The sequence below is a fragment of the Photorhabdus stackebrandtii genome, assembly GCF_011189495.1.
GTDB classification, from domain to species: domain Bacteria; phylum Pseudomonadota; class Gammaproteobacteria; order Enterobacterales; family Enterobacteriaceae; genus Photorhabdus; species Photorhabdus khanii.
This window is the reverse complement of sequence record NZ_PUJV01000026.1, coordinates 1-54,330: the sequence shown is the minus strand read 5'-3', so window position 1 is coordinate 54,330 and position 54,330 is coordinate 1. Positions and strand designations below refer to the sequence as shown.

51 protein-coding genes and 1 tRNA gene are annotated in these 54,330 nt (G+C 44.3%); 28 read left to right on the top strand and 24 right to left on the bottom strand.

What is annotated here, in order from left to right; translation table 11 throughout:
• The coding region (locus C5470_RS17625; RefSeq protein WP_166290981.1) for an RHS repeat-associated core domain-containing protein at positions 1–3,976 on the bottom strand (3,976 nt) is incomplete at its 3' end.
• A gap of 12 nt (positions 3,977–3,988) precedes the next feature.
• On the bottom strand, positions 3,989–4,414 hold the full coding sequence (locus C5470_RS17620) for a DcrB-related protein (RefSeq protein WP_166290979.1): 426 nt from the start codon (positions 4,412–4,414) through the stop codon (positions 3,989–3,991).
• A gap of 1,219 nt (positions 4,415–5,633) precedes the next feature.
• Here C5470_RS17620 and C5470_RS17615 point away from each other — a divergent pair.
• On the top strand, positions 5,634–6,152 hold the full coding sequence (locus C5470_RS17615) for a sigma-70 family RNA polymerase sigma factor (protein ID WP_036850080.1): 519 nt from the start codon (positions 5,634–5,636) through the stop codon (positions 6,150–6,152).
• A 102-nt stretch (positions 6,153–6,254) separates the two neighbouring features.
• Positions 6,255–7,130 (top strand): glycerophosphodiester phosphodiesterase family protein, encoded by an 876-nt coding sequence (locus C5470_RS17610; RefSeq protein WP_051477492.1) that lies wholly within the window; start codon positions 6,255–6,257, stop codon positions 7,128–7,130.
• A 151-nt stretch (positions 7,131–7,281) separates the two neighbouring features.
• On the opposite strand, the gene C5470_RS17605 is transcribed toward C5470_RS17610, so the two are convergent.
• Entirely contained in the window at positions 7,282–9,207 is a 1,926-nt protein-coding gene (locus C5470_RS17605; RefSeq protein ID WP_203448989.1) for a sigma 54-interacting transcriptional regulator, read from the bottom strand.
• Positions 9,208–9,445: 238 nt separating this feature from the next.
• On the opposite strand from C5470_RS17605, the gene C5470_RS17600 reads away from it, so the two are divergent.
• From C5470_RS17600 to C5470_RS17570, 7 genes are read left to right on the top strand one after another with little or no spacing between them, the layout of a single operon-like run.
• The gene (locus C5470_RS17600; protein WP_036850071.1) at positions 9,446–9,928 is read left to right on the top strand and encodes an MSMEG_0572/Sll0783 family nitrogen starvation response protein; all 483 of its coding nucleotides are present in this window, start codon (positions 9,446–9,448) and stop codon (positions 9,926–9,928) included.
• A gap of 28 nt (positions 9,929–9,956) precedes the next feature.
• A complete protein-coding gene (locus tag C5470_RS17595; RefSeq protein ID WP_166290978.1) occupies positions 9,957–10,964 on the top strand; it encodes a Nit6803 family nitrilase in 1,008 nt (335 codons plus the stop codon).
• A 22-nt stretch (positions 10,965–10,986) separates the two neighbouring features.
• Positions 10,987–12,066, top strand: coding sequence for an MSMEG_0568 family radical SAM protein (locus tag C5470_RS17590; RefSeq protein WP_152963924.1), 1,080 nt, complete (start codon positions 10,987–10,989; stop codon positions 12,064–12,066).
• A gap of 12 nt (positions 12,067–12,078) precedes the next feature.
• The gene (locus C5470_RS17585) at positions 12,079–12,642 is read left to right on the top strand and encodes an MSMEG_0567/Sll0786 family nitrogen starvation N-acetyltransferase (RefSeq protein WP_036850063.1); all 564 of its coding nucleotides are present in this window, start codon (positions 12,079–12,081) and stop codon (positions 12,640–12,642) included.
• Complete coding sequence (locus C5470_RS17580) at positions 12,639–13,694, top strand: sll0787 family AIR synthase-like protein (protein WP_152963923.1); 1,056 nt, start codon at positions 12,639–12,641, stop codon at positions 13,692–13,694. Before C5470_RS17585 ends, C5470_RS17580 begins: the two co-directional genes overlap by 4 nt.
• Complete coding sequence (locus C5470_RS17575) at positions 13,682–13,972, top strand: MSMEG_0570 family nitrogen starvation response protein (protein WP_036850058.1); 291 nt, start codon at positions 13,682–13,684, stop codon at positions 13,970–13,972. The genes C5470_RS17580 and C5470_RS17575 overlap by 13 nt, the downstream gene beginning before the upstream one ends.
• Positions 13,973–13,984: 12 nt before the next feature.
• Complete coding sequence (locus C5470_RS17570) at positions 13,985–15,322, top strand: MSMEG_0569 family flavin-dependent oxidoreductase (protein WP_166290976.1); 1,338 nt, start codon at positions 13,985–13,987, stop codon at positions 15,320–15,322.
• 642 nt (positions 15,323–15,964) lie between these two features.
• Here C5470_RS17570 and C5470_RS17565 read toward each other — a convergent pair.
• Positions 15,965–18,490 (bottom strand): S8 family peptidase, encoded by a 2,526-nt coding sequence (locus C5470_RS17565; RefSeq protein ID WP_036850053.1) that lies wholly within the window; start codon positions 18,488–18,490, stop codon positions 15,965–15,967.
• On the bottom strand, positions 18,471–19,508 hold the full coding sequence (locus C5470_RS22935; protein WP_166290974.1) for an AAA family ATPase: 1,038 nt from the start codon (positions 19,506–19,508) through the stop codon (positions 18,471–18,473). Before C5470_RS22935 ends, C5470_RS17565 begins: the two co-directional genes overlap by 20 nt.
• A gap of 234 nt (positions 19,509–19,742) precedes the next feature.
• On the opposite strand from C5470_RS22935, the gene C5470_RS23285 reads away from it, so the two are divergent.
• The gene (locus C5470_RS23285) at positions 19,743–20,165 is read left to right on the top strand and encodes a GNAT family N-acetyltransferase (RefSeq protein WP_083335212.1); all 423 of its coding nucleotides are present in this window, start codon (positions 19,743–19,745) and stop codon (positions 20,163–20,165) included.
• Between the two features lie 150 nt (positions 20,166–20,315).
• Here C5470_RS23285 and nqrM read toward each other — a convergent pair whose 3' ends face one another.
• The 8 genes from nqrM to C5470_RS17515 all read right to left on the bottom strand — a co-directional run bounded on the left by nqrM (position 20,316) and on the right by C5470_RS17515 (position 27,508).
• Positions 20,316–20,543, bottom strand: a complete 228-nt coding sequence (gene nqrM, locus C5470_RS17550) for a (Na+)-NQR maturation NqrM (RefSeq protein ID WP_036850047.1) — start codon at positions 20,541–20,543, stop codon at positions 20,316–20,318.
• A gap of 15 nt (positions 20,544–20,558) precedes the next feature.
• Positions 20,559–21,554, bottom strand: a complete 996-nt coding sequence (locus C5470_RS17545) for an FAD:protein FMN transferase (protein ID WP_207627036.1) — start codon at positions 21,552–21,554, stop codon at positions 20,559–20,561.
• Between the two features lie 109 nt (positions 21,555–21,663).
• On the bottom strand, positions 21,664–22,890 hold the full coding sequence (gene nqrF, locus C5470_RS17540; protein WP_036850041.1) for an NADH:ubiquinone reductase (Na(+)-transporting) subunit F: 1,227 nt from the start codon (positions 22,888–22,890) through the stop codon (positions 21,664–21,666).
• Positions 22,891–22,905: 15 nt separating this feature from the next.
• Positions 22,906–23,502 (bottom strand): NADH:ubiquinone reductase (Na(+)-transporting) subunit E, encoded by a 597-nt coding sequence (nqrE, locus tag C5470_RS17535; RefSeq protein ID WP_021322987.1) that lies wholly within the window; start codon positions 23,500–23,502, stop codon positions 22,906–22,908.
• 8 nt (positions 23,503–23,510) lie between these two features.
• Positions 23,511–24,140: an NADH:ubiquinone reductase (Na(+)-transporting) subunit D gene (locus C5470_RS17530; RefSeq protein WP_021322988.1), complete on the bottom strand. Its 630-nt coding sequence runs from the start codon at positions 24,138–24,140 to the stop codon at positions 23,511–23,513.
• Positions 24,133–24,930, bottom strand: coding sequence for a Na(+)-translocating NADH-quinone reductase subunit C (locus C5470_RS17525; protein WP_162524248.1), 798 nt, complete (start codon positions 24,928–24,930; stop codon positions 24,133–24,135). The genes C5470_RS17530 and C5470_RS17525 overlap by 8 nt, the downstream gene beginning before the upstream one ends.
• A complete protein-coding gene (locus C5470_RS17520; RefSeq protein ID WP_166290972.1) occupies positions 24,923–26,161 on the bottom strand; it encodes an NADH:ubiquinone reductase (Na(+)-transporting) subunit B in 1,239 nt (412 codons plus the stop codon). The genes C5470_RS17525 and C5470_RS17520 overlap by 8 nt, the downstream gene beginning before the upstream one ends.
• 3 nt (positions 26,162–26,164) lie before the next feature.
• Entirely contained in the window at positions 26,165–27,508 is a 1,344-nt protein-coding gene (locus C5470_RS17515) for a Na(+)-translocating NADH-quinone reductase subunit A (protein ID WP_166290970.1), read from the bottom strand.
• Between the two features lie 417 nt (positions 27,509–27,925).
• On the opposite strand from C5470_RS17515, the gene C5470_RS17510 reads away from it, so the two are divergent.
• Positions 27,926–28,660: a L,D-transpeptidase family protein gene (locus C5470_RS17510; protein ID WP_036850029.1), complete on the top strand. Its 735-nt coding sequence runs from the start codon at positions 27,926–27,928 to the stop codon at positions 28,658–28,660.
• Here C5470_RS17510 and C5470_RS17505 read toward each other — a convergent pair.
• Positions 28,631–29,398 carry a class II glutamine amidotransferase gene (locus C5470_RS17505; protein WP_166290968.1) on the bottom strand — a complete coding sequence of 256 codons (768 nt, stop codon included), beginning with the start codon at positions 29,396–29,398 and terminating at the stop codon, positions 28,631–28,633. The two genes, C5470_RS17510 and C5470_RS17505, sit on opposite strands and share 30 nt — an antisense overlap.
• Before the next feature lie 24 nt (positions 29,399–29,422).
• Positions 29,423–30,004 carry a D-sedoheptulose 7-phosphate isomerase gene (lpcA, locus tag C5470_RS17500; RefSeq protein ID WP_132355687.1) on the bottom strand — a complete coding sequence of 194 codons (582 nt, stop codon included), beginning with the start codon at positions 30,002–30,004 and terminating at the stop codon, positions 29,423–29,425.
• Positions 30,005–30,258: 254 nt separating this feature from the next.
• On the opposite strand from lpcA, the gene fadE reads away from it, so the two are divergent.
• Positions 30,259–32,694 carry an acyl-CoA dehydrogenase FadE gene (gene fadE, locus C5470_RS17495; protein ID WP_166290966.1) on the top strand — a complete coding sequence of 812 codons (2,436 nt, stop codon included), beginning with the start codon at positions 30,259–30,261 and terminating at the stop codon, positions 32,692–32,694.
• A 526-nt stretch (positions 32,695–33,220) separates the two neighbouring features.
• On the opposite strand, the gene lysA is transcribed toward fadE, so the two are convergent.
• Positions 33,221–34,501 carry a diaminopimelate decarboxylase gene (gene lysA / locus C5470_RS17490; protein ID WP_166290964.1) on the bottom strand — a complete coding sequence of 427 codons (1,281 nt, stop codon included), beginning with the start codon at positions 34,499–34,501 and terminating at the stop codon, positions 33,221–33,223.
• 124 nt (positions 34,502–34,625) lie between these two features.
• Here lysA and C5470_RS17485 point away from each other — a divergent pair, with 124 nt between their 5' ends.
• Positions 34,626–35,561, top strand: coding sequence for a LysR family transcriptional regulator (locus C5470_RS17485; protein WP_036849955.1), 936 nt, complete (start codon positions 34,626–34,628; stop codon positions 35,559–35,561).
• On the opposite strand, the gene C5470_RS17480 is transcribed toward C5470_RS17485, so the two are convergent.
• Positions 35,544–36,458: a LysR family transcriptional regulator gene (locus C5470_RS17480; protein ID WP_166290962.1), complete on the bottom strand. Its 915-nt coding sequence runs from the start codon at positions 36,456–36,458 to the stop codon at positions 35,544–35,546. The genes C5470_RS17485 and C5470_RS17480 overlap by 18 nt on opposite strands.
• Positions 36,459–36,563: 105 nt before the next feature.
• Between C5470_RS17480 and C5470_RS17475 the strand changes: the two genes are divergently transcribed.
• Positions 36,564–37,448 (top strand): MBL fold metallo-hydrolase, encoded by an 885-nt coding sequence (locus C5470_RS17475; RefSeq protein WP_036849960.1) that lies wholly within the window; start codon positions 36,564–36,566, stop codon positions 37,446–37,448.
• A gap of 31 nt (positions 37,449–37,479) precedes the next feature.
• Entirely contained in the window at positions 37,480–38,121 is a 642-nt protein-coding gene (locus C5470_RS17470) for a DsbA family protein (RefSeq protein ID WP_166290960.1), read from the top strand.
• A gap of 35 nt (positions 38,122–38,156) precedes the next feature.
• Here C5470_RS17470 and C5470_RS17465 read toward each other — a convergent pair whose 3' ends face one another.
• On the bottom strand, positions 38,157–38,843 hold the full coding sequence (locus C5470_RS17465) for a prepilin peptidase (RefSeq protein ID WP_166290959.1): 687 nt from the start codon (positions 38,841–38,843) through the stop codon (positions 38,157–38,159).
• 288 nt (positions 38,844–39,131) lie between these two features.
• Between C5470_RS17465 and rsmE the strand changes: the two genes are divergently transcribed.
• The 4 genes from rsmE (at position 39,132) to ruvX (ending at position 41,915) form a co-directional block, all read left to right on the top strand.
• Positions 39,132–39,863 (top strand): 16S rRNA (uracil(1498)-N(3))-methyltransferase, encoded by a 732-nt coding sequence (rsmE, locus tag C5470_RS17460; RefSeq protein ID WP_036849964.1) that lies wholly within the window; start codon positions 39,132–39,134, stop codon positions 39,861–39,863.
• A 9-nt stretch (positions 39,864–39,872) separates the two neighbouring features.
• The gene (gshB, locus tag C5470_RS17455; protein WP_166290957.1) at positions 39,873–40,823 is read left to right on the top strand and encodes a glutathione synthase; all 951 of its coding nucleotides are present in this window, start codon (positions 39,873–39,875) and stop codon (positions 40,821–40,823) included.
• Positions 40,824–40,931: 108 nt separating this feature from the next.
• On the top strand, positions 40,932–41,495 hold the full coding sequence (locus C5470_RS17450; RefSeq protein ID WP_036849968.1) for a YqgE/AlgH family protein: 564 nt from the start codon (positions 40,932–40,934) through the stop codon (positions 41,493–41,495).
• Positions 41,496–41,915 carry a Holliday junction resolvase RuvX gene (ruvX, locus tag C5470_RS17445; protein WP_036849970.1) on the top strand — a complete coding sequence of 140 codons (420 nt, stop codon included), beginning with the start codon at positions 41,496–41,498 and terminating at the stop codon, positions 41,913–41,915.
• A gap of 42 nt (positions 41,916–41,957) precedes the next feature.
• On the opposite strand, the gene C5470_RS17440 is transcribed toward ruvX, so the two are convergent.
• Positions 41,958–42,977 carry a type IV pilus twitching motility protein PilT gene (locus C5470_RS17440; protein ID WP_036849972.1) on the bottom strand — a complete coding sequence of 340 codons (1,020 nt, stop codon included), beginning with the start codon at positions 42,975–42,977 and terminating at the stop codon, positions 41,958–41,960.
• Between the two features lie 21 nt (positions 42,978–42,998).
• Between C5470_RS17440 and C5470_RS17435 the strand changes: the two genes are divergently transcribed.
• The 5 genes from C5470_RS17435 to hemW are packed head-to-tail and all read left to right on the top strand — an operon-like array spanning position 42,999 to position 46,852.
• Positions 42,999–43,694, top strand: a complete 696-nt coding sequence (locus C5470_RS17435) for a YggS family pyridoxal phosphate-dependent enzyme (RefSeq protein WP_166290955.1) — start codon at positions 42,999–43,001, stop codon at positions 43,692–43,694.
• 25 nt (positions 43,695–43,719) lie between these two features.
• Positions 43,720–44,541 (top strand): pyrroline-5-carboxylate reductase, encoded by an 822-nt coding sequence (gene proC, locus C5470_RS17430; protein ID WP_166290953.1) that lies wholly within the window; start codon positions 43,720–43,722, stop codon positions 44,539–44,541.
• Positions 44,542–44,560: 19 nt separating this feature from the next.
• A complete protein-coding gene (locus C5470_RS17425; protein ID WP_036849977.1) occupies positions 44,561–45,109 on the top strand; it encodes a YggT family protein in 549 nt (182 codons plus the stop codon).
• Positions 45,110–45,135: 26 nt separating this feature from the next.
• The gene (locus tag C5470_RS17420; RefSeq protein WP_036849979.1) at positions 45,136–45,729 is read left to right on the top strand and encodes an XTP/dITP diphosphatase; all 594 of its coding nucleotides are present in this window, start codon (positions 45,136–45,138) and stop codon (positions 45,727–45,729) included.
• The gene (gene hemW, locus C5470_RS17415) at positions 45,722–46,852 is read left to right on the top strand and encodes a radical SAM family heme chaperone HemW (protein ID WP_166290951.1); all 1,131 of its coding nucleotides are present in this window, start codon (positions 45,722–45,724) and stop codon (positions 46,850–46,852) included. Before C5470_RS17420 ends, hemW begins: the two co-directional genes overlap by 8 nt.
• Positions 46,853–47,346: 494 nt before the next feature.
• Here the strand turns inward: hemW and C5470_RS17410 are convergent, their stop codons facing one another.
• The 5 genes from C5470_RS17410 to trmB form a co-directional block, all read right to left on the bottom strand.
• Complete coding sequence (locus tag C5470_RS17410; protein ID WP_166290949.1) at positions 47,347–48,297, bottom strand: siderophore ABC transporter substrate-binding protein; 951 nt, start codon at positions 48,295–48,297, stop codon at positions 47,347–47,349.
• Positions 48,298–48,413: 116 nt separating this feature from the next.
• The gene (locus C5470_RS17405) at positions 48,414–49,136 is read right to left on the bottom strand and encodes a YggN family protein (RefSeq protein ID WP_036849986.1); all 723 of its coding nucleotides are present in this window, start codon (positions 49,134–49,136) and stop codon (positions 48,414–48,416) included.
• 28 nt (positions 49,137–49,164) lie between these two features.
• Positions 49,165–50,091 carry a glutaminase B gene (gene glsB, locus C5470_RS17400; RefSeq protein ID WP_166290947.1) on the bottom strand — a complete coding sequence of 309 codons (927 nt, stop codon included), beginning with the start codon at positions 50,089–50,091 and terminating at the stop codon, positions 49,165–49,167.
• A gap of 80 nt (positions 50,092–50,171) precedes the next feature.
• Complete coding sequence (locus C5470_RS17395; RefSeq protein ID WP_036849990.1) at positions 50,172–50,498, bottom strand: YggL family protein; 327 nt, start codon at positions 50,496–50,498, stop codon at positions 50,172–50,174.
• Positions 50,498–51,217 carry a tRNA (guanosine(46)-N7)-methyltransferase TrmB gene (gene trmB, locus C5470_RS17390; protein WP_166290945.1) on the bottom strand — a complete coding sequence of 240 codons (720 nt, stop codon included), beginning with the start codon at positions 51,215–51,217 and terminating at the stop codon, positions 50,498–50,500. Before trmB ends, C5470_RS17395 begins: the two co-directional genes overlap by 1 nt.
• Before the next feature lie 241 nt (positions 51,218–51,458).
• Between trmB and mutY the strand changes: the two genes are divergently transcribed.
• The 4 genes from mutY (at position 51,459) to C5470_RS17370 (ending at position 54,175) form a co-directional block, all read left to right on the top strand.
• Entirely contained in the window at positions 51,459–52,499 is a 1,041-nt protein-coding gene (gene mutY / locus C5470_RS17385; RefSeq protein WP_166290943.1) for an A/G-specific adenine glycosylase, read from the top strand.
• Positions 52,500–52,529: 30 nt separating this feature from the next.
• Positions 52,530–52,802, top strand: a complete 273-nt coding sequence (locus tag C5470_RS17380; RefSeq protein ID WP_036849997.1) for an oxidative damage protection protein — start codon at positions 52,530–52,532, stop codon at positions 52,800–52,802.
• Positions 52,803–52,865: 63 nt separating this feature from the next.
• Positions 52,866–53,939, top strand: coding sequence for a membrane-bound lytic murein transglycosylase MltC (gene mltC, locus C5470_RS17375; protein WP_166290941.1), 1,074 nt, complete (start codon positions 52,866–52,868; stop codon positions 53,937–53,939).
• A 160-nt stretch (positions 53,940–54,099) separates the two neighbouring features.
• Positions 54,100–54,175: transfer RNA gene (locus C5470_RS17370), tRNA-Phe, on the top strand.
• Positions 54,176–54,330 lie beyond the last annotated feature (155 nt).

Here is a 54,330-nt window from a genome sequence, read left to right as displayed (position 1 = left end):
TTGCTGCGATATTGTCCAGAACACGTTGTTTGATTACTGGGCATGTTGCCAGCCCCAGAGGATCAACCCATCCGGTGGGATTATGGACGTACGAATAGGGATTCAGGCCCCCATTCAGCCCAATCGGGTCAGGCGTAATAAACCGGCCAATTTCCGGCGCATAATACCGATAGGTATTAAAATGCAGCCCGGTCTCGTTGTCAAAATATTGTCCCGCATAACGCAGGTTTTGCCTGAAATCACAGCGGGTTGATGACCGGGCCGGATCGGTGAAGTAAGCCAGCGGCGGGCCATCCAGTTCACCAAAAATGTGATATTTTCCCGCCCACGCAATTTTCCCGTCCTCGTCCGTCACTTCCAGCGGCGCACCGTTGATATCGGTGTGGTACCAGAAGTAATGGTGTCTGGCTCCCCGTGTGACGATGCTGGCCAGCGGGGTGTAGCTGTCATGGGATTCATAGCAGTAGGTCTGTGTTTCGCCACTTTTCGTGTCACGCTCCTGCAACAGCCGCAGGCCATGCCAGACAAAGTCGGTTTGTTCATAACGTGCCAGTCCATCAATCCCAATTTTCACCCCCTTGCGGATACGCCGTCCAAGGGCATCATAGTGATAACGCGCCGTTGTGTTGCCGATGACCGCCACGGTCAGGCGGTTGTCACCATCATAGCGGTAATCCTGGGTTTCGCGCATTCTGCCCTCGCGGCGGGTCATGTTGCCGTGCGGGTCATGCTCATAGCGCCATTTCCGCCAGTAGCTCAGGCGGTCGCCCTGCGGTGTCACCGCTTTAGGGATCCCCTGCTCTTCCGCCTCCCGTTCCAATATCGACTGCGGTTGCTCCAGCAGGTTATCCGCCCGGTCATACCACAACATATCCTCATAAGCACAGCCCTGATGCGTCACTTTTTTCAGGCGACTTTCAGAGTCATAAAGATAGTCAACCATGCCCCGGTAATGATCTCCCATCATCTGCAATTCGTCCTGGGGGCCGTAGACCCACGCCCGCCACGGCTTGCCCTCGCTGAGATAAGGCAGTGGCTCAGCATCGGCCTGTTTCAACGGCAGGCTATACTGGCGGGTACAGCGCCCCAGCGGATCATAATCGCGCAGCTGGAACAGTTTGCCCTGCGTGCGGCGGGTTTCACGATGCAGCCGGTCACGCTCAAATTCAGTGAGGAGTGTCTGTTCATGCCGGATGGCGCTCAGATGACCGGAGCCGTAGTAGAGCCAGCTTAAGGTGCCGCCCTGCGGCAGCGTGAGGGCGGTCAGGTTATCCAGTTCATCATAGCTGAACTGGAGACGGTCATCGCCGTTCTGCTCCCAAATGACCCGCCCCAGTGCGTCATAGCCAAAACGCACGGTGTTGGGTTCTACTCCCAGTTGTTTGCCGTTGTCGTTCGGTTCACGGCTGGCCTCCAGCAGCCTGCCCATGTTGTCCCACCGGTACTGGTAAGTGTCCGTGTGGGTTTCCCGCTGGATCAGCTGACCGGCCGCATCATAATGCTGGTGTACCTGCCGTTCCGGGTACTGGAACACGCGGTCACCCATGCGCCGTTCGGTGCTTAATAAGCCCGCCGCATTGTATTCGTACCGGATTAAGGTGTCGTCAGGACGGATTTCTTCGATTAAGCGCCCTTCGGCATCACGGTTCAGCCGGTAACGGTCATCGTTAGCGTTGTCGAGCTGTATCAGATGGCCCTCGGGGCTGTACTGATAGCGAATTTGACGTTGTAAACGGTCCGTCGCACAGACCACCTGACCTGATGCATTGTATTCCCAGGCGCGGGGCGCATTCTCATTGCGCTGGTGATGGGTAAGCTGACCCGCGCTGTCCCATGCCAGGTGTTCTGTAGAATCGTCAGGATAGGTGATGAGGATTAACTGGCCACTATCGTTATAGTCATAACTGACTGTTTCCATCAAAGCATTGGTAAAGCGGCTCAACCGGTTCTCATTGTCGTAGCGCCAGGCGCTGCTTTGACCAGAACAATCAGTGTGGCGGATCAACTGCCCCTGACCATTCCACGTAAAATGGCTTTCCCCGCCTTTGGCATCAGTCACTTTGTCGGGACGCACCGTATTATCAAAGCCGTAGCGATAACGGGTAGTCTGCTTCAATGGCGAGGTTTCACTGATCAGCCGCCCAAAGTCATCGTAAGCCAATGCCGTTTCGGTGCCATCCGGCCAGAAGATAACAGTGAGCCGGTCGGTATCATTCTGGTACTGCCAGCCGGTCTGGTTGCCGTTGGCATCGGTGAAACTCAGTTGGCGGCCGTGCTTGTCCCATTCACTCAGACGGGTGTGGCCGTCCGCATCTTTGTAGCCGTTCGGCAGGCCAAATTCATCCCACAGGATATGGTGCTCCGTGCCGTTGCGGTCGAGGCAGTGGATGATGTGGTGCGCGTCGTTGAGATGCCAAACCGTGCGGGTGCCGTCGTACCAGTGCGCCGTGCGGGTAAGGGTCTCATCGTCGTATTCCAGCCGATAGCCCGCGCCCTCACTGGTTTGCCGGGCAATAACCCGCCACAGCCCTTCGGCTGTCTGCTCCCACTGGTAATCACAGCGCAGGCCGCGCGCATCCTGATGCCATGCCATCACGCCGTGCTCTGTCCAGCCGAATTGTCGCTGGAGAGCGTCGTTGCGATGGCTGACCCCCGTCAATTGGGCGTGCTCATTATAATGATAGCGGCAAAGCTGAATGCGATGGCCGTCATACCATTCGCGCCAGACGGCGGTAAGGCGGGAAACCGTTTTGCCAGCAATATCCATCATCACATAGTCACAGTGCAGGTTCAGCCCGCCATGGCCCGTGATATTGACCATCTGGTGCTGTTCGTTGTAATGAAAACGCTGTTCGTTACCGACATTATTGCGGATGTGGCTCAGGCGGCTGAGGCCGTCATGATCAAAAGCCGTATAGTGATAAACTAATTCGCCTGCATCACGAATTTCCCATTTGCCCTCTTCCGTGTGTATCAGGTTGCTTTGCGCCTCAGGGCAAAAACAGCGATGACCTGCCGGCACGTCAGGAAAGGGCACGATATCCCCGGCAGGAGAACGCCAGAGCAACCCGCCTTCCACGCGCGTGAGATGGCTTTCCCAGAACAGGCTCCAGCCCCGACCCAGTACGCTGTCATATTGATAACGGCTCAGGTAACTACGCTGCCAGTAGAGCGGCAATTCAGCGTCAAAAACGAAGTCCAGCTCATCCTCATCGTTCAGGAATTTCTGACCGGCAATGACTTCCACCGGGTGCATCAGAATACCGGCGACAGGCATCGCCACGGCAAGCGCCCCCAGCCGGCAGGCGATTTTGCGGATTTTAGCCGCACCCGGTATCTTGTTGAATAGCGTCTGCAACGCGCCGGGGCCTTTGGCTGCCGCGCCACCGAAACTGATTAACCCGGCCGCCAACATCGTTAAATCGGAAACGGTATACGCCCATTGGGGGATTTCCGGCGCAATCTTTGCTGTCTGCGCCGTCCCGCCGCCGATGAAGACATTCGACGAACCGGTCATGACTGCCGCATCACAGACCGTTTTGTCTCCGACCCGCACCGCAGGATAGCCATTGATGAAAACGGAAGCAGAGCCTTCTGCCATCTGGCGCAGGCCATTCTCTTTACTGCACTCTACTTGACTGCGTGTCGCGATAGCAGCGGGTTGGTTGTTGATAAAGACATTGGGAGAGCCTCGCGTGATTTCCCCGCAGGGACTTCGCGACGAGGCCCCCTTAGAGACACAGGCGTCACGCGCCATGTCGCCTAAATATCCCGCCGCCATGCCCACCACAATGGCGGCACCTATCAGTAAAACGCCCACCCCGAGACAGGATGTGGCTAATCCGGCGGCAAAGAGGGCCCCCGACAGCATTCCCCCGGCGGCAGAAATTAATGAACCGATGACGGTGCCTGCAACCAATCCCGCCATGGCGCTGGAATGGCCTATCGTGTCTCCAACTCGCGCGGCTTCTGGCATAGCGTCCCCTCCCTAGAATTGGAAACTTTGCAGGCAGTCATCCAGCCACTGCCGTTGAGCCTCGGTGAACGCCTGCTGGGATGACAGGGTGAAAATCAGCGCTTTTTTCTCATTCAGCAGAAATACCGCCTGATATTGATAAACTTGCTGCCCTTTTTTGGGCCGATAACGGGAGAGCAGCGCCATGCCTTGCAGCCGGTTATCGCCCAGCGTTGTGGGCTGTTCTGCCAATAATTGCCAGTCGCGCAGACCGTTTTTCAGCAGACCTTTTTGGCGGCTGAGGTAACTGGTGAGATCTTCGCCTTCGACCAGCTTATCACGCGAGATATTTAGCGCGGGGGCATCGGGCGCGATGAGGATGTTTACCGTCTGTTCCTGATAGCCTTCCGGTAACAGAATGCTGCCTTCAGTGAACTGACAACGTGCTTGATTGTTCATCTTTCTTTTGTCTTATATAGGCATGCCGAACATAGCAACAACATTGATAATCCTGATTAAACAGATTCAGGGGGGACTCCCTTCTCAGTCATCAATAAATTTATACAATCAATAATGCTGTCCGTTTAATATTCAGACAAAAAGATATAACAAAAAATCAGCTATGTCTTGATTATTAGGTGAATTAATACTCAGCGAATTTAATAAAATGTGACTTATGTCACAAAACAATGCCAATAATCGTGCTGAAAATCCGTCTTAATGAACTCAATCACTACAATTTTATTAACTCAATTTACCTTGCCCGGTTTATAGACCTTGCATTAATCACCAGAGAAGTTTAACTCTGCATTTTTTATGATATTGAAAAAAATCAGCTTTGTTTAAGGATAGTCAGTTCAGAGGAGCGCAAATTCAAACTCGTTTTTTTGGGTTGGAATGTGTAGACAATCAAATTTAAATAGCAACTAATGGACACCGACCTATGCAAGTATGGGTTTTTATTTTTTCTGACAATGTAGTCGAAAACACATATTCGGATTCAGTGGGTCCCTTCCGGTATAGCTGTTGTTCTAACGTCTTCTCCAGTATATAACTCATACCCGGACGGTTATCTGCTTCCACAATGGCATTTAGATTTAAAACCAGAAAAAGTAAAGGATATGCTAATGGTATTAAAATCAAAGCCATTTCTTTAATGGTTTTTAATACTGCTAAATATTTTTGTTCTTTTTCCGCTGATAATCTGGTTAATCAAAAGGCTTATCGGCTTTTTCAACGATTGTCTCTGATTTTTCGAAAACCTCTTATAAATATGTAAAAACGTAAAATCTTTTGTTTGAGAAAATTTTTTAATGCGGTTAATCCTGTTAAATGTTTTTATATAATCCCATATTCCTGTTATTCGGTTAATCCAGTCATTTCGTCATCTCATTAATCAATTTAAAACCCATTTTTCCTGATGTTTTCTCTTTTAATGTCAGTATAATATCGAGTTTTTTACCCACTTTGAAAACTCCTTAATCACTGCCTTTTACCCTTAATGATTAAAGTTTTATCTGTTTTTCATGACATACTTGCGCTTTTTCACGATTTTAAAAACCCATCTAGTCGCAGCAAAATGCCATAAGAGAACCTCACTTGATGATAACAACTTGACAGTCCATGATTACATTAAAATAATAATCATTATCATTTCCCCGAGTTATTGGAAATCATAATGGTAACCCAGAAAGCCATATCTGAAATTGATAATTTAGCGCAACAATTTTACTTTGAACATCATGACTGGTTATACAACTGGTTACGCCATAAAGTCCCCTGCCCCTGCCATGCTGAAGATCTAACTCAGGATACGTTCCTGAATGTTCTGTCCAGTTCAAATTTGTCAGATATCCGTCAACCACGGCCTTTTCTGGCAACCGTGGCTCGCTGCCTGGTTGCTAACTACTACCGCCGGAGAAAAACGGAAAAACACTATCTGCAATATATAAACACCATACCAGAAACGACCATGCCTTCTACAGAAAGCAGATTGGTTACATTTGAACAGCTTGAGAAGCTCGATATCACCCTTGATAAACTACCAAGCCGGGTAAAACAAGCTTTTCTGCTCGCACAATTACAAGGTCTGCGTTACAGCGAAATAGCTGATCAGCTTCAGATTTCTTCCAGTTCAGTGAAACAGTATTTGCAGCGAGCCCATAACAAATGTAAAAAAGTTCAATTTTTCATTTAAAATTCGCCAAGCCGTGTTACATTCACAATTGATTTCAATATGAAATCATAAATAAAGTAAATTATTATAATTTACCTATAACTGGATATTATGGAGAAAATTATGCGACACGGAATTACCGCTGCAATCCTACTTTGCTGCTCTGCCAGCGCTTTTGCCACAACACCACAAATCATCGCTCACCGTGCTGGTACAGGTGATGCACCTGAAAATACAGAATATGCAATTTCCAAGTCCTTAGAGAACAAAGCGGATGCCATCTGGATAACTGTTCAGCTTTCAAAAGAAGGTATTCCTGTGCTCTATCGTCCATCAGATCTGAATAGCTTAACCAATGAAAGTGGGCCTGTTTCTGCCTATAACGCAAGTCAATTGACCAAATTTGATGCCGGTTACAAATTTGGCTCTGATAGTGAGCATCCATTCCGCAATAAAGGGTTAAGTATTCCAACACTGGAACAAGTCTTAAAAAAATATCCAGAGACTTTCTTCTATATTGATCTGAAATCACCCGATGCCGATCCAACACAGCAAGCCAAAGCGCTAGAAAAAGTACTAACCAAGCAGAAAGCTCTGGCACGTACCCGTTTCTATTCCACTGATGAAAAATACCTTAACGCGTTGCCAAACATGATTCAGCGCTTCGAAAGCCGTGATAAAACCCGCACCATGCTGGCGAATATTACAATGGCTCACCAGTGCGATATTCCTGAAAACACAGACACTGCTCGCTGGTATGGTTTGGAAATGCGCCGCAATGTAGAAGTTGTTGAAAAATATACTCTTGGTGAAGCACGTTCCAAATCAGTATTGTCATGGGATAAGGAAGCAATGAAGTGTTTCCGGGCTAAAGGTGGTGCAAACATCATTTTATTTGGCATTAAAACCAAAGAAGATTTCAAACAGGCTAAAGAGCTCGGTGCCGATGGTGTGCTGGTAGATTCACCCAAGCTATTCAGTACCTTTAAAACAAAATAAGATTTTGAGGTTCCCGAAAACAAGCAGTTACAGTAATTATTTTCTGAAGGAACCGCTTTTACATCTGTAAACAAAGCAAAACCCGCAGTTCTCTTCTCTGTGGGTTTTGACCACTGATAAACCTTGTTTAAAATAGTTCAAAATGAGATTTTCAGTAATCAATCCCCAATTTCTTTAAACGTGAGATCAATGTCGTTGGGTTCATTCCTAATAATTTTGCTGCACCGTCATCACCAAAAATCTTCCCTTTGCATTGTTTAACAGCAAGAGAGAGATTTTTAATTTCCAACTCTTTCAGCTGTTGCATGGTCAGCACGCCTTCGATTCGTTGAAGTTCATCGTGAATATTCTGACACGTAGTTTCATTTTGCTGTTGATCTTGCTCCAGCAAATATTTAAAGGAAACAGCACCCTGCTTTGCTGTAATGAGTGCGCGTTCAATGACATTTTGCAGCTCACGGATATTGCCAGGCCAGTCATATTGCTGTAGCCCCAAAATATGCTTTTGTGAAAATGGTAAATAATTAATTTTACGCTTGTCACAAATCAACTTAGTAAAATGTGTAACCAAAAGTGGAATATCTTCTTTACGGTCACGTAAGGCAGGTGCATAAATCGGGAATACATTTAAACGGAAATACAGGTCTTCACGAAAGCGTTTGTGTTTAACTTCTTCTTTTAAATTGCGATTGGTAGCGGCAATAATCCGCACATTCACATGCCGCGTTTTTTCTTCGCCAACCCGCTCAAAGGTTCCTTCTTGCAATACACGCAACAATTTACTTTGTAGCTCTATAGGAATTTCGCCAATTTCATCTAAAAACAATGTACCTTGGTCTGCCAATTCAAAACGTCCGACACGGTCACGCACAGCCCCAGTAAATGCACCTTTGACATGTCCGAAAAATTCACTTTCAAACAGTTCCGAAGGAATAGCGGCGCAATTGACCCGAATAAGTGGTTGCTGTTTACGGTGACTGGATTGGTGAATGGCACGGGCGATCAATTCTTTGCCTGTACCTGATTCACCATAAATCATCACGTTGGCATCAGTTGAGGCGACCACCTTGATTTTTTCAATAATCTGTAAAATGGGTTCACTGCTGCCAATAATTTCATGATATTGATTTTCTTGTAAAATCTCTTCTTGCAGATATTCATTCTGCTGTTCCAGACGGCTTTTTAAATCTTGCAGTTCTTCAAGGGCATGAGTCAATTGTTTTTCGGTATTCAGCCGATCGGTAATATCGCGGAACACCACTACCGCGCCAATAATTTCACTATCACAAATCACTGGGGTACTGGTAAATTCCACCGGAAAGCAACTGCCATCACGGCGCCAAAAAATTTCCTGAATACCTTCATGTACAATACCATCATGTACCGCCGCATAAATCGGGCACTCTTCTTCAGGATAGGGCTCACCATTTTCATGGGTATGGTGATGAATCTGATGGATATTGTTACCCAGTGTATCTTCAGGTTGCAGTCCCAACATTTTAGCCCCGACAGGGTTAATAAAGGTACATAAGCCTTGTTTGTTAATACTGTAAATACCGTCACCGACTGAACTCAGTAATAAATGCTTGCCTGTGTCGGAGTCAATAAACAGTTCTTGCAAGGCTTGCGATTCTTTTAAACCTGTGCCAATGACTTTATCAGCATTTGTATTGAGTTGGCGCAGCTCTAAATCTTTGACATCCACCAGCGACCATATCAACAAGGTTTTGTTTTTATAGGGCAATGAAATGGAAGTAATATCCAACTGGATTTTTTCACCATTTTTATCAAAGACATACAACTCATTGTTCCAGGCCCAACCTTTTGCCAAAGCGCCTTCGGTAAATGCGATAAGGTATGGCAGTTGCCTGAAATGACCAAAAATGGAAGTCACCGTTTTTTGAATAATTTCATGACGTTCATAGCGTAATAGTTGGGTGGCACTAATATTCACATCAATAAACTGGTTTTGATGTGGGTCTAGCACAATTAATGCCTGTGACGTGTGTTCAAATACCAACGGGCGAATCGAATCTTCAGAAACTACCCAGTCCGAGATAAAGTCAGTTGTATTCATACTATGAATTTTCATAATTTAAGTTATGGAATTTCATAATACTACGAAAAATCGTAACTTCCCAGCAGTTCAATTTATCTCCAAAAAAATATTTTTATAAAAATTAAATGTTATTTTTCAATTTGATAGTAATTAACCTCCGCCTAAAAGTATAACTTGGCACAGCTCTCGCATTAATACAGTCAGACTAGACTACATGTTGGTTCATTCCCAAATAATATTGAACTAGGAGGCTGCTATGCCAAACATTGATATCGAACAATATAAAGACGGCGATTTTCTCGTTGATTATGAAGAAAAAGTGTTTGAGGACATCAAAGCCCAGCCGGGTGAAAAAGCATTGGTGACTTTCCATACCGTTGCATTTGAGGGATCAATTGGACTGGTCAATGTATTACAGGCAAAGCGTTTATTACGCAAAGGCTTTGAAACCAAAATCTTGCTTTACGGCCCAGGCGTGCAGTTGGGTGTACAACGTGGTTTTCCAACTTTAGGGGCAGAAGCTTTTCCGGGTCTCTTAGCCGTCAATAATCAGTTGAAAGCCTTTATGGAAGAAGGTGGCGAAGTCTATGCCTGCCGTTTTGCGTTGCAAGCGATGTATGGTCAAACCGAAAAAGCGCTTATTCCGGGAATTCGTCCAATTAATCCACTGGATGTAATGGATTTAAAACTGCTGATGCGTCGTGACAATGCCTTAATCATTGATACCTGGACTGTCTAAGTAAACATAAATATAAGGGGATAAGGTTATGAACAGAATCGTTAAAGCTGCCGCAGTGCAATGTAGTCCAGTGCTTTATAGTCAAGCCGCCACGGTAAAAAAAATCTGTGACATTATTTTAGAGCTTGGAAAACAAGGGGGGCAATTTGCCGTTTTTCCTGAAACCGTCGTGCCTTATTACCCTTATTTTTCCTTCGTACAACCACCATTCGCCATGGGTAAAGAACATTTAAAACTGTTGAATGAATCGGTGGTTGTACCTTCCGAAGCAACCTTAGCAATTGGGCAAGCCTGTCTTGAGGCCAGCATGGTAGTGTCGATTGGCATTAATGAACGTGCAGGCAGTACCATTTATAATGCCCAACTGTTATTTGATGCTGATGGTTCTATCATTCAGCATCGCCGCAAAATTACCCCAACTTACCATGAACGAATGGTGTGGGGGCAAGGTGATGGCAGTGGTTTACGTGCCATTAATTCTGCGGTGGGACGTATTGGTTCGCTGGCATGTTGGGAACATTACAACCCGTTGGCACGTTTTTCTTTGATGGCAGATGGTGAGCAAATTCATGCTTCCATGTTTCCTGGTTCGTTGGTAGGACAAGTCTTTGCCGATCAAATCAACGCAACCATCCAACACCATGCTTTAGAATCTGGCTGTTTTGTGGTCAATGCCACCGCATGGCTGCATCCCGAACAGCAACAGCAAATTATGCAGGATACCGGCTGTGATCTCGGTCCAATTTCAGGAGGATGTTTTACCGCCATTGTTTCTCCCGAAGGCAAGTTCCTGGCTAAACCGATCACGCAAGGTGAAGGTTATTGCATTGCCGATCTGGATTTCAGCCTGATTGATAAACGCAAACGCATGATGGATTCGATTGGGCATTACAGTCGTCCTGAATTGCTCAGTTTATTGATTGATCGTCGTCCAACACAGGTATTACACGAACTGAAAGTTGAACCATCAGATCAAAGTCATCTCGAAAAGCGCTCAAAATCCAATGAAGAACATGTCGAAACCGTATTGATGTAAACCCAATCGATAGGGGGTAAAAATGTCTGCAATACAACTATTGACCGATTTGCAATGTAATGGTCTGAAATGGGAAGGTAAGTTTGGTTTGTCCCGTAGAGGTGGCGCAGGGCCAAGCGATCATAAAGCGTTGAGCCTTGACGGGCAGACCATGATGATTCCGGTGCTAAACCTTGCAGCACAAGACTCTCCCTATACCGCAAAGCCTGAACCGCACTCTGACAAGGTGATCGTCTTTAAAAACCGGATTCCGGTGGCGACCTTAACTGCGCCTGCACGACCCCGTTTTTATGATTTAAAAACCGCCGAAGGCATTGCCTATGAACAAATTGCGACCTTACATAGCCGTGATGTGTTGGCGACAACGGTGTTACAGCATTGCATTCGTATGAAGGACAAGGCAACTGCATGCCAATTTTGCTCGATTGATCAGTCTCTAAAAGAGGGTCGAACCTTGCCCCGTAAACGCCCGGAACAATTGGCGGAGGTAGCGAAAGCAGCCGTTGAACTGGATGGCGTCAAGCAAATGGTGATCACCACAGGCACGCCAAATACGGGAGATCGTGGGGCAAAAATTTTATATGACTCAGTTAAAGCGATTAAGGCGCAAGTAGATTTGCCAATACAGGTACAGTGCGAACCACCCGATGATTTTGCCTGGTTTCAACGTTTAAAAGATGCAGGCGCTGTGTCGATTGGCATGCACCTTGAGGCGGTGAGCGAGCGTATACGGCAGAAAATTATGCCGGGAAAAGCCGAAGTCTCGTTGGAAAAATATTTTGCGGCATTTGAAACAGCCGTTACAGTGTTCGGTCGGGGACAGGTCAGTACCTACATTTTGGCCGGTTTGGGCGACACCGAACTGGAAATCGTGGAGATGACCGCCAAACTGACTGAAATTGGGGTGTATCCATTTGTAGTGCCGTTTGTACCGATTCAAGGTACACCATTAGAGCATCATCCTAAACCTGATCACGCTTTTATGCAGTCGCTCTATCCGAAAGTTGGACAGCAACTTAAACAACATGGTTTGCACTCGGAAAAGACTCAAGCCGGCTGTGCCAAATGTGGCGCTTGCTCTTCGCTGAAAGCGTATGAATAAGGAGAATGTGATATGGAACTTTCTCACTATCGTTGGCTGCTTGAGCTAAATGACGGGCTGAAACCATTTGTTAGCGATGACATTGCCATCAAAATTGTGTCGGAAGATTGGGAGCGTCGCCAATATTATCGTTTGCGTGAAGTAACCTTTCGCGATGAACAAAAAATCTTGCAAGAAGATCGTGACGAGCACGATGTTGAAGCATTAGGCATTGTTGCCATTGGGAAAATGTTTGGTGAGCATGACCGGGTGATTGGTGCAGTGCGGATTTTCCCTGATGGCGAACAGACATGGTATGGCGGGCGTTTATGCGTAGAGCCTTTATATCGACGTCGCCATATCATTGGTAAAGCATTAATCAATACTGCGGTATCAACCGCCAAGAACTTGGGATGCCGTACTTTTTTAGCCACTGTGCAAAGTCAAAATGAACGCTATTTCAAAAGGTTATGTTGGGATAGTTTGCATCAGTTGACCGTTGCCAATATTCCACATGTGTTGATGCAGGCACGGATTGAAAACTATCCTTTACAGCATATCCCGCTGCAAGCCTATATGCAGAAGGAGACGCAATGATGGAGCTCAATCAACTACTCGAAATGTTAAAACAGACACCCGCTATGCAATCCAAGCAGGCGATTGCTCACACGGTTTCAGTCAATACAACTTGCCATGTGGATTCATTGGATAGCTTATATGCCTATCCCGGAGATGACACGGCGGCACTGCCGCTAAATGGTCAATATGTATTGCACGCCTGTGAAGGCATGCTACCCAGTTTTGTGACCAATCACCCTTATTTTGCCGGATGGTCAGCGGTAATGGCGAACATCAGTGATATTGCAGCCATGGGTGGTCGGGCATTGTCCGTAGTAAATAGTTTTTGGCATACCAGTAGCGAACATGCCCAGTTGTTAATGCAAGGTATGCAGGATGCTTGTCGTGCTTATGATGTGCCATTGGTCGGTGGGCATACCAATCTTGCCGTCGTTTATCAGCCCACTTTATCTGTTGCGATTCAAGGCATAGCGCGAAAACTACTCTCGGTGTTGCATGTCAAACCACAACAAAAAATTCTGATCGCGTTAAATTTGCAAGGGCAATTCCACGCCAATACCACTTATTGGAAATGCTTTGAACGGGTGCCTGACCACATTTTACAGTCACAAATTGCCTTATTGCCGCAATTGGCAGAGGCAAATCGGGTTCATGCCGCCCGTGATATTAGCAATGCCGGCATTTTAGGCAGTTTGTTGATGCTGCTCGAAGCTACGGCATCGGGGGCACATATCAACTTAGATGCCATTCCTAAACCTGACGATGTGGACTGGTTTAAATGGCTACAAATTTTCCCCAGTTTTGGTTTTTTACTGACTGCCGATGCAAATGAATGTGAAGAAATTATCGAGCTGTTTCACTGCCAGAACATTGCCTGCGCGGTGATTGGTGAAACCAATGTCAGTGGTGAGGTTGCCGTGCAGCAGCAACAGCAATACGACATATTTTGGGATTTTAACAACCGAATGTTTACCGGTTTTTGTTATGCCGACGTTTTAACAAAGTTACAGACTCAATCCATACAGATTGAGGCTAAAAATCAGCAGGAGTCGATGTTATGCCCAGTGTGAATTTTACCGTGAAATGGCCTGATGGGGAGCTGATTCAATATTACTCACCCTCAACGGTGATTTATGAATATCTGTCCATTGGTCAACGTTACCCAAGTACGCAGTTCTTACATCAGGTTGAAAATGGCCTGAATGCCGCATCGGAAAGGGTACAGGCACGTTATGGCTTTGTCTGTAGTTCGGCCATGGATACTCTGGCAATGATCAAACGCCAAGCCAAATTCTTCGGGCCAAGCCCGGAAGATCAAATTGAAGTTATTGAAATGACGAATCAATGAGAGGGATGTTCCATGTTAAATATCCAAAATCAAATGTTACAGCCACATTATGATGTGGTGATTATTGGTGGTGGTCAGGCAGGTTTATCTATCAGCCATTATTTGCAAAAAGCAGGCATTGACCATGTGGTATTGGAAAAAGAATCCGAGTTAACCCATAGCTGGCGCCGTAAACGTTGGGATAATTTTACCTTGGTGACACCGAACTGGCAGTGTCTATTACCTGAACATCCTTATCAGGGAAAAGATCCTGACGGCTTTATGACGAAGCCTGAGATTGTGGAGTATCTTGACGAATTTATTGAAAAAATTAACCCTCCCGCCATTTTAAATATTCAGGTAGAACATGTAAAAAAAGTGGCAGCACATGAGTTTGTCATTAAAACCAATCACGGTACCACTACAGCCAAACAGCTTGTCGTCGCAGCAGGTGGGTATCACACTCCGATTTATCCAAAACTAAGCAATGCCTTGCCTAAGCATGTGAAAGTGATGCATTCGGAAGAGTATTTAAATGCAGATCAACTGCCTGAAGGAGCGGTGTTGGTGGTTGGATCAGGGCAGTCCGGTGCACAAATTGCCGAAGATTTACATCTGGCAGGCAAAAAAGTCTATTTATCGACAGGCAATGCACCACGTTGTGCGCGATTCTATCGCGGTAAAGATGTGGTGAAATGGCTGTTTGATATGGGTTATTACGAAACGACTGTCAACAATCATCGTTATAGTGAAGAAGTACGTAACAGCACCAACCACTATGTCACAGGGCGTGACGGCGGGCGTGATATTGACCTGCGTAAATTTGCCTTAGAAGGTATGCAACTGTTCGGACATTTTGATGACTTTAAAGAAGGTCAATTCTGGTTTAGTCCAAATTTATCAGAAAACCTGGACCGTGCCGATGACACTTATAATCGCATTAATGCCTCTATTGATGAGTATTTAGAGAAAAACAGTATTGCAACCGATGAACCTGCATCGGTGTATCAACCTGTTTGGCAGCCTGAGCAGGAAATCACACACATTGATTTAGCAAAAGAAAATATTACTGCCGTGATTTGGTGTATTGGTTTTAGACCAGATTATTCATGGCTTGATTTAGATATTTTTCAAGCCAATGGTTATCCAAAACATGACCGAGGTATTACCCTCGATACGAATGTCACATTTATTGGTTTGCCGTGGTTATATACATGGGGTTCTGGACGTTTTCTGGGGATTGATCAGGATGCCGCCTATGTAGTGCAGCATATTGAGCAACAAATAAGTCAGCAGAATATAGATATACTACCTACTTTGATCAAAGGCGCTAAATCTGAAATCAAAGATAAGCGAATATCTCGAATGTGAGATTCCTAATTTCACCTGACAGAATATTTTTAAGCTCTTATTTTTTCAATAAGAGTCTCATAAGGCATTTTACTTTTCAAACCACCATGTGGTCTGTAGTCGTTGTAAAATGCCTCCCATTCAACCAATTTTAATAGTGAATTTTAAACCGATAATACTTATAAAGGAGTTTTTTTAGATACTTATAGCATAAGGCGTTATTGAAAATATTTTACGGATAATGGCGGATTTTAATTTTCATAAAACACAATTTCATTCTTAGCAATGAAATAGGGAAAAAAATTAAATGCCAAATAAAAAACCAGTATTTTGTCAGCACGTGTGATTTTAAAATCTGGAAAAAAGGCAAGTGTATCACGAAAAAACAGGTAAAAACTTTAATCATCAAAGACAAAAACAGTGATTAAAGATTTTTTAAATCGGATAAAAACGTCGATGTTATACTGACATTGGCGCTGTGTTATTTTTATCTGTGGATGGATGTGATATCCAGTGTAACAGAGGCCAAAATGGCGCATGGGCCCGGCTTAATGGGGAAAAATGGACACAGCATTTTTTATAATGAAAAAACAAACCCCATTCAAAATAATAGGATTTGTCAGCGGTCTGGGTGCATTAAGTTATTATATAAAAATCAATAAATTAAGTTGATATCTCGATAGAGTTCTGTATTTTACTCTCGACCATATTTTGTATAATTGCATATAGGTCTATATCTGTTTGCGGTGCATGGATAGAAATGATAAGGCTATAATTTGCCACGGAATCATAACGCTCAAGCACACGTCTCGTTCTCCACCACCCCTGAGCAGGATAGACCGCCAGATACCCACAGTTAGCCAGTTCTGCTGCGGTTCCTCGCCAAATATCTTGATGTAATGAGCCTTTGTGTCTCTGTGTTGCTCCCAATAACCAATTATCATCGTTGCCTGTAGCACCATGATCATTATCATCAGAATCGACAGCCGCATTGATTCTGGTGGTAAATTCGTCTAACGACTCCGTTTGTCGTTTCACAGCAAACCGAAGGCGATGTGATGGATAATGATACTTCGAAGCTCCCCCTCGTTCTGATGGATTTGGTTCAATGAAGTAAGAGAGCGTGACACGCATTTCAACCTCTGTATTTTGCAACACCTGTAGTTGCTCTTGCGGCCAAGGCAAAGTATGTAAGTTTAGGTCGCGCGTTTTAATTCCCTTGTTAGTTTTTCGATAGGGTTGCAGGCTGTCTTCTACAATAAGCGTTAAGCTGTTTTTTACGCTCCACAGTGCTCTTTCAATATTGGGTGCACCCCAGCCACAGTGGCGGACAAGCGATGTATAGCCTTTTTTTGTGCGTGCTGGGTACATCTCCAACATCGCTGGTGTCCATTGCGCAGAATGAGTAATCAGCGCACGAATTGTTTCCGGGCGTAGGGAAGGATATTGAGCCATCAATTGCGCTGCCATACGGGCGCAAAGGGCAGAAGCCGCGCTAGTCGCGTTTGTTGTCCAAAAAAGGCGATATTGTGGAGAGGCGCTTGTGGTTAGTAACTCTAAGCTTGCAAAGTTATCAACAATTTCTGTGTTTGATGCTGCATTTCCGCCTTCGAATACGACGTCTGGTTTGTACGGCCAAACCTTGTCCCATTGAATGGATGTCGTTGTAAAAGGGCTTAATGCTCCTTGGCCGGCGACAGGCGAAAAGTCATCAACATCATCTTCGCTGATGTCTATTTTATTTGTAAATGCACCTACAGTAATTGCATTCCAGGCTTGCCCCGGGTCATGGATTTGGTTTAACGAAAGGCTGTCAGGATATGTTGCCCAGTGATCTCTATCGCATATATTTCCAGCCGAGAGCACAAAAAGACGAGGGAATGCGTTACCTGACAGAGCATCAGCAGCAAGGGAATCTACCATGGATGACCAAGCGGAAGGACGACCAAAATCACGATAGTCAATAGCAGTAACGGCAGAACTGAAGACGCGTCTTCGTTGACCAAATAAAATTTCGGGGCGGGCTACAGCGGCGCTAAACAAGTAAGCATGCTGTTTCTCATCTCCTGCGTTAGCGCCCTGACTTGGCGTGAGTTTTACTGACTCAAGGCGATGACGAATATCGATTGTGGTATCGGATGTTAATGTTTCAAACAGGTCGCCATAAACAGCAATACCGGCTAAACCCGTACCGTGATTAGCCATATCATTTAGACCCCAAGCGTCATTAACCGTATGCACATCCTGCTGATGTAATACAGGGGCAAGCATTGGATGCCCTCGGTTTACTCCTGAATCGAGCAAACAAACATAAGGTACATTATCATCGTCTTCCGATGGAGCTTGTAGTCGTTCAAGTGCATCATCAGACCAAAGCCGTTGCTCTGTGATTGAAGAACCGACAAAGAATTCTGCGGTGTCTTTTGCTCGTCTTAATTCTGCTACGCAGTTTAGAATCAATTCTGCACGGGAAAATTGTCTTTGAGAGCAAAACATCCATGTAATGATTCGTTCAGGAAAATGAACTTGATGTTCACTAACACGACATTCAGCGAGATGGCTTAACTTACGAAAATCTGCAATAACGGCATCTCTGTTGCCTCTGACTGGAAGCCAAACCTCCCACCAAAACTCTTCATTTAAGTCTGTAGGAAGAAGATCAAGATCATCGGTCCATAATGACTTTATTCCGGCAAGCCGTATCGAAGAAATAGTATTTATTAGCGCTTTGTGATCAGCAGCTTGACCATCGGCTCGGCGCTTTTCTTTCAAATAATCCTGAATATAATTTTCGAAGTGCTCAATTTTACCGTCAGGAATAAATACATTGGCAGAGGTAACCGCCCCTTCTTCATGAATGCTAAGTACTTCAATATGCCTGGCTTTGTTCCGGCCTTTTTCGCTGCTAAGGCTTCCAAATTCAAGGGCTACGTCGGGCTGACCAACAAACTCAACCTGTAAGCCAATACCACTTCTGAGGTCTAACCGGGCTTGCTGATCTCGCGATTTGGCTGCAATGGCTTTTAACTGCTGTAATTGTGCATTTAGAGCTTGCCCGTGCTCTCTACGCTCCCGCTCAGGAAGATCTTGTGATGAACCTCCGCCAGTAGAGTGAGCTGTATATAGTTGGGAAGTAGATGTTTTTGGGAGAGTTAGATGTAGCCTTTTATCACGCTTTGTTTCCGTCATAGTTTAATTTATTTTTTTCGTTAATTGATAGCCTACTACTGATTAAACGTCGTTCTTCTAAAGCTTGCTTTAGAAGAACGAGAGCAACTTGAGTACGGTCGCTCATAATTGCATCTTTTATCGATTCATCTACCGCTCTGCAAATTTCAGCATAACTTAAACCTAGTACATGCTTTTCTAATCCATTTTTACAGAAAGGCTTAGGTGTAAAAGAGCCTAAACGAGACTTAATCAAGTTCAAGGCTTGTTCTAAAGTAGGTAAGTGATATTCGATGACATCATCAAAACGTCTGAACAGTGCATAATCCAATATTTCAGGATGATTTGTTGCAGCAATGATTATGCTATTTGAAGTGTCTTGCTCAATCATTTGAAGAAAACTGTTCAATACTCGACGAATTTCACCAACATCGTTTGCAAGACTACGCTGGGAACCAATAACATCAAATTCATCAAAGAAATAAACGCCGCGAATATCAGCGATTGCATCAAACACTTGCCGAAGTTTAGACGCTGTTTCTCCCATGAATTTTGTAATTAAGGCATCAAAACGAACTTGGAACAAGGGAATACCTAACTCACCAGCGAGAGCTGATGCAGTCATAGTTTTTCCTGTTCCCGGTGGGCCAACAAGCAGTACTTTTCGTCTGGGTGACAACCCATGCTCTTTGATGCGAGACATCATCCGTTGTTCTCTTATCAATCTTTGAAGCTGTATATTGGTAAATTCATCCAGTACTACGTCAGATAAGCGATAAGCGGGGTGGCTTACACTAAGTAAGTTACCAAGATCAGTACGATTTTTAGCGGCACTTGCTAATGGAACTAATTTACCGACTTTATCATTAGCGAGTTTTGCTTTCGCTTTGTCCAGTAAATTTAGCAGGTCCTCAGCCAATCTACCGTGTCCTTGTTTGGCTTCGTGCGCAGCAACTTGCATAGCAACTGAATAAAAATGGCTATCATCGCGACTGATGTACGATTTGATAAGTGCCTTGAGTTGCTCTGCGCTTGCCACGTTGGTATTCCTATCTTTTGCTTGCCTGAAATTCACTTACATATTTCTAAGAGTTTAGCAAGTAAGCCGATACAGAGTAAACGTAATAATGCTTGTGTTTTTAGTCTTTAAAGGCTGAGTGAGGGTAAATAAAAAAGAGCTTGTACATACCCGATTAAACTTGCTTTACACTGTTTTAATCGGTCACATTTAAATGCACTAGACCAAATTTGATCTAACATCCATTCTTGATCGCTGTCAGCTCAGCTAAACAAGGACTTATCAAGAACATTCGTCCTTAAAAGGAGCCAAAATGGATCTCAAATAAAGGGATACTATTCCCTAGCACTATGCACGGTAGAACTAGACGAACTACCAGAAAAAATATCGAAAAAGTACCCTTCAACACTACATTGCGCACTTATTGGTCGCCTGGCTATAAGTAAGTCATTTCAACGCCAAGGATTTGGTGAAATCTTACTTCTAGATGCAATTCGAAAAGCTATGGAGTCGTCAAAATCTATTCCCACCCCGATGATTATCGTCGATGCTAAGAACGACATAGCCAAAAAACTGTATATGAATGTAGGATTTGAGGAGTTTCCTCAGATAAAGAGTAAACTGTTCATGCCTATGACTGTTGCAATAGAAATGATAAAAAGGGTAGATGTGATGTAACATGTCGCTACTTTTCAAATCATTTTCGTGCCTTGCTAACGCTTAAATACCCATTCAATCCACTTTTTATATCCATCTCCCCCAAATACTAAAAGTTCGCTCTGCTCTCAATTAGCATTCAGGAAGGAGAATTCTGCCGATTTGTTAAACTCAGATAATCCGATGCTTCTCTAAATGAACCTGCCGAGCCGCTTCACGCGCCATTCGTTTCCTACGAGTATCACAAGGTTCTGGGCAATCACACACTTTCTCTACCCCAATGCTGCTTAAACCACCACAGCTTCCTTGTATGCTCTTACGTTTAATCATGTAGCCTAGTGACATTCCCGCAAAAACCAGCAGGAAAAAGATGAAAGTTGCAATAAATACGGTCAACACGCCCTTCTCCTCCTCTCATTGATTTTTCTGTAAGTATGGCTCAAAGGCTTTACTGTAACGCTCTTCAAAACCATTTTTTGTTTTTACAACCATAAAAACCGGGATATTCAAGCTTTCTGCAACTTTCAATCCTTTTTCCGGCCCTAACACATTTAACCCGGTAGAAAGCCCATCAGCACTCATGCAAACTGGCGCAACTACAGTAATAGAGACCAGATTATGCGAAATAGGAGCACCTGTTTTTGGATCAATCGTGTGTGAATAGCGCACACCATCTTGTTCAAAATAGTTACGGTAATCGCCAGAAGTGGCAATCGACATATTTCCAGGTGTTATCACTTCCTGAGCACTTTGTTCCATTCCGGTATCAGAAGGCTTTTCAATCGCAATCCGCCATGGCAGATCTTTACCATTATGGCCTGATGTACGAACTTCACCACCAATATCAACCATATAATCGTTGATATTCTGCGATTCCAGATATTCAGCAACAACATCTACACCATAACCTTTAGCAATAGATGACAAATCGACATACAGCTCCGGCACTGTTTTAATCAGATTATTGCCTTCCACCGCCAGTTTCTCAATCCCCGTCAATTCTCGACGTTTTTCCAGTTCACTTTCAGAAGGCGTTTTCGTCACACGGCCTTCAGGGCCAAAACCCCATAAATTAACCAACGGCCCCACCGTTATATCCAATGCACCATCCGTTAATCTATTAATATGGATCGCCTCTTTGACCACTTTTGCTGTCGCCGGCGATACAGGGAATGGCTTATTAATTTCACGACTTTGATTAAAACGACTCAATTCAGAATCAGGGCGATAAGTTGACATCTGGTCGTTAACCTCTTCCAGCAGACGATCAATCTCTTTTTGCAAAATTTCTGGCGAGGGAGCCGACGAGCCAGTGACAAATTTAATGGAGTAATAAGTCCCCATCGTTTGCCCATGAATATTTTGCTGCTCCTGGCCATCACATGCAGCCAACAACAGTACTACAAACATTAACACTATCCAACTACTTATCTTTTTACACACAATTCATTACCCTTTCTGAACCACCAGCGCCCACAAATTGTGGGCGCCAGCATTAAATCAAACCGTTTATGGCCTATCAGCCACCGAAATCATCCAGCATGATGTTTTCATCCTCAACACCAAGATCTTTTAACATCTTGATCACTGCGGCATTCATTACCGGAGGTCCACACATGTAGAATTCGCAATCTTCAGGAGCCGGATGGTCCTTCAAATAGTTTTCAAACAAAACATTGTGGATAAAGCCGGTGTAACCATCCCAGTCGTCTTCAGGCAATGCATCAGATAGAGCCACATTCCAGGTAAAGTTTTCATTTTCAGCCGCCAGCTGATCGAAATCCTCAGTATAGAACATTTCACGTTTAGAACGAGCGCCATACCAAAAGCTGATCTTACGTTTTGAATTCAATCGATTAAGCTGATCAAAAATATGAGAACGCATGGGTGCCATACCCGCACCACCACCGATGAAAATCATTTCCGCATCAGTCTCTTTTGCGAAAAATTCACCGAATGGACCAGAAATAGTCACTTTATCACCGGATTTCAGTGACCAGATATAAGAAGACATCATTCCCGGCGGCGCTTCCGAATCCCTTGGCGGCGGCGTCGCAATCCGAACGTTAAGCATGATAATGCCGTGTTCTTCTGGGTAGTTTGCCATGGAGTAAGCACGAATCGTCGGTTCTTTCACCTCAGAGACAAAACGGAACAAGTTAAATTTATCCCAGTCTTCGCGGTACTCTTCCGGCACGTCATAATCTGCGTAGCGAGCCGTATGTGGTTGAGCCTCAATCTGAATATAGCCACCAGCACGGAAAGGCACGACTTCCCCATCAGGGATTTTCAGTTTTAGCTCTTTGATGAAAGTGGCCTTGTTATCGTTGGAGATAACTTCGCACTCCCATTTCTTAACACCAAATATCTCTTCCGGTAATTTGATTTTCAGGTCCTGTTTTACATTAACCTGACAAGCCAGACGGCAACCCTCTTTCGCTTCACGCTTACTAATGTGGGAAAGCTCTGTTGGCAGAATATCACCACCACCATCTTTAATCTTTACACGGCACTGACCACAAGAGCCACCGCCACCACAGGCAGAAGAGACAAAAATGCCCTGGCTTGATAACATATTCAGCAACTTATCACCGGCAGGAGCGGTAAAGCTCTTTTCCGGATCACCGTTAACTTCAACTTTAATATTCCCGGTGTTAACTAACTTTGATTTTGCGAACAAAATCAGGGCCGTTAGTACCAACACAATCAGGGTAAACATCACTACGCCTAAAATTATTATATCCATGAACGCTTCTCGCCTTTATAACTGCACACCAGAGAAGGACATAAAACCCAATGCCATCAAACCCGTGGTGACAAAGGTGATCCCCAATCCTTTCAGACCTGCCGGAACATCAGCATATTTCATTTTTTCACGGATAGAAGCTAGCAAAACAATTGCCAGCATCCAGCCTATACCTGAACCAAAGCCATACACGATGGATTCAGAAAAGTTATAGTCACGCTGCGCCATGAAAGAAACACCACCAAAAATCGCACAGTTAACCGTAATCAGTGGCAAAAAGATGCCGAGCGCGTTATAGAGTGAAGGGAAATAACGATCAAGGATCATTTCAAGAATCTGCACTAATGCAGCAATCACGCCAATAAACGTAATAAAGTTCAGGAAGCTGAGATCAACCCCTTCAACCAATGCACCGTCACGCAAGACAAAGTTATAAACGAGGTTATTGGCAGGAACAGAGATCCCGAGAACTACCGTTACTGCAATGCCTAAACCAAATGCTGTCGTGACATTTTTCGATACGGCCAAAAAAGTGCACATACCGAGGAAGAAAGCCAACGCCATATTCTCAATAAAAACGGCACGGACAAACAGGCTTATAAAGTGTTCCATGTTGTCAGTTACTCCTTCTCAGCCTGCGCCGGTTTCAAAGTCCTCAGACCCCAAATCAGCATACCAATAATGAAAAACGCGCTAGGTGCTAACAGGAACAAGCCATTAGGCTGATACCAGCCACCATTCTGTACGGATTCCATCACGGTAATACCGAACAATTTGCCGGAGCCAAACAACTCACGCAGAAAACCAACCAGTACCAGAATAACGCCATACCCCAAGCCATTACCGATACCATCCATAAAGCTCTCAATAGGTGGAGACTTCATAGCATAAGCTTCTGCACGCCCCATCACGATACAGTTAGTAATGATAAGACCAACAAATACAGACAACTGCTTGGAAATTTCATAAGCATAAGCCTGTAAAATCTGATCTACCACGATAACCAATGATGCAATAATCGCCATCTGGACAATGATTCGTACACTACCGGGGATGTAATGACGGATCAATGAGATAAAAAAGCTGGAAAATGCGGTAACCAACGTCACGGCGATTGTCATCACCAACGCAGTTTCCAGTTTGGTTGTTACCGCCAGCGCGGAACAGATCCCCAGAACCTGCAATGCAATCGGGTTGTTATCCAATAGTGGTCCGAGAAGGACGCGTTTTATTTCTTTACTATCAGCCATCTTTCAACGCTCCTTCGCGTACTTTTTTCAGGAACGGACCAAAACCGTTATCCCCTAACCAGAAATTAAACATATTCTGCACACCAGCAGAGGTCAGAGTCGCACCGGATAGGCCATCAACACCATAAGGATTATCAGCAGCAGCACCGCCACGGACAATTTTGATCGCCGGATGGCCTTCATCGTTATACAGTTTTTTACCTATCCACTTTTTACGCCATTGTGGATTATCGACCTCACCCCCCAACCCCGGGGTTTCTCCATGTGAATAATAGGTAATCCCGCGGGCAGTTTTGCCATCCACATCAACAGAGATAAAGGCATACATAACAGACCACAGACCAGAACCATAAACCGGCAGAACGATTTCACTGGTTTTACCCTGTTCATCCTTCACCAGATAGATCTCCGCCATATTGGCGCGACGGCGGATTTTCGCCAGATCCTTCTCAGGAGGTAATGCGATACTGGTATCATCACTACGCAACGCATCATTCAGGTTAAACTTGCTATGATTCTTTTCAAGCGTTGCCGTATCCAGATTCAGTAGTTCAGTTTTAATACGGCTTTTGAACGTTTCTTTAAGCTCATCAACACTCATTTTAGGGGTTAATAACCCGGCGACATCGAGAATGTTACGCTGTTTATCCAGCAGTTTTTGTTCCTGTTGCTGAGATTTCAGCCCTACCGCAGAACCTGCTACAACAATTGAACAAACGAGACATAGCACAAAAACAACGATAAACGTTCTGCCGATGCTGTCATTATTTTTTGGTTTATCATTAGCCACGGGCTTTTCTCCGCTTAATATTGGCCTGTACTACCAGATAATCAAACAATGGCGCAAACAGGTTGGCGAACAGAATCGCCAGCATCATGCCTTCCGGGTATGCCGGGTTAACGACCCTGATCAGAACACACATCACACCGATCAGAATGCCGTACCACCATTTACCTTTATCAGTAAATGAGGCGGATACCGGATCTGTTGCCATAAAAATCATACCAAAAGCGAAACCACCCAGAACCATGTGCCAGTACCACGGCATAGCAAACAGCGGGTTAGTGTCTGAACCGATAGCATTAAACAAGTAGGAGGTTGCCATCATACCCAACATGACACCAGCGACAATGCGCCATGCAGCAATGCGGGTAAACAGAATGATCGCACCGCCAATGAAAATCATCAGCGTAGAGACTTCACCAATAGAACCCGGAAGATTGCCAATAAAAGCATCCATCCAGGTAACAGGCTGACCGGTAACTGTATTGACTAATCCCTGACTACCACCGGCAGCCCACTGAGACAACGGAGTCGCACCGGAGAAACCATCAGCCGCCGTCCATACCAAGTCACCTGAAATCTGTGCAGGATAAGCAAAGAACAGAAATGCACGGCCGGCCAGTGCAGGGTTCAGGAAATTACGACCGGTACCGCCGAAGACCTCTTTCGCAATCACAACACCGAATGTAATACCCAACGCTGCCTGCCACAGGGGAATCGTTGGCGGAACAATCAACGCAAACAGAATAGAGGTAACGAAGAATCCCTCGTTAATTTCATGTTTACGGATAACGGCAAACAGGACTTCCCAGAAGCCGCCAACAGCGAATACAACAGCGTAAACAGGTAAGAAGTAGGTTGCACCAAGCAACATTTTGCTGCCCCAACCCGCATCTGGTGTCAGTGATGCGCCAAAGAACTGAGCAACACGATAGTGCCAGTCAGATGCCAGCAGCTGTTGCAGTTCTGCGCCACTGTATAAATGATACAGTGCAGGGATCGCCTGTTGACCAACGTTATACATTCCCCAGAACATTGCCGGGAATACCGCCAGCCATACCGTGATCATCATACGTTTTAGATCGATAGCGTCACGGACATGGGCACGGCCAGAAGTGACTGTACCTGGTGTATAGAAAATCGTCGTTACCGCTTCATACAGCGGGTAATACTTTTCTAATTTTCCCCCGGGCTCAAAGTGGTGCTCAATTTTTTCAAAAAAGTTTTTCAGGCCCATGGATCATCCTTCCTGCTCAATCTTAGTCAGCACTTCACGCAATACCGGACCATATTCATATTTGCCGGGACAGACATAGGTACAAAGTGCCAGGTCTTCCTCATCCAACTCCAGACAACCCAGTGCCTGAGCACTATCGGTATCACCTGCAAGCAGATCCCGCAGCAAATGCGTTGCCATAATATCCAAAGGCATAACACGCTCGTAGTTACCGATTGGCACCATAGAGCGCTCACCGCCATTCATTGTGGTTGAAAAAGCAAAACGCTTATTTTTCAGGAAATGACCAATAGTGGTACGGGTAACAGAAAACTTATCGGCACCCGGCATGATCCAACCAAACAGCTCTTTTTCACGGCCTTCACGTAAAACAGAAACTAAAGTGTGGAAACGGCCGAGATAGTGACGAACTTCATCTGACTGGGTACCACATAATACAGAACCTGAAATAATACGGTTTTCACCCACTTTCAATTGATCCTGAGTCAACTCAAGCAGGTCTGCCCCCAGGCAGGTACGCACAAGACGCGGTTTTTCAACCTGTGGACCTGCCAATGCAATAACACGGTCAGTATAAAGTGTGCCGGTAGTGAATAACTTACCGATAGCAATCACATCCTGATATCCCAAGTACCATACCGTTTTAGTCGCGCTGACGGGTTCAATAAAGTGGATGTGAGTTCCAGCAAGCCCTGCAGGATGTGGACCAGAGAACTGATTATAAGTGATTTGTGCATTATTACCGGCATTCGGCAAGCTTCCTGCACCGTGGCAAACATGAACTTTACCTTCGGTTAATCTGGTCAGCACATTCAGACCATCAACGAAAGCCTGTTCTTCGGTAGCGATAACCACCTGTGGATTTGCAGCCAAGGGCTGGGTATCCATTGCTGTTACAAAAATTGCTTTCGGCGAAGAACCGGGAGCAGGGCTTTGACTGTACGGGCGGGTACGCAGTGCAGTCCATAATCCGGAATCAATCAGATTCTTTTCTGCTTGTTCCCGGGATAACTGAACAAGTTGGCAACGATCATAACGGTCAAAATCAACCTGATCGTCTCCCGTTATTTCAATCACGATTGACTGAAAAACACGTCGCTCACCACGATTGATCGCAACTACCTGCCCACAGGCCGGACTGGTGAAAACTACCCCTGGATTCTTTTTATCTTCAAAAAGAATCTGGCCTTTCTTAACATGCTCACCTTCCTTAACCAACATAGAAGGACGCATTCCAACATACTCATCACCCAGCAGTGCTACATGGCGAATTGTCGGACCGTCTTCTATCACTTGAGCAGGCGCTCCTGCAATCGGGAGGTCGAGTCCTTTTTTAATTTTAATCATAAGATTTGCACAAGTTTATCAATTAAATCATATGCTACAGATTACCTGGTGGTAACATAGCCACTCTATAAAAAACCCCTTAAGTCACGGATCGTGCCCAGGTTATAATTCTCCAATAATTGTTACGATTTTCTTTTAATCTCAGGGCGGTAATTTTAACATCTCCCTTCTTCGACTGTCGGACTAATCAAGTGATTTAGTTCAAGCAAACAGGAATAACTTTGGCCCTAAACCATTAACAGATCGCAAAAAACGAACTATTGTATCACCTTTCCCGACGGCTGATTATTTTTTGATCTCATGATCACTTTGCAGGATAAAGCCATCGTTATTATTTTTTATTCACAAAGTCGATCACTCATGGCAATCTTAAGCTAAATTCCAGGTTAGCCCACGACATCTCTATACGGTAGTCACATGAAAAAAACTGCTACATTTGCTGTAATAACATTGTTGTCTTTTAGTTCACTCCTACCTGTCTACGCTCAGGATACTTTAGTTAAATTTAAGCCAAGCTCCCCCACGCCACCCGGCTCTCCCCTCTTTATCCAAATATTCAAAGAAGAGCGGATACTGGAGCTTTACACTAAAAATAATCATGGAAACTACCAACTGGCTAAAAGCTACCCCATTTGCAATTACTCTGGTGGCCTCGGCCCCAAAACCACAGAAGGTGATTTGAAAAGCCCAGAAGGTTTTTATCGTGTGAAAACCCGTCAGCTCAATCCAAATAGTCGGTATTACCGATCTATTAATCTCGGTTTTCCAAATGAATACGATAAATCCAGAGGCTATTCCGGCAACCATTTAATGATCCACGGCGAGTGTAAATCTGTCGGTTGTTACGCGATGACTAACGGTTACATGGATGAGATCTACCATTATGCAGAAAATGCATTATTGCGCGGACAGTATGAAATTGATATCAGCATTTACCCATTCAGAATGACACCGCAGAATATGTTACGCCACCGCTCATCCTCCCATTATCTGTTTTGGTTGCAATTACAACCGGCCTATGAATATTTTGTCAAAAATAACCGACCAGCAGCAATTAGCGTTATTAATGGTCAATATACGGTTAACGCAACACCTTATAAATCGCCACCTTTGCAGAATCAATCACAATATGCGCTCACCAAGATGAAATAGCGCATAATCACCCGGCGCGATCCGGTTCCAGGACTCATTACCGGTTAAAGGCTGAGTGACAATGACAGAAACGACATCATCTGGCTGAGTGTGCTGCTGGAAATCAATTTCAACATCCTGATCGAGAAGTTTTGCTTTTCCAAACGGTGCCCGACGGGTAATCCAATAAAGGTTGGTTGAACAATATGCCATCACAAAACACCCGTCTGACAGCAACATATTGAATACCCCCTTTTTCCTGAGTTCATCCGCCAGTGAGGCAATAAAACGAAAAACCGCAGGCCAGTTAGAGGGCGTCCTTGGATATTTTTGTGAAAGTTGATGTAAAATCCAGCAAAAAGCATGTTCACTGTCAGTTTGCCCGACTGGGCAATATTGACCGGTTTTAAGCCACCGATAACCCTTAAGTTGCCCATTATGGGCATAGGTCCAATTGCGCCCCCACATCTCACGGATAAAAGGGTGGGTATTTTCCAACGCAACATTACCCCGATTAGCCTGCCGGATATGCGAGATCACCACTCTGGATTTAATCGGATACTCTTGTACAAAACGGGCAACGGGTGAATGGTAACCTGGTTGATGATCTTTAAATGTGCGACAGCCCCGCCCCTCATAAAAAGTGATCCCCCAACCATCTTTATGGGGTCCGGTATGACCGCCACGCTGAATCAGACCACGTAAACTAAAGCAGATATCTGTTGGCACATTTGCACTCATGCCAAGTAACTCACACATTGCCCACCTCTGTAGCCTGTAAAATCAAGCTCTAACCATCTCTTTTTCAATAAGTTGAATCAGGATATGAATCACTTTGATATGAATTTCCTGAATACGATCTGCATAGCCAAAATGCGGCACACGAATTTCCACATCCGCCGTTCCTGCCATTTTACCGCCATCTTTGCCTGTCAGCGTAATCACTTTCATGCCTTTTAAACGGGCAGCTTCAACTGCTTTGATAATATTGCCGGAATTACCGGAAGTGGAGATACCCAGCAAGACATCCCCTGCTTGCCCGACCGCTTCCACATAACGGGAAAAAACGAATTCATAACCAAAATCATTACTGACGCAGGAAAGATGGCTGACATCAGAAATCGCAATCGCCGGATAGCCTGGACGGTTTTCGCGATAACGGCCTGTCAATTCTTCCGCGAAATGCATCGCATCACAGTGCGAACCGCCATTACCACAGGACAATACCTTACCACCCGCTTTAAATGAATCAGCCAGTAATACCGCTGCTTTCTGAATCGCTTCAATATTTGCATCGTGACTTAAAAACTTTGCCAGCGTATCCGCGGCTTCACTCAATTCACTACGGATCAGATCTTGATACATAAGCTCCTCACTTCAGTCAGGTAATCTTTAATGTTATGCCGGATGGCAGTTTACCGGATCAAGGGCCTTGAAAGAAGACAACATCACATTTCTGGGAAATTAATCCGCTTCCGATTACCACGAGTTTGTGAGCTGCATTGTAATTAAGATGTAAATATATTGATAAAAACAAATTACTGGTCTAAAAAGAGAAGAAGAACACAACAGGTCAGACCTCTGATGACTTACCCTGAGATTAACCAGGAGCTTTTATTATGACCACATTGAGTATCATTCTATTCTTAGTATTGCTTGGGATACTTTGTTATCACAAAGTCAATCTCAGCCTCAGCAGCCTACTGCTCCTTGTCTATACCGTCTTGATGGGCGCTATTGATGCATGGAGCTACTGGATGTTGCTACCCATGGCCATCATTCTGTTCACGCTGAATTTTTCGCCAATTCGTCATTCCTTGCTCACCGTTCCGGCATTAAAAGCCTTCCGTAAAGTGATGCCAAGTCTGTCCCGCACGGAAAAAGAAGCCCTTGATGCCGGTACTACCTGGTGGGAAGGTGATCTGTTCCGGGGCAAACCTGACTGGAAAAAATTGCATGACTATCCAAAGCCTCAGTTAACCGCTGAAGAACAAGCGTTTTTGGATGGACCGGTAGAAGAAGCCTGCCGCATGACCAATGATTTCCAGATAAGCCATGAACTTGCTGATTTACCACCTGAGTTATGGAACTACCTGAAAGAACACCGCTTCTTTGCCATGATTATTAAAAAAGAGTATGGCGGTCTGGAATTCTCAGCCTATGCACAAGCACGGGTATTGCAAAAACTGGCAGGTACTTCCGGCATTCTGGCCATCACCGTAGGTGTACCTAACTCTCTTGGCCCAGGTGAACTATTACAGCATTATGGCACCGACGAGCAAAAAAACCGTTATTTACCCGGACTGGCCCGTGGTGAAGAGATCCCTTGTTTCGCTCTGACCAGCCCGGAAGCCGGTTCAGATGCCGGCGCTATCCCGGATACAGGCGTAGTTTGTATGGGAGAATGGCAAGGCGAACAAATTCTGGGTATGCGTCTGACTTGGAACAAACGTTATATTACCCTTGCCCCTATCGCCACCGTACTTGGTCTGGCTTTTAAACTCTCTGACCCTGACCATTTACTGGGCGATACAACAGAATTAGGCATTACCTGTGCCTTGATCCCGACAAATGTACCAGGAGTAGAAATTGGTCATCGCCATTTCCCGCTGAACATTCCATTCCAGAATGGCCCGACTCGCGGTAAAGATATTTTTGTGCCAATCGACTATATCATTGGTGGACCGAAAATGGCCGGACAAGGCTGGCGTATGCTGGTTGAATGTCTGTCTGTTGGCCGAGGTATCACCCTGCCATCAAATGCAACAGGTGGTTTGAAAAGCGTTGCCATGGCGATTGGCGCATACGCTTATATTCGCCGTCAGTTCAAAATGCCAATTGGTAAAATGGAAGGGATTGAAGAGCCACTGGCACGTATTGCCGGTAACGCCTATCTGATGGATGCCGCTTCAACGCTTGCTACAACAGGTATCATGCTGGGCGAGAAACCCTCCGTGCTATCGGCTATTGTGAAATATCATTGTACTCACAGAGGCCAGCGCTCAGTTATTGATGCAATGGATATTGCCGGTGGTAAAGGTATTTGCCTTGGCCCATCCAACTTCCTTGCCCGCGCTTATCAGGGCGCACCTATCGCCATTACCGTTGAAGGCGCCAATATTCTGACCCGCAACATGATTATTTATGGTCAGGGAGCTATTCGCTGTCATCCTTATGTACTTGATGAAATGGCCGCTGCTGAAAATAACCGTATTAAAGATTTTGATAAGGCACTGTTTAGCCACCTCGGTCACGTTGCCAGTAACCTGTTACGCAGCTTCTGGCTTGGCCTGACCAATGGCCGCACCAGCAGCACACCGGTTAATGATGCAACCCGCCGTTATTATCAACAATTAAACCGTCAGAGTGCCAACCTAGCTCTGTTATCAGATGTGGCAATGGGGGTATTAGGTGGCAGCCTGAAACGCCGTGAACGTGTTTCTGCCCGTCTTGGGGATGTTTTGAGTCAAACGTATCTGGCTTCAGCGACCTTGAAACGTTATGAAGATGAAGGTCGTCAGAAAGAAGATTTACCGCTGGTACACTGGGCCGTTAAGGATAGCCTGTATCAGGCAGAACAGGCGATAGACAGCTTACTGCGTAATTTCCCAAACCGTCTGGTTGCAGGTCTGATGCGCGTTATTGTTTTCCCATTAGGACGTGTGCATTCAGCGCCATCTGACCATTTGGATCACAAGCTGGCACAGCTCTTACAACAGCCTTCAGCTACCCGTGATCGTATTGGCCGTGGTCAATATCTGACACCAAGCGAACATAACCCTCACGGATTATTGGAAGAAGCTCTGCACGACATTATTGCTGCAGAACCGATCCATGCCCGTCTGAGCCGCGAAGCTGGCAAACGTCTTGGCTTTACTGGCCTGGATAAACTGGCAGAACGGGCGCTGGCAGAACGTAAGATCACGCCAGAAGAGGCTGAAATTCTTAAACGTGCCGAAGCAAACCGTTTACGTTCTATTAATGTCGATGAGTTTGAACCGGAGGCGCTGGCTGTTCCTATTCTGGACAAAAAACCAAAAACGAAAGCGGCCTGATGCTGACAACTAAAGAATGGATGTAATCACGGGGCGATACCTTGGGGTATCGCCCCGAGTTGCCAATGTTCTTTTCCCCCAAGAGACATAAGCATTAACAAAGTCGATTTTTGTTTCTTATTTTCCACTGATGGATTTATTATGGATAGGTTTTCAATTACTATTCAAGGTCATTATTTTAACGCCCGGGTTTAATCGGCATAAGGTTTTAACGATTTTCTTCCACTTTTTCGCCTGCTTTTTATTAAACTTAATCATCAGGGATATCGTGTTTTACGTTTAAAAAACATTAATAACACTCGCTTTCTATCTTTGTAAACCAACCAGTAAATAGCCTAATGAGATAAAGATACCCCTTTATGTTTTTTCGGATAATCATATTTTTTTCAGGGCATTAACCCTACCAAATTAACCGTTCTATCCCTTTTTTATAATGCTTTTTAAGGAAACTCTGTTGGATTGACAGGATTAAGGGATAGGTTTAAGTCTACGGTCTGGGACGATACCTTAGAGTATCGCCCATATTTCACGACACAGATGCAAAAGATACCTCTTCCAACGCTAATAACTCTTCAATCGTTTGACGACGGCGAATCAATTGAGGTTTGCCATTAATAAACAGCACTTCGGAGATAAGCGGACGGCTATTGTAATTAGAAGACATTGACGCACCATAAGCACCGGTATCATGAAAAACCAGATAATCGCCAACCTGAACAGGTGGCAACATTCTTGGCGCAACCCCACCACCTTCAACCTGTGTAAAAACATCACCTGATTCACATAACGGACCTGCGACTAACGTTTCCTGCAATGGATGCTGTTCAAGCTGGCGCCCATCAGCAGGCAAAACCGAAATATGGTGATAACTGCCATACATTGCCGGACGCATTAAATCATTGAATCCTGCATCCACCAGCACATAATGACGGCTTCCCATCTGTTTAACAGCCCGAACTTCTGTCATCAGAATGCCGGATTCTGCAACCAAAAATCTCCCCGGTTCAATTTCCAGCTCAACTTTATGGCCCAAATGTTGCTCAATTCTTTTACGGGCATCATCCCACAGCCCAAAATAGTGAGCGATATCGATCTGTTCATCTCCCTGCCGATAAGGAGTCGATAAACCACCACCAGCTGAAATTGCCTGAATATCTTCACCGCAGAGAATAACCTGTTCAACCATTGCATCGCACACACTCGCAAGGTGTTGATAATCAACACCAGAACCGATATGCATATGCAAACCAAGCAATTTCAATCCATAGTGCCGTATTTTCTCAATTGCCAGTGGGAGATCCTGATACCAAATACCATGTTTGCTGTTTTCACCACCAGTATTGGTTTTCTGGCTATGACCATGACCAAACCCAGGGTTAATCCGCAACCATACCGGATGCCCTTTTTGACATTGACCAATCTGCTCCAGCATATCAATAGAACCCGCATTAACCGGAATATCCAGTTCAGTTACCTGTCTAAGCGTTGGAACATCTATCAAATCAGCAGTAAAAACGATTTCTGCCATTTCTTGGCCTGGACGAAACCCAGCCCGCAAAGCACGCTCAATTTCACCCAGTGAAACCGCATCAACTTTCACACCATACTCACGCATAAGACGCAAAATATGAGTATTAGAGCAAGCTTTCTGCGCAAACCGAACCACATCAAACTGACGTAACATTCTGATTCTTTGGATAATCGTTTCGCTATCATAAACCCATAACGGAGCACCATACGTTTCTGGCAGACAGCTCAGATTTTCTGGTATCAGATCAGAACGACTATTACGGATAAAGGTACTCATTATGGGTTCTCTCACAAAATCAGCAGATAACCCATTATTAGCAGTAAAAAACAGGAATAAAAATATCTGTTTCGCTATAGTCTATTCATCTGTGATATAGAGTTATCAACTAAAGGAGTCATCTATGTCTGCTTGTTCATGGCGCCATATTGAAATATTCCACGCGGTAATGACGGCAAAAAATCTGACAGAAGCGGCGGTTTTATTACAAACTTCACAACCGACCGTCAGCCGTGAATTAGCACGATTCGAACATCTGATAAAATTCAAACTGTTTGACCGGGTAAAAGGCCGCCTGCATCCGACAGCACAAGGATTACGCCTTTTTGAAGAAGTTCAGCGCTCTTATTATGGACTTGAAAGAATCATGAATGCAGCTGACAGTATCCGTAAATTTCAACACGCTCAACTTTCTATTACCTGCCTGCCGGTATTTTCACAATCCTTATTACCTAAAGTTTGTCACAACTTCACCCGCCAATACCCTGAGGCTAATTTAACCATCATTCCACAAGAATCACCGCTATTGGAAGAGTGGCTCTCAGCTCAGCGTCATGATCTTGGCCTGACCGAACATTTGCAAACACCACCCGGTACACAAAGAGAAACACTGATCACGCTGAATGAAATTTGCGTATTGCCCGCAGTTCATCCACTTAGTCATAAATCATTACTGACGCCAGAAGATTTCAGTGGGCAAAATTTTATCAGTCTTTCGATAACAGACAGCTACCGTCAACTTATTGATGGAATCTTCGCAGAGCACCATATTCACCGCCGAATGATTATGGAAACTCACAGTGCCGCATCAGTCTGTGCCATGGTGCGGGAAGGCATCGGCGTTTCTATTGTCAACCCACTGACCGTACTCGATTATCTGGACTACCACGGCGAAGCTGAAATATGCGCCCGCCCGTTTAGTATTAACATTCCTTTTACTGTCAGCCTGATCAAACCCATTCACCGCCCTTCTTCCACCCCAGTCGATGCTTTTATTGAACACCTGAAAGCACAGATTGCCCTATTTCCTCAGAAACTCAAGTTAGCTTTTCAGCATTAATTTTTGCCAGTATGGAGAAGAAGCAAACCATTCCACCAAAAAATCCAGTAATGCCCTGAGCGTTGCCGGCATATTTTGACGACTGGCATAAATACCATAAATACCCATGGCCTGAGGTTGATATTCCGGCAACAACTGAATCAGTTTGCCTGATGCCAGATGAGAAGCAACAGAATAATAAGGTTGCATAGCGATTCCCGCACCTTGCAATGTTGCTTCCATTAAGACAATGGATTCATTAGCGCTCAAAGTTCCGCTAACAGGAACAGAATATTTTTCCCCCTGACGTTCAAACAACCAAAGACTTTTGCCAAAGAAGTTATAAGTCATACAGTTATGCAACACCAAATCAGCGGGCTTATGAGGGATCATTTTTCCTGCCAGATAGGAAGGAGCGGCACAAACAACAGAGTGACAAGTCGATAACGGTCTGGCAATCAAATTCGGTTCCAGATTATTCGTGATCCGTAACGCCAAATCTATCCGCTCTTCGACCAAGTTTATTGCCTTATTACTCATCTGCATATCAATAGCTATCTGAGGATAAATTTGCATAAACTCAGGAATAGCCACAGACAGTGCGCTCATTGCCAGAGACTGAGAACTGCTTATCCGCAAAAGACCACTAAGCTCTTGAGCTACTACTGGTTGATGGACAGGTATCTCTTCCGCCAATTGCAACAGCTTACGGCTGCGCTGATAGGCGATCTCTCCCGCTGATGTCAGGCTGATCTTTCTGGTTGTACGATGTAACAGGCGTACTCCCGCCCATTTCTCCATTTCAGCCAAATAGCGCGACACCATTGCCCGCGACATATCTAACCGTTCCGATGCAGCAATCATGCTGCCTTGTTCTACAATTATAGTGAACACTTGCGCAGCAGTGACTCTATCCATCAATTAGCTCGATTTATGCAACAAATAATTGCCAATTATGCGGTTTTTCCATCGAAAAACGCAACTTATTATAAGCCCCATTGACACAACATCAGGAATTCAATCATGACTCGCAAAACAACATTAAATATTGCGCTGGCTGGTATCCTTTCTTTAGGTACCATCTCTCTGGCACAAGCCGCTGATCTAAAACTGGATGTTTATAATCCAGGTGAAAAAAGCATATTTCCCGTCTCTTCTGAAATCATTAGTGGTGATAAAGAAGTTGTACTGATCGATGCTCAGTTCCAAAAAAATGATGCTGAAGCACTGGTCAAAAGAATTAAGGATACCGGTAAGAAACTGACAACCATCTATATCAGTCAGTCCGATCCTGATTTCTACTTCGGTCTTGATACCCTGACCAACGCGTTCCCTGATGCAAAAATCATTGCATCACCAGAAACAATCAAAGAAATCAACCATACTAAAGATGGCAAACTGACTTATTGGGGAGGTGTCCTGAAAGAACAGGCCCCCAAAAAAGTTATCGTGCCGCAACCGCTGGAAGGTAACACTTTTACAGTTGATGGTGAAAAGCTGATCGTCGAAGGTCTTGATGGCCCCGCGGCTGACCGTACTTTCGTTTGGATACCAAAGCTGAAAGCGGTAGTCGGTGGCGTCACCGTTTCAGGCAACATTCATGTCTGGATGGCTGATACACAGACTAAAGCATCCCGGAAGAATTGGATGCAAACGTTGGATCGTATCAAAGAACTGAAACCTACCATTGTGGTGCCGGGACATTTCGTTGGTAACGCACCAATGACATTGGAATCAGTCAAGTTCACGCAAAAATACCTGACTATTTTTGAGAAAGAATTACCAAAAGCGAAAGATTCAAAAGCGCTGATAGCGGCAATGGAAAAGCACTATCCAAAACTTGGAGACAAATCCAGCCTCGAACTGAGTGCCAAAGTACTGAAAGGCGAAATGAAGTGGCCTCAATAAGTCAATTAACTATTTTTCAGGAATAAGTAATATGCCCGGAATGACTCTGCATTATATCTATGATCCACTATGTGGCTGGTGTTATGGCGTTTCTTCTCTCATACAGGCCGCAAAAGAGGTCGCGAATGTAAGAATTGAATTACATGGCGGCGGAATGCTGACGGGTGATAACAAACGCCAAATCGACAGCACATGGCGTGACTATATCCTTAATCAGGATAAACGGATCGCAAGCCTTACCGGGCAAGTTTTCAGCGAGCAATATGTTGCACTGTTAAACGATAACTCACTGATTATGGATTCATTACCACCAATATCAGCCATTCTTGCGGCAGAAAAGTTGGCTGGTAAAGGTGTCGAAATGTTACTGACGGTACAAAAAGCGCATTATGTTCGTGGATTAAAAATCAGCGAAACTGAAACATTATTGAATTTAGCAAATGAATTACAGCTTGATTCAGAACAGTTCCAGCAAGCGCTGACACTGAATAATGAATCAGAAAGTCTCCAGCATATCAGGAACAGCCGTGAACTATTGGCAAAAGTTGGCGGCTCGGGTTTCCCTACCTTTATTCAGGAAAATGACAGAAACGAGCTATCCGTTATTTCTCTTGATAAATATCTGGGACAGCCAAAACGTTGGCAAGATGCTCTGATTCATTCTCAGTTTTAATACCACAACTCTAACTACTGGCGCCCATACCTTATTCAATTATTGGGCACCATCCACGATAATCCATCAACTCCCTGTAAATTCAAATAGAGCATTATGATCGCAGAAATGGCGATATATGGGCCAAAAGCGACAGGTGCCTGATAATTTCCCCGTAATTTCCACATCCATAAGCACCCAATAATGCCAAACAATGAAGATAGGAGCATTAATAAAGGAATTGCGCCAATTCCCAACCAAGCACTAACTGCCGCCATTAACTTAAAATCACCATACCCGATCCCCTCTTTGTGATTGATAATTTTGAACAACCAATAGAGCGACCATAAAATCAAATAACCTGCAACCGCGCCTGTTACAGCGTGTTCAATAGGCACAAAAGTTTTATTCAAATTCAATAATAAACCTAACCATAAAAGTGGATAATTTATTATATCTGGCAACAATTGAATTTTTATATCAATAAAAGAAAGTATAATTAGCATCCAAATAAATATTAAAACAACATATAAATGAAAACCCAATGGAAGATAAATAACAAAAAAAGCAGTTATAAACAGTGTAACTAATTCAACCTGAAAATAACCAAAAGCTATTTTATCATATCCATAAATAATTTCAGGAAACACCGATATCACTTTATTTAAAGTAATTCCTGCTGTTATTCCAATAGAAACAGCCAGAATAACAATCATTACATTAACGCCAGCAAAATAAAACATATTTAATTTCAGCCAATTACATTAAAAACATCTTAATTGAAGAATAGAAGCAATTCCTATTATACTTTCGACACAATAAGATAATAATAAAAACGCCCACATTAAAACAACAAAATAAATAGAGAACATTCAAATAAGAGATAAATCTGCGAGCAGACTCGCAACATTTATTCAGAGATAAAAACCGGTATCAGAGATAACTTGATAATTGGCTTGAGCCTACCTTATCATAACACCATTATTTATTGCCTTATGTACAGCTATACCCCGCAGGAAGGAAAGAAGAACATGCGTATACCCCGCATTTATCACCCGGAATTACTCTCATCTGACACTGAAATTTATTTGAGTGATGAGGCAGCCAACCATGTCGGGCGGGTACTCAGAATGAGTAACGGTCAACAGTTACAACTGTTTGATGGCAGTAATCAGATCTTCAATGCTGAAATTACCGAAGCCAATAAGAAATCTGTCAAAGTTCATATTAACAATAGTGAACTTGCCGATAACGAATCACCACTTAATCTGCATCTGGGGCAAGTCATATCCCGCGGTGAGAAAATGGAATTTACCATTCAAAAATCTGTAGAGTTAGGGGTGAATGTTATCACACCTTTAATTTCTGAACGCTGTGGTGTCAAACTGGATGGAGAACGGCTGGCTAAAAAACTTCAGCAATGGCAAAAAATTGCCATTGCTGCCTGTGAGCAATGTTGCCGTAATCGCATACCTGAAATTCGTCCGGTGATGCAACTTGAACACTGGTGTGCAGAAAATGATGGCAGTTTAAAATTAAATTTACATCCACGCGCCAGCCAAAGCATCAATACCCTGCCTTTACCTGTGGAAAAAGTACGTTTACTTATTGGCCCGGAAGGTGGCTTATCAATAGATGAAATTGCTATGACAGCTCATTACCAATTTACTGATATCCTGTTAGGACCACGTGTCTTAAGAACAGAAACGACAGCGCTTACCGCAATTACTGCATTACAAGTGCGTTTCGGCGATTTGGGTTAAGGAGAAAGAATGATCAAACTCGGAATAGTGATGGATCCCATTTCATCCATCAAAATCAAGAAAGACACCAGTTTTGCTATGCTGTTGGAAGCGCAACGCCGCAGCTGGGAACTTCATTATATGGAGATGAGCGATCTCTATCTGCACCAAGGGGAAGCCCGCGCACGTACCCGCCTATTGCAAGTAGAAAATAATCCACAGCAATGGTATCAATTCGATAGAGAACAAGATCTGGCACTGGAAACACTGGATGTCATCCTGATGCGTAAAGACCCTCCATTTGATACTGAGTACATTTACGCCACTTACATTCTCGAGCGCGCTGAAGAGAAAGGTACGCTTATCGTCAATAAACCACAAAGCCTACGCGATTGTAACGAAAAACTCTTCACAGCCTGGTTCCCTGATTTAACACCAGACACATTAGTGACCCGCAATGCTGCTCACCTGCGTGAATTCCATCAAAAGCATGGTGATGTCATCTTTAAACCGCTGGATGGCATGGGTGGCGCGTCTATATTCCGCCTGAAAAAAGAGGATCCAAACGTCGGCGTGATTATTGAAACCCTGACAGAACACGGCAATCGCTTCTGCATGGCACAGAATTTCTTACCTGCTATAAAAGAAGGCGACAAACGGATATTAATTGTCGATGGAGAACCTGTTCCTTATTGTCTGGCCCGCATTCCAGCCCAAGGCGAAACCCGTGGTAACCTTGCTGCCGGTGGTCGTGGTGAAGCGCGTCCGCTTTCAGAAAGTGACTGGGCTATAGCCAGAGCTGTTGCGCCAACGTTAAAAGAAAAAGGGTTAATTTTTGTTGGACTGGACATTATCGGTGACAGATTGACTGAAATTAATGTCACCAGCCCAACCTGTGCACGCGAGATAGAGGCAGCTTTCCCTGATATTTCAATAACCGGCATGTTGATGAATGCGATTGAAAAACGATTGGAGAAATAAAAAGCTCTTTTCGTTAATTTTCCTGTCAAGGTTTGTCATTTGCACTTTTAGCCCACATACTGTGGGCTAAATAATCCTTAAATAGCCAGGTTAATTACCAAAAACAAAATGAATCTACAGCACCATTTTCTTATCGCCATGCCCACATTATCTGATTCCTACTTCAAACGCTCAGTTGTTTACGTTTGTGAACACAACGAAAACGGGGCAATGGGATTGGTGATAAATAAACCAATTGAACAAATCTCTGTTCGGAAAGTTCTACAAAAACTGAAAATTTCACCGGAAGATAGGGATGAAAGTATCAGCCTAAACAAACCGGTCATGACAGGTGGCCCTCTTGCCGAAGATCATGGTTTTATATTGCACACACCACAACCAGGTTTCAGTTCAAGTATCAAAATTTCCGATGACACGATGATCACCACATCCAAAGATGTGCTTGAAACCCTGGGTACGCCACGCCAACCAAAACAGATATTAGTCACGCTGGGGTATGCAAGTTGGGAAAAGGGGCAACTTGAAAAAGAGATAATGGAAAATAGCTGGCTCACCGCAAACGCTGATCCACATATTATTTTCAACTCACCCATTGCAGATCGCTGGCGTGAAGCCGCATCTTTGCTTGGTATCAATATCTATAATATTGCTCCACAGGCAGGACATGCATAGATGGGTAACCGCACAATAATGGCCTTCGATTTTGGTACCCGCAGTATCGGCGCAGCTATCGGGCAGGAAATTACGGGTACCGCCAGAGCATTGACCTCGTTTAAAGCCACAGATGGTATCCCCAATTGGCAGCAAATCGAAAAATTACTTAAAGAGTGGCAGCCAGATCTGGTTATTGTTGGTCTTCCCCTCAATATGGATGGCACTGAGCAACTTGTAACAACACAGGCACGTAAATTTGCAAACCGGCTTCATGGCCGGTTTGGTGTACAAATTGAACTCCAGGATGAACGCCTGACAACGATTGAAGCCCGCGCTCATCTGTTTGACCGTGGAGGCTACAAAGCTTTAGATAAAGGTAAAGTCGATGCTGCATCCGCTGTTATTATTCTGGAAAGCTGGTTCGAGCTGCACTATTAAGCTATCAACTAACAATAACTGCGGATCAACTAACAACAACGATTAACTGCTAACCTCCGTCTGCTCAGCCAATAATCCCTGTAATTTACGCTGCTGCCAGCCTTGCTCATAGGTTTGCATTCCACTGGCAGCACCTGTCTGCATAAGCGTTGTTATTTGATGATTTTTTCCTTCCCGTATCAGATGACTGACCGCCTGATTAACCACCAACACTTCATACACGGCAATCCGCCCTCCATCCTGTGCAGAAACCAATTGCTGCGCTATCACAGCCTTCAAACTCCCTGCAAGCTGACTACGTACCCATCCTTTTTCTTCCGCCGAAAATATATCTACCAGCCGATCAATTGCTTGTACTGCGCCTCTGGTATGCAAAGTTGAAAATACCAAATGCCCTGTTTCTGCCGCAGTTAATGCCAGACGTATTGTCTCCTTATCCCGTAGCTCACCCAACAGCAATACATCAGGATCCTGCCGAAGAGCACCTTTCAGCGCTTCCTGATAGCTGGAAGAGTCCAATCCGATTTGTCGTTGTTGTATCAGACAATTGCGGCTGTGGTGGATAAATTCCACAGGATCTTCCAATGTAATAATGTGCTGACAACAATGACTGTTCAGCATATCCACAATGGCGGTTAAGGTTGTCGATTTCCCACTGCCTGTGGCACCAGTCACCAGAATCAATCCACTTTCTTCCCGCAAAATCATTTCCCGGATAATTTCAGGCGCTTTTAGCTGTTCCAGAGTTGGGCACTGCGAACTAATTAAGCGCAGAACGACTGACAGCCCCGATTGCTGACGAAAAATGTTGCCTCTCAATCGTTGGTGGTTTTCTGTCTCCATCGCAAAATCCACATGTCCACAAACTAATAGCTGTTCTAACTGATATTCTGATAGAAACTGCCTGCTCCACTCTTCCAGCAAAGCATTATTTACAGATGACAGTTGAGTTTGTGGATAAAGCACACCATTTATACGTAATACAGGAGCTTGCCCAACACAAAGATGCAGATCTGAAGCATTATGCTTTACACTAAGGGCCACTAGCTTATCCATATTCATTTTTTAATCTCCTGAGTCACTATGAACAATATTGAACAAAATTTACAAGATGTCAGGACCCACATAGCCGTTGCCGCACAAAAATGCGAACGCGCTCCAGAAGAAATTACTCTGCTTGCAGTCAGTAAAACCAAGCCTGTGGAAGATATCGAAAAAGCAATCGTTGCCGGCCAGCGCCAGTTTGGTGAGAATTACGTACAGGAAGGGGTAGAAAAAATTGTTTATTTTGCAAATCGTAATGATTTGATATGGCACTTTATCGGTCCGTTACAGTCTAATAAAAGCCGTCTGGTAGCAGAAAATTTTAACTGGTGCCATACCGTTGACCGTCTGAAAATAGCACAACGTCTAAACGAACAACGCCCGGAAGGAATGGAACCACTGAATATTCTTATCCAAATAAATATCAGTGATGAACAGAGTAAATCAGGTATTCAACTTGCTGAACTCTCCACTTTGGCAGCCGAAATAAGCAAACTGTCGAACGTGAAACTACGCGGTTTAATGGCAATCCCCGCACCGGAGCCCAACTATGAACGCCAATTAGTGGTTTTCAGGCAAATGGAACAGGCTTTCTTTAACCTGAAAACTCAATATCCTCAAATAGATACCCTTTCAATGGGGATGACTGATGATATGGCTGCTGCCATTAATTGTGGTTCCACATTAGTACGGATCGGGACGGCAATTTTCGGTGCACGTCAGTATCACAACTAACCATATCAATGCTACGAGGTATTTAATGGAAAAACGTAAAATTACTTTTATTGGTGCAGGTAATATGGCTCACGCCATCATTGCCGGATTAGTAAAAGGAGGCTACCCTGCGGAGCTGATTAATGTTTGCGCTCCTGGCAATGCTCGCCGCGATGTACTGGCAAAGGAGTATGACGTCAATAGCAGCAGTGATAATATTCGCTGCGCACAGGAAGCCGATGTTGTTGTTATGGCGGTAAAACCGCAAGTGATGGCAGATGTCTGCCAGCCGCTAAAGAAGCAGGTGGATTTCAGTAACAAATTAATTCTGTCTATCGCAACAGGAATTTCTGTTGCACGCTTTAAAGTTTTATTACAAGACAAACTCAACATTGTCCGAATCATGCCAAACACCCCAGCATTAGTTGGTCAGGGGTTGAGTGGATTATTCGCGCCTGAGCAAGTCAGTCAGTCTGACCGTGATTTCACTCAAGCATTGATGAACAGCGTCGGTAAAACCCACTGGGTAAAGGATGAAAACGGCATCAATGATATTATCGCTATAGCAAGTAGTGCCCCTGCTTATTTCTTCCTGTTTATGGAATCAATGCAACAGGAGGCAGAACGCCTAGGTTTTGACAGTGAAACAGCCCGTGAAATCGTTTTGCAAACAGCAACCGGTTCTGCGGCGCTGGCCGCATCAAATGCAGATCTCCCTTTTGCAACCCTGCGCGAGCAGGTAACATCTAAAGGTGGTACCACTGCGGAAGCATTGCGCATTTTTTATGAAAGCAAATTGCCGGAAATCGTATCCAGTGCCATGCAGGCAGCTATTCGCCGCGCACAGGAAATAGAAAAACAATTTTAATTTTTATCAGGGCTGCTAAATGCAATTTTTAACTTTTATTCTGTTCACCATTCTGGATTTATACATCGTTGTTTTATTACTTCGTGTATGGATGCAATGGGCCCGTTGTGATTTTTACAACCCATTTGCCCAGTTTGTCGTGAAAATTACTCAGCCGGTCGTTCGGCCACTGCGCCGTGTGCTCCCGGCTATTGGCCCGCTTGATACCGCTTCTGTTGTTGTGGCCTATGCTCTGGTGCTGCTTAAATTAACCATGCAACTCTGGTTCAGTACCGGTGCATTTGCCTTCCTCACGCTTTTCATCCCTATCGGGTTAATTGAACTGCTGACAGCCGCAGGCAAGCTGGTATTTTGGCTGGTGCTAGCGCGTGCTCTGTTAAGCTGGATAAGCCAGGGCCGCAACCCGATTGACTATGCTCTGATGCAACTGACAGAGCCATTGATGGCACCTATCCGCCGTATTATTCCAGCAATGGGTGGCCTTGATTTCTCCGCAATGATCGTCATTTTGATCCTCTACGCGCTGAACTATCTCCGCGCTGATGTTCTCTCATGGCTGATACAGTAAATAAGAATTAAATTGGGTTCAAAATAATGCAAAAAGTTGTTCTGGCAACCGGCAACCTCGGAAAAGTTCGTGAACTGGCGCAATTACTGGCTGATTTTGGTCTGGATATCGTTGCTCAAACTGAATTAGGCGTAGATTCTGCCGAAGAAACTGGGCTGACATTTATTGAAAATGCCATTCTTAAAGCCCGTCACGCGGCACAAATCACCGGCCTGCCAGCGATTGCTGATGATTCTGGTTTATCCGTAGATATCCTTGGCGGCGCTCCAGGCATCTATTCAGCCCGTTATGCGGGTGAAAGTGCCACCGATCAGCAAAATCTGGCAAAGCTGTTGGATACGATGAAAGATATTCCTAATGATCAACGCCAGGCTCAGTTTAACTGTGTTCTGGTTTATATACGCCACGCAGAAGATCCCACACCTCTGGTATTTCATGGCCGCTGGCCGGGGATTATTGCCCATGAACCTGCCGGTAATGGCGGGTTTGGTTACGATCCCATCTTCTACGTACCGGAATTAGGCTGTACTGCGGCTGAGTTAAGTGGTGAGCAAAAAAATGCCGTGTCACACCGCGGTCAAGCACTGAAAATGATGTTGGATACATTACGTAATGCTTAAGCTTCCACCACTGAGTCTTTATATCCATATTCCGTGGTGTGTACAAAAGTGTCCTTACTGTGATTTCAACTCCCATGCATTAAAAGGTGATGTTCCACATCAGGAATATGTTGACCATTTATTAGCAGATCTGAAAGCGGATCTGCCAATGGTCAACGGCCGGGAAATCACCACTATCTTTATTGGTGGTGGAACTCCCAGTCTGCTCAGTTCACAAGGGATGCAACAATTACTGGACGGTGTTCGTACTCTCCTGCCGGTATCGCCGCAAGCTGAAATTACTATGGAAGCCAACCCGGGTACAGTGGAAGCCGACCGTTTCAGTGGTTATCAGCAAGCCGGCATTAACCGAATATCCATTGGCGTCCAGAGCTTCAGCCCGGATAAACTGGTACGTCTTGGCCGTATTCACGGGCCGGATGAAGCCAAACGGGCAGCACATTTAGCCGCCAGCCTGAGGCTACGTAGTTTTAATCTGGATTTGATGCACGGTTTGCCAAACCAAAGCCTTGATGAAGCACTGGATGACTTACGTCAGGCAATTGCGTTATCACTACCGCACCTTTCGTGGTATCAACTGACTATTGAGCCGAATACCAGCTTTGGTTCCCGCCCTCCGGTTCTGCCTGACGATGATGCTTTGTGGGATATTTTTTCACAAGGGCATCAATTGCTGACAGCAGCAGGTTATCAGCAATACGAAACTTCTGCTTATGCCAAACCAGGCTATCAATGCCAGCATAATCTCAATTACTGGCGTTTTGGCGATTATCTTGGTATTGGTTGTGGCGCTCATGGAAAAATCACATTTGAAGATGGCCGTATTCTGCGTACAGTAAAAACCAAACATCCTCGCGGATATATGCAGGGGCGCTATCTGGATAAACAGCATCAGGTAGAAAATGAAGATCGGCCATTTGAATTTTTTATGAACCGCTTCCGTTTACTGGAAGCTATGCCAAAACAAGATTTCAGTGATTTCACCGGATTATCGGAAAGTTCAATCCGCAATCAAATTGATCAAGCCTTAGCAGCAGGTTATCTTTCTGAAACAACGACACATTGGCAAATTACGCAGAAAGGGAAACTGTTCTTGAATTCATTATTGGAACTGTTTATTTAATGCAAAAACTGCCTTCGAAAAATTCAGCTCCATAAAGATCATCTTGTGCATAAACTCGATACCACCATTGGTTTCGAGTTTATGCATAGCTGTGCTTAAATAAGCATAATTTTTGGATCAAGAAAGCTAATAATCGGCAGAAAACTATTATATTGTTATAGTATCTCTGCAATCATAAATTAAATAATATATAATTCACAACTCAATGAAATTATAAATATTTAAATAAAAACTTATCATTTAATTCAACAATAAAAAGCCAACATATAGAAAAAGTTAACGAATAATCACGGTCCTGTAATTTAAATTGTGTAATTGCCTGTTTTTGATATATTCCTTCCAATATAAACATCTGGAATTAAATCTGACAGTCACCGGTAATATTAACTGTCAAACTAACAGCCTATCCCATTAAGGCTACTGGGATAGGCTCTAAGACAACACATTATCGAACTTCAATCACAGCCCAAATTCAACATGACAAAAGCGGCTGATTAAATGGCATCCTCAACAGCTTTAATTTGTGCTGCCAGACTTTCCAAACCACCACCAGATAAATACCACAGATCAGATTTAAGATAAGTAATTTTGCTATTCTTATATGCAGAAGTAGATTTTACTTTATCATCTTCAAACTGTACTTTATCAAGTTTACCGGCACCAATTGCTTCGCTGCGATCAATAATGAGAATCACATCTGGATTGGCCTGAGCAATCATGTCGGAAGTCACCACAATGCGTTTGGTTTTATCCTCACCAGCCGGAATAGGCACTTCCGCTTTCTGTGCCTTAACCACATCAAACACGACGCTCTGGTTATTCAGCATTAATTTATCTGCGTTATGCAATAATACTAAAACCTGAGCACCAGAAGCTTTAGCTTTATCCTGAACTTTAGCAATTGTTTTTTCCAATTCAACAATCTGCTCTTTCACTTCATTTTGCTTACTAAACAACTCACCTAATAATTTCAGGTTACTTTCAACTGAAACCAGATAATTTTTACTATCAGTTCCCAGATTAACGGTTGGCGCTATTTTTGACAAACGTTCATAGAAAGGCCCTTGGCGGGCGGTGATAACGATCAGATCGGGTTTAATTTGCGCCAACTTTTCCAAATTCGGCTCTTTTATACCCCCGGCACTTTCTACCCCTTTAGGCAAATTATTGCGGAGATATTCAGGTGTATAACCAGTAGGTAGTGCAATAACCCGATCTGACAAGCCTAATTTAGCCAATGAATCATAAGTACCGAAATCAAATAAAACGACCTTCTGAGGATCCCTTTTGACATCCGTTTCACCAGAAAGATGTTTCACTGTGATTCTATCGCCAACCTGGGAAGCAACAGCATTTGGAGTGAATACAGCAGATGTCTGACTAAATACGGAATGGCTTGCAACAACAAATAATGAAGCCAGAACGACAGGGATTATCTTTTTCATATATCGCGCTCCAAGAAAGGATATTAGTAACAATCTGCATTCTAGGTGGCGGGAAAAATATGTCAATCTAAATAAGAATCAATTTCAAATTGATTCTTATTTGTAATTATTGGGGATTACTTAATAGAATTCAGTAATTCAATTCTTTGTTGTTCAAGGCCGCTGACTTTACCACAAACCTCTTTACCAAAACGCTGGAAATCTTCTTCCTGAGTTTTCCATTCAGCTTTCAAATTATTCTGCAACCCACCTAAGCTACCAAGCAAAGATTGCAATGCCTGATTATTATCACCATTCAAACTGAATTGTTTATTACCAATCTCATTAATGCTGTCTTGTAACACGCCACCAAGGCTCTGTTCAATTAAGCTACGGCTCTCTTTTTCAACCTGTTTAATCGCCTGATGATGAAATGCTATACCCTCTGAGCGGGTTTCAATAATTCGGCTTATCTGTTTATTAAGCCCTGATTCAAGATCAGACAACCGGCTACGCACATTACTGTCCTTCCCCATAGTCTCCACCACCACTTTATCCAAAGATTTACGGGCAGTTATTAGATGGTTACTGGTTTCTTGCTTAATCCAGGGCAAATCCTGCCGCAAAGCTCGCTGATAATGTTGTGCTTTCCGACGCTGTTCCGTATTTAAGTTCAGATTCTTACCATCACGGATAACCGAACCATCAGGTGAAATCTGGAGATTACCGCTTGCTCCCACAACCTGAACAGATTGAGAAGTAATAATAATGTCATTCTGCGGATTTACCTGGCATTCATAACCAGCCTGAGCCTGAGCAACAAATAGCAAAGATACAGCAATGATAGTTTTGCGTAACATATTTTCTCCTAAGAAAACCACCTGAAAGTTAAAAAACGGATCGCCCGACACGATCGGCTAACAGTTCTAAGGCAGCACAACCCGCTAAAGAGTTCCCCGATCGATCCAATTCCGGTGACCAGACAGCAACCGTCAACTCTCCCGGCACAACACATACGATCCCACCACCAACGCCAGATTTTCCCGGCATACCAATCCTGAATGCAAATTCACCGGAACCATCATACATACCACAGGTCATCATCAACGCATTAATCTGTCGTGCCTGACGCGGGCTTAAGATCTGCTGTTCAGAACCTATCGTGCTTCCCTGATTAGCCAAATAAACGAAACACTTGGCAAGTTCAATACAGTTCATTTTCAAAGCACAATAATGGAAATAAGTTTGCAGTACAGCAAGCACATCGTTATCGAAATTACCGAAGGATTTCATCAGATAGGCAATTGCCGCATTTCGATGAGAATGTTCCATTTCAGAACGGGCAACTTTGTTGTCGTAACAGATATCAGGGCAACCAGCAAGTTTACGTACAACCTCCAACATGCGTTGCTTAGGTGCGCTCAACCGCGACTGCAACATGTCACACACAATTAACGCACCCGCGTTAATAAAAGGGTTACGGGGTTTGCCTTTTTCCAGTTCTAACTGAACTAATGAATTAAATGGCTGACCGGAAGGCTCCTGTCCGACCCGCTGCCAGATTTCCTGTTCCTGATAACGTGTCATCGCTAAGGTCAGGCTCAATATCTTAGAAATAGATTGAATCGAAAAACGCTTCTCAGCATCTCCGGCATGAAATATCTGCCCATCAATGGTGCAAATAGCTATTGCCAGATTATCAGCAGGAACTTCTGCCAATGCAGGAATATAACTTGCCACTTTCCCTTGGCCAATCAGGGGGCGAACTTGTCGCAAAATATCCGACAATAACGTGTTAGAAAACGTTGTACTCACTGATTTTACTCCTGACAGGGACACCTATTAAAGGTGCCCCTGTTGTTATTCACTCAGGCTATTTTACAGCGATATGTTATTCAATCCCACCAAACATCAAACAGTTCAGAGGTCATGACATCTTCCATACCACGATCCGTCAGCCATTTCTCAACCAATTGGCGGTGTTCTTCTGTACACATACCAACTTTTTGCAGGCAGATTAAACCCTCCCAATGCAGGTAACCACTGGCATCCAGCGCTAAACCATTAGATTCAATCAGCTCATCAATAAATGCATCAACAGTGCTGTCAATAACATCTATAGGTGTATTCGACGGGAAGCTCCACTTAACAGAAAAGCCCATTTCTTTGAATTCATCAATATGCATCTTTTTACGCAAACGACGACTGCGGTTTTTAGCCATTACTTAACCCTCTTAAACATGATATCCCACACGCCATGCCCCAACCGCTGACCGCGCAATTCAAATTTCGTTACCGGGCGTGAAGATGGACGCGAAACATAATCACCATTCTCAGACAAATTAAGGTAATTATCTACGCCATTCATCACTTCCAACATATGTTCAGCATATGGCTGCCAATCAGTCGCCATATGGAATACACCACCCACGTTCAACTTACTTTTTATCAGTTCAGCAAATGGCGGCTGGACAATCCTGCGTTTATTATGGCGCGCTTTATGCCACGGATCCGGAAAGAAAAGCTGTACCATTTCCAGACTGTTTTCCGGGATCATTTTTTCCAACACTTCAATAGCGTCATGACACATCACCCGCAAGTTACTGATATTTTCACCTTCAGCAGAAGCCAGGCAAGCACCAACACCAGGTACATGAACTTCAATCCCAAGAAAGTTTTTTTCGGGATTCTGGCTTGCCATAGTGACAAGTGATGCTCCCATGCCAAAACCAATTTCCAGTACAATGGGGGCTTCACGCCCAAAAAGTGTCGCCATATCCAGCTTTTCCGCCTGATATTCAACACCCACTTTTGGCCAGAGATCATCAAGTGCTTGTTGCTGACGATTAGTTAACCTGCCTTGACGACGAACAAAACTCCTAACACGGCGCAATGGCCTGCCATTTTCATCAAATTCCGGCGAAATTACGTTATTTATCATGATATTTCTGTCAGTTTTAAAGGCGTTTATTCAGGCGCTTATGGCTGCTTTACCGGCAAACCACCTAAAGAGAGCGCATTATCCAAAGATGGGCGATTTTAGCAAGTCCAATAGTGACAAGTACAATTTTAATCCCAGATTGGGCAGTGCCGCGAAAACAAAGTTCCGGTTTACAGCGAGGTAACACTATGTTGCAATCCTGTTCACGAAACACTGATATTCCCTAAAGATAATTATCCCAATGATGGAAGCAAAGCAATTCTCTAAAGTGGTACTGGATTGGTACCATCGTTACGGTCGTAAAACCCTGCCTTGGCAACTGGAAAAAACGTCTTATCACGTCTGGCTTTCAGAAGTGATGTTGCAACAAACCCAGGTTGCAACAGTCATTCCCTATTTTCAGCGCTTTATTTCACGTTTTCCTGATGTAGCTTCGCTTGCTGCCGCACCGCTTGATGAAGTTCTTCATTTATGGACCGGTCTTGGTTACTACGCCCGCGCCCGTAATTTACATAAAGCAGCGCAACAGATTGTGGAACGACATCATGACGAATTCCCAACAACATTTGATGATGTTGTTGCCCTGCCTGGCGTCGGCCGTTCAACCGCCGGTGCAATCCTTTCGCTTTCTCAGGGTAAGCATTTCCCGATTCTTGATGGCAATGTTAAGCGAGTATTGGCCCGCTGTTATGCAGTAGAAGGTTGGCCGGGTAAAAAAGAGGTTGAAAGTCACCTCTGGCAAATCAGCACCAATGTAACGCCAGCAAAAGAAGTGGAATATTTTAATCAGGCTATGATGGATTTAGGGGCAATGGTTTGCACCCGTAGCAAGCCAAAATGTGAAATCTGCCCATTAAAGCAGGGATGTATCGCCTATGCTAACCATAGCTGGACAAAATACCCGGGTAAAAAACCTAAGCAGAGCATTCCTGAAAAAACAGCTTATTTCCTGCTGATGCAGAATGACAACACGGTCTGGCTGGAACAGCGCCCACCAACGGGGATCTGGGGGGGATTATTCGCATTTCCTCAGTTTGAAAGCTTGGATTTGTTGAATAGCTGGCTGGAACAATCCGGTATTTCTCACAGTAAACATGAGCAACTAACCGCATTCCGCCACACATTTAGCCATTTTCATCTGGATATTGTGCCGATAAAAATAAATATTTTATCTTTTGCCGCTTGCATGGATGAAAATAGAGGACTTTGGTATAACTTACAGCAACCCGCGACTGTTGGGCTGGCAGCACCAGTTGAATATCTGTTGCAACAACTGAGCTGAATCCCATACCCGCTATTTTGAGGATTTATTATGAGCAGAACTGTTTTTTGTACTTTCTTACAACGTGAAGCCAAGGGGCTGGATTTTCAGCTTTATCCGGGAGAGTTGGGCAAACGCATTTTCAATGAAATTTCCAAAGAAGCATGGGGACAGTGGATGAGTAAACAAACCATGCTGATCAATGAGAAAAAACTTAGCACCATGAATCCGGAAGATCGTAAATTGCTTGAACAGGAAATGGTTAAATTTCTGTTCGAAGGCCATGATATTCAAATTGACGGATATACCCCACCAGAAAAATAATATTCAGCTTTCATCAGAGCCGCTGGCTCTGATGTTGTATTCAACACCAGATGGCAATGTAAGATGAAAAAACTGTTAGCGCTGTTTGTTATTGCCCCACTGCTCGTTTCCTGTACCAGTACTAAAGATACCAAATACAACGAAAAATATATAAAAGACACTAATGGCTTTGATATTTTGATGGGCCAATTTGCCCACAACATTGAAAACATTTGGGGGTTGCACGAAGTATTAATTGCAGGCCCAAAAGATTACGTCAAATATACCGATCAATACCAGACCCGCAGCCATATCAACTTTGAGGCCGGAACGATCACTATTGAGACAATTTCTCCGACAGACCCCACAACATATTTGAGCAAGGCCATTATCACCACCTTATTAATGGGTGATGATCCAGGTTCTGTCGATCTCTATTCTGATATTAACGACATTCAGATCAGTAAAGAACCCTTTCTTTACGGGCAGGTTATGGACAATAACGGCCAGCCGATCCGTTGGGAATGGCGGGCAACACATTTTGCAGATTATCTGCTTACCAACAAATTACAAAAACGCCAATCTGGTTTACATGTTATTTGGTCTGTCACTATGCAACTGGTACCAAACCATTTAGATAAACGCGCTCATAAATATTTACCACTGATTCGCCAAGCTTCCATCAAATATGGTATAGATGAATCTCTGATTTTGGCAATCATGCAAATAGAATCCAGCTTTAACCCATATGCCGTCAGCCGCTCTGATGCACTTGGACTGATGCAGGTTGTACAACATACCGCTGGCCGTGATGTCTTTAAGATGAAAGGCAAAGCAGGCCAACCAAGCCGTAGTTATCTATTTGATCCAGAAAATAATATTGATGCCGGCACGGCATACTTATCGATATTACAAAACAGTTACCTAGGTGGCATTACTAACGCAACTTCCCGCCGTTATGCGGTGATAACCGCTTACAATGGCGGTGCAGGCAGTGTATTACGGGTATTCTCCAGCGATAAGAAAAAAGCGGCTCAAATCATCAACAGCATGGCACCGGGTGATATTTATGAAACCCTGACAACTAAACACCCATCGGCAGAATCACGCCGCTACTTGATGAAAGTCAATACTGCCCAGAAAGGCTATCATCATTGAAACATTAAAATATTAAGAAAATAACGGAGAGCAATTTTTCTACTCTTCGTTATTTTTTTGCCTATATTTTTAACTAATCGAGTGATTTCAAAGCACAAATCACTATTTCAAAAGAAATATATTGACGGGTTCTACCGAATACGGTTTAATGCGCCCCGTTGCCCGGATAGCTCAGTCGGTAGAGCAGAGGATTGAAAATCCTCGTGTCGGTGGTTCGATTCCGCCTCCGGGCACCATATCAAAGTGCGCTTGTTGGGAGATGAAACTCAACAACCACCGACTAAAGTCGGTGGGTTAGTGATTAACGGACTGAAAGTCCGGATACGCATCGGCTGAACGATGCGTCAATTGTCCATCCTGAAGTTATCATCCGGGTTTGGTTCAAAATGAT

Excerpts from the sequence above, each read along its gene's own strand:
- C5470_RS17620 (WP_166290979.1), bottom strand. The coding sequence starts at position 4,414 with ATGAACAATCAAGCACGTTGTCAGTTCACTGAAGGCAGCATTCTGTTA.
- C5470_RS17615 (WP_036850080.1), top strand. The coding sequence starts at position 5,634 with ATGGTAACCCAGAAAGCCATATCTGAAATTGATAATTTAGCGCAACAA.
- C5470_RS17610 (WP_051477492.1), top strand. The coding sequence starts at position 6,255 with ATGCGACACGGAATTACCGCTGCAATCCTACTTTGCTGCTCTGCCAGC.
- C5470_RS17605 (WP_203448989.1), bottom strand. The coding sequence starts at position 9,207 with ATGAATACAACTGACTTTATCTCGGACTGGGTAGTTTCTGAAGATTCG.
- C5470_RS17600 (WP_036850071.1), top strand. The coding sequence starts at position 9,446 with ATGCCAAACATTGATATCGAACAATATAAAGACGGCGATTTTCTCGTT.
- C5470_RS17595 (WP_166290978.1), top strand. The coding sequence starts at position 9,957 with ATGAACAGAATCGTTAAAGCTGCCGCAGTGCAATGTAGTCCAGTGCTT.
- C5470_RS17590 (WP_152963924.1), top strand. The coding sequence starts at position 10,987 with ATGTCTGCAATACAACTATTGACCGATTTGCAATGTAATGGTCTGAAA.
- C5470_RS17585 (WP_036850063.1), top strand. The coding sequence starts at position 12,079 with ATGGAACTTTCTCACTATCGTTGGCTGCTTGAGCTAAATGACGGGCTG.
- C5470_RS17580 (WP_152963923.1), top strand. The coding sequence starts at position 12,639 with ATGATGGAGCTCAATCAACTACTCGAAATGTTAAAACAGACACCCGCT.
- C5470_RS17575 (WP_036850058.1), top strand. The coding sequence starts at position 13,682 with ATGCCCAGTGTGAATTTTACCGTGAAATGGCCTGATGGGGAGCTGATT.
- C5470_RS17570 (WP_166290976.1), top strand. The coding sequence starts at position 13,985 with ATGTTAAATATCCAAAATCAAATGTTACAGCCACATTATGATGTGGTG.
- C5470_RS17565 (WP_036850053.1), bottom strand. The coding sequence starts at position 18,490 with ATGACGGAAACAAAGCGTGATAAAAGGCTACATCTAACTCTCCCAAAA.
- C5470_RS17545 (WP_207627036.1), bottom strand. The coding sequence starts at position 21,554 with ATGTTTGTAGTACTGTTGTTGGCTGCATGTGATGGCCAGGAGCAGCAA.
- nqrF (WP_036850041.1), bottom strand. The coding sequence starts at position 22,890 with ATGGATATAATAATTTTAGGCGTAGTGATGTTTACCCTGATTGTGTTG.
- nqrE (WP_021322987.1), bottom strand. The coding sequence starts at position 23,502 with ATGGAACACTTTATAAGCCTGTTTGTCCGTGCCGTTTTTATTGAGAAT.
- C5470_RS17530 (WP_021322988.1), bottom strand. The coding sequence starts at position 24,140 with ATGGCTGATAGTAAAGAAATAAAACGCGTCCTTCTCGGACCACTATTG.
- C5470_RS17520 (WP_166290972.1), bottom strand. The coding sequence starts at position 26,161 with ATGGGCCTGAAAAACTTTTTTGAAAAAATTGAGCACCACTTTGAGCCC.
- C5470_RS17515 (WP_166290970.1), bottom strand. The coding sequence starts at position 27,508 with ATGATTAAAATTAAAAAAGGACTCGACCTCCCGATTGCAGGAGCGCCT.
- C5470_RS17510 (WP_036850029.1), top strand. The coding sequence starts at position 27,926 with ATGAAAAAAACTGCTACATTTGCTGTAATAACATTGTTGTCTTTTAGT.
- C5470_RS17505 (WP_166290968.1), bottom strand. The coding sequence starts at position 29,398 with ATGTGTGAGTTACTTGGCATGAGTGCAAATGTGCCAACAGATATCTGC.
- lpcA (WP_132355687.1), bottom strand. The coding sequence starts at position 30,004 with ATGTATCAAGATCTGATCCGTAGTGAATTGAGTGAAGCCGCGGATACG.
- fadE (WP_166290966.1), top strand. The coding sequence starts at position 30,259 with ATGACCACATTGAGTATCATTCTATTCTTAGTATTGCTTGGGATACTT.
- lysA (WP_166290964.1), bottom strand. The coding sequence starts at position 34,501 with ATGAGTACCTTTATCCGTAATAGTCGTTCTGATCTGATACCAGAAAAT.
- C5470_RS17485 (WP_036849955.1), top strand. The coding sequence starts at position 34,626 with ATGTCTGCTTGTTCATGGCGCCATATTGAAATATTCCACGCGGTAATG.
- C5470_RS17480 (WP_166290962.1), bottom strand. The coding sequence starts at position 36,458 with ATGGATAGAGTCACTGCTGCGCAAGTGTTCACTATAATTGTAGAACAA.
- C5470_RS17475 (WP_036849960.1), top strand. The coding sequence starts at position 36,564 with ATGACTCGCAAAACAACATTAAATATTGCGCTGGCTGGTATCCTTTCT.
- C5470_RS17470 (WP_166290960.1), top strand. The coding sequence starts at position 37,480 with ATGCCCGGAATGACTCTGCATTATATCTATGATCCACTATGTGGCTGG.
- C5470_RS17465 (WP_166290959.1), bottom strand. The coding sequence starts at position 38,843 with ATGTTTTATTTTGCTGGCGTTAATGTAATGATTGTTATTCTGGCTGTT.
- rsmE (WP_036849964.1), top strand. The coding sequence starts at position 39,132 with ATGCGTATACCCCGCATTTATCACCCGGAATTACTCTCATCTGACACT.
- gshB (WP_166290957.1), top strand. The coding sequence starts at position 39,873 with ATGATCAAACTCGGAATAGTGATGGATCCCATTTCATCCATCAAAATC.
- C5470_RS17450 (WP_036849968.1), top strand. The coding sequence starts at position 40,932 with ATGAATCTACAGCACCATTTTCTTATCGCCATGCCCACATTATCTGAT.
- ruvX (WP_036849970.1), top strand. The coding sequence starts at position 41,496 with ATGGGTAACCGCACAATAATGGCCTTCGATTTTGGTACCCGCAGTATC.
- C5470_RS17440 (WP_036849972.1), bottom strand. The coding sequence starts at position 42,977 with ATGAATATGGATAAGCTAGTGGCCCTTAGTGTAAAGCATAATGCTTCA.
- C5470_RS17435 (WP_166290955.1), top strand. The coding sequence starts at position 42,999 with ATGAACAATATTGAACAAAATTTACAAGATGTCAGGACCCACATAGCC.
- proC (WP_166290953.1), top strand. The coding sequence starts at position 43,720 with ATGGAAAAACGTAAAATTACTTTTATTGGTGCAGGTAATATGGCTCAC.
- C5470_RS17425 (WP_036849977.1), top strand. The coding sequence starts at position 44,561 with ATGCAATTTTTAACTTTTATTCTGTTCACCATTCTGGATTTATACATC.
- C5470_RS17420 (WP_036849979.1), top strand. The coding sequence starts at position 45,136 with ATGCAAAAAGTTGTTCTGGCAACCGGCAACCTCGGAAAAGTTCGTGAA.
- hemW (WP_166290951.1), top strand. The coding sequence starts at position 45,722 with ATGCTTAAGCTTCCACCACTGAGTCTTTATATCCATATTCCGTGGTGT.
- C5470_RS17410 (WP_166290949.1), bottom strand. The coding sequence starts at position 48,297 with ATGAAAAAGATAATCCCTGTCGTTCTGGCTTCATTATTTGTTGTTGCA.
- C5470_RS17405 (WP_036849986.1), bottom strand. The coding sequence starts at position 49,136 with ATGTTACGCAAAACTATCATTGCTGTATCTTTGCTATTTGTTGCTCAG.
- C5470_RS17395 (WP_036849990.1), bottom strand. The coding sequence starts at position 50,498 with ATGGCTAAAAACCGCAGTCGTCGTTTGCGTAAAAAGATGCATATTGAT.
- trmB (WP_166290945.1), bottom strand. The coding sequence starts at position 51,217 with ATGATAAATAACGTAATTTCGCCGGAATTTGATGAAAATGGCAGGCCA.
- mutY (WP_166290943.1), top strand. The coding sequence starts at position 51,459 with ATGATGGAAGCAAAGCAATTCTCTAAAGTGGTACTGGATTGGTACCAT.
- C5470_RS17380 (WP_036849997.1), top strand. The coding sequence starts at position 52,530 with ATGAGCAGAACTGTTTTTTGTACTTTCTTACAACGTGAAGCCAAGGGG.
- mltC (WP_166290941.1), top strand. The coding sequence starts at position 52,866 with ATGAAAAAACTGTTAGCGCTGTTTGTTATTGCCCCACTGCTCGTTTCC.